Source organism: Sphingobacterium sp. UDSM-2020 (assembly GCF_016132525.1).
Classification (GTDB): Bacteria; Bacteroidota; Bacteroidia; order Sphingobacteriales; family Sphingobacteriaceae; genus Sphingobacterium; species Sphingobacterium anhuiense.
The window spans coordinates 4116148-4173818 of the sequence record NZ_CP066166.1; the positions used below are offsets into that span (position 1 = coordinate 4116148).

The window sequence follows — 57671 nt, forward strand, 5'->3', positions numbered from 1 at the left end:
TGCATATTTCCTGAGTATGGAGGAACTAACCAATATCCTCAAGATGAAGGATATCACTGTATCGGCAATGAATGCATATAACCGTCTATTAAAAGCACATGTACTGGCTATTGATGATATCATGCTTTTCCCGATCAACAAAGTTCAGGCTGTGGCTTTCTTCAATATGATCAACCACCTCCATGAACAGGCATCCATCATTATCACAACCAATAAGTCTCCAAAACAGTGGGCAGAAACGCTTGAGGATGAAGTGCTGGCAACAGCACTATTGGATAGATTATTGTATCGATGTGAGGTTGTTAAATTGAAAGGAACAAGTTATCGGATGGATAACAGACAGACGATCTTCCCTGAAAAAAAACAAGAAAATACACCGGAAAAGTAAATGTATTTTTTTGAAGAAAAGTGGTGAAATACTTTTGCTAAAAATTGATGAAAGTAAATTTGCTATTTACACTAACAAATCAACTATAGCTTGGCCATATTTTGAGTTTTTAGAAGAATGAGAAATAAATATATTCATTTGTATTGTGGTATTGGTTAATAAGTCAATTTTAGATCAGAGTCATGCAATAAATATACAAATACTTTCCTACTCACTATTAATATTTTGATGACATATATAAATCATAATTGTAAACTACTATAATATCAATTAATCCAAATAAAGTGTTGAAGACCATATACAAGTCTTTAAGTTGATGATTTTGTTGTAAATAGGCATAGTCGATCGCTTGCTTCGGTAGACGGTCAATTTTGTTATTCTCCCAGTTATAGAACAATACTTGTTAAAAGTAACAGCGTTATAGAACTAGATCTCATCTGTTATAGCTGAAAATATTTCTTTAGCATCTTTTATTGAAAAATCAGTCACCTTTGTATTGAAGTAATGGTTATTAAATTTTAAAATCTGATTTTGAATAATTTCTTTAATTCCATTATTTGGAAAGTCAGATTTAATACGATGTAATTCAAGAGTTAAATAACTAAATGCATCAGGATTATTTTCGATTAGTGTATTAAGATTAGATATTACAGCTTGATAAATTGAAGTGTGGTTATCGAAATTATCATTGATAATGGTACTATATATTTCTTTTAAACCATTTATCAAAGATGTAATTGCAGTCTCATGATTTAATTCCTTAATGTGCTTATTGACATTGTTATTCAATTTGTCTGATAAAATATTTTCGCTGATTTTTATTGATTCTGATATCCAGGTACGAATTGCATTATCTTTATTAGAAGTAAAAAGATAATTTATCAATTTCGAACGGATATGAGTTTCAAATTTTTCTATTTGGAAAACAAGTGTATCTACTATAGAGCATGCCCAATCATACTCTTTTTGTAAAGCAGTAACAAATATATACAATTCAAAAGAGATATCAGAATCATTATTGAGAATTCGTAATTTAATAATATTTTCATCAATTATATCTTCCAATTCGCCACCTAAGTTTAGATAAAACCTACTTAAATGAATCTTTGATTGAGATGTCAAATCTTTACGTTTTAATAACTCATTATAAGCTATATCTATTATGCCGCTAATATTCAGCTCTTTTCCTATGTAGATATGATTTAATAGAATATTTTGTGGTAGCTTTTTATTTTGTAAATTATAAGTAATTTTCTGTTTTAATTTTTCAATATCTTGAGTGTTTTCTAGTATAAATTGAGTTATAGAATTAGATGTCATCGGCGGGTAAAGGTCATAGAGTAAGAGCTTGAAATACATTTCATCAGACATCTTAAAACGTAACATTTTGTAGAGTTCAAATATGCGTAGTTTTTCCCTATTAAAGTCAAAAACTCCATTTTTACCTTGTGTGAAGCAATCTTCAAACTCATCTTCATTTATTTTTGTTAAGCACCAATCTTTAGCAAATAAAAGTAGATCATCATCTATTGGATTGCTACGATTTCTTTCTCTTAGCATACCCATTATAGAATTTATTTTAAAATCTCCCCATATTTTTTGATCTGAATATCTTCCAATAAATTCGTTTAATGTTAAGTGATTTTTACGACTCCAACGACCTATTTCTTTTAAAGCTAATGAGTTTAAATCTTTTACTTTACCACTTTTAATAAGATCTAAATAATTTCTGATTTCATTGGAACCATAATTTGTAAATATATTAGTTACCTCTTCTATAAATAAATCGTGGTTAAGAAGCATTGACTGTTTCTCGAGGTCATTTTGTGCTTTAATTTCATCACGAGACATTGCTTTTTCAAATGTGGGAAATTCATAACCTTCATTTAATTTCCAATGTTTTTTGATTTCCTCAAATAAGATCTCATCTTGTTTATAGCAGATTGATAAGATAGCAGTGAGTGTAGTTTTAGACTGCTCGTTACTTTTAGCTAACTCTTCTAAGTAGGGGATATTTTTCAAGGATAAAAAAGATGTGCAGAAATATAAAGTTCTTTTCCATTTTAATGATTTCTCAAAAATTATATTACTAATATCTAGTTGTTTGAAGAATTGAATAAACGAATCAAAAATAGAATATTCAAATTCTATCATTTCTAGTTTTAACATTAATTTATACACCAAAGGTATAATACGTTTATCCTTTGTTGCTAGGGGTATAGCATTTGTGAAAAGTGTGTCAAGTTCATATGATTCAAATATAACTTTTTCTGATTCCTGAAAATAGTCAATTTTATTAGGATTGGTTATAAGATATTTTAATAATACAGTAAGATCATCCGTTATCTGTGGATTGCATAATGTATCCTTTATATAATAAGAAACAGTGTGATCATATATATGACTGATGTCAGACTCAAAAACTTCTATGCTTTCCAAAATGAAATCATTATATCCGTACATTTTTTCAGCTTTGATAATTCTTAAAAATGATTCTCTAATTTGGATATTTTTTACGTCAAGGTCTGACTTTAAATAATCATTAAAGTTGAGCTTTGACAGAATTTTACATCCGTGTAAAGTTTCCAAAATGTGGCCCTTAATTGAATTTGATGTTTGATTGTTATACAATACTCTATTTAGAGTAGACGTTATAACTTCTTTAATTGGTGGAGTATGCGAGTCACTTATTAATAAAACTAAAGCATTTCTAATTAAGCCTATATTTTTCTCAAATTCTACTTCATTTAAAAGAAATTTAACCTTTGGTTTGTCGATAATACAAAAGCTAGCAAAATCCTGTAACGTAAACTTACTCGATGAATATAAGGATAAGCCATTTGTTTTATATTTACTCCATATCTTGAAAAATATCGCATCCTTAACTTCTATTGTTAGTTTATCGCTTTCAAATTCTAATAATACTTCTGGATCATTTTCAATTAGTTCCGTTAAAAGCGTGTTAAACAATCCTTCAGATATAGACTCATTAGAGATTAAAAAAGATAAAATGTTCATCATTCTTTGACTTACCTGTTTTAAACCATTTTCTTTTACAAAGAGAAGATCTAATACAAGATCGACGTTTGCAGCTGTTGAAAGAATCTCCGCAGTGAGATATTCTTGTATATTTTTATGTTTGAAAAACCATTTATCTCCTGAAAAAGTTGATGTGTTTTTTTCAATAATACTTAAGTTACCTAACAATTGGATACTGTCCTTATTAATATCAAATTGCTCCAATTCATGAGTAGAAATCGCAGTTTTCCCGATTAGAGAAGATAAAAATGCAATTTTTTTAGAAATAGAAAATATACTATTGATTTTTTCCTTGTCACTATATCTTTCAATATCCCTGTGTAAGTTCTTCAGTGTAATACATTTTAGTAAATCACTTCTGTTCTTAGGAAAATTACCATTTTTATAAAAATCTATTAAATTAACCAGATAAAAAGGGGTATAGCAATAGTCGAATAATTTATATTTGTATAACTCAGCAATGAATATTTCAGACTTTCCTGATAATTGTTGAATGATATAATTTTTAATATCTCCTTTAGTTAAGTTTTCAAGAAGATATAGATTGGCATTAGAAATGGGAGAATTATTTTTATCAATGAAATTAGTTCTAACGGATAAAAGGAAATTTGTTGGTTTTCTTTGTATAAAAGAATTAATTTTTTTTATAATTACATGAAATAAATCAGGTGAAACTTCATCTAGCCCATCCAAAAATATGAATAAACGATCATTTGGTATATTGTTGTTTAAAGTGTCTGACCCAAAGAGAAAAATATCCAACTCTTCTCCATTATAATTCCTCAGATCAGCATAGATTGGGAAAATATCTTTATAAGAGGAATTTATAAAATTCACACAGTTTTTTAACTCTATACTTTTGCCTACTCCAGCAGATGCAGCAAGTATTATTTGTACCAATGAAGAAGAATCAAATTTATGCTTAATTACTTCTTGAAGTGATGTTGGCCTATGTGTCTGATTATCATTTAATATTTGCGCATTCCGAACAATATAATCTGTGATATTAAAATCATATTTCCTACGTTTTGGGAGATTTAGGCTCTCAATATATTTACTATAAGCGGTACCGTAGAATTCGATTGTAATGTCATGTCTAAAATAATGATAAACAATTGCGATGTATTTATCTGAGGAGTTTCCTCTAAGAAGGGTGTTTATACCATCAAAATCCCATATTCTTAGTTCTATATTGTTTAATTTTAATCGAGTACGTATACTGTCAAGCTCAACTTCGTGCTTTTCTTTTGCACTAAAGTTAAAAGATGTACAAAGGATAAATTCATTTGTTTTATTTTTAAATTTTCCTTTTAGAAATAGGTCAATAATTTTATTGATTTCACTTGGGCTGATGTATTTTTTCTTCTTGCATTGTGCAACAATAAGCTTTTCCGAATCTCTTTTTGTAACATATATATCTATGCCATCCTGCTTGCTTCCAGATTGTAGATACTCTCTTGAATCAATCGTATTGTTTTCCACTTTTAACAAATCTGTACAGAATTTTTGAAAAGTTGTCCAATCAAGACTATCTAAGGGCAAATCATGTTTGTGCATATTATTATGTTATGATACTAATCTAGTGATTATTAAAAAAATTCAGAATGTAGATCATGCGATAATCCTTCTGCTAAAAATTCTGTTGTTATAGAAATCTACCCACTAACATCCACCAACTTCATAATCTTTCCATCTTCAGAAAACCCAAATATTGACCTGCCTTTAAGTCGCAGTTCCTGGCCTTTCTTCATACCATTTGGAAGATCCTTGGCTAATTTAGCTTCGTAGTCGATTGTAATTTCAGAGATATTGTTGCGGTGTAGGATGGAGGTGACGGTCTGCTTACGGTTCTCAAATAGATCTAACACCGACACAGCCTGTTCTAGAAAGGCATCTTTGCCTTTTAACGACATCGTTGTATTACCATCATGGATATTCTCAAATACAACATCCTCAGCCATATAAGCGGCCATACTTTTAGCTTTAAAAGCATTGTATGCATTGATGTAATGGACTATTATAGAAGTTTGAGGGTGAGACTTCCAATAATAGATAATACCATCAATAGTTTGCTTAGTTAAAATGCTTTTCGTGGATAGTATTTTGATACATTTTTCTAGATCACTGATGGAAAATTCAAATTGTGATTCCGATATGAGCTTTTTCCAAATATTAATTGAAGGCGTTGGTAAATCGAGGATACCCTCATCGATCCATTTTATCAGAAGATCAAGTAAATCTTTATTGGTTTTTCGGAACGATCCTTTTTGATTTATCTTCTTTGTCCAGATAATTCGAGTACCTTTTCCTTTGCTATCGTAGATAATATGACTAAAACCTTTTTCTTCGTCGGTATTTATTTTCTGGCTGTGGAAGAGCTGAATATTGCCTTTCGGACAATTATTCGGGAATAAATCAGAGAAATAACAATTTAGTAAATAGGGGAGCAGGTCAACCTGATCAGACTTGAACTTATTTTTATCGTTTGGATTAGCGATGTAACTAAAGACGTAATTGTTGGCTTTTCCAAGTAGAAACGATAATTCCTCATCATCCATTCCTATTTGTCCTATAAGATCAATGACTTTGCATATAATATGATAATCCATATGAGACATAGTCACTACTGGACCGTCCTTCTTTCGTACCGATTCTCTTTTTACTATTTCAATCAATTTAGGCTACCTTTCAAATTATTAATAAATACAAATCATAACCTCAGTCTGAATGGTGAGCTTATAAATTATAATTCGAATTTACTAAAATAAATTGATAGCTAAATACGACCGTTACTATTACTATTTATTGTTTATGACAAACTTTTCCCAAACATCCTTTACAACTTGTTTTTCTTTTTCTGTTTGAAGATTAAGATGTTTATATAAACATTTTATTGTAGCTAGTGATTCGGGCTGTCTATCTTGTATTGCAATTATTACTCGTTTTGCAAATTGTGGATCTTCTAAAGAGAATATAATCTTTTCAACTTTAAGATGTGAGTCACTAACCTCCCAATCATCTGAAGGTGTTAACTGATCAAGATTGACACAAAGTGCATCAGAAACAACAGGATAGTCAGCAATGTTATACTTATGGTCAGTCGCCGTACTTTCCGCCATCCCTGTGTAGCCTTCAGATTTATTAATTCTTTCTGCAAATTCGCGAAGAGAATAACCTTTAACTAATCTCCAGAATTTTGATTCATTTATAAAATACAGAGATTGTCTGTTAATTTTTGCCATTGTTAATTACTTTTACCCAAATAGCATAATTCAGAACTATAATAGTGTAAAAGAAAATTTGTAATAATCGAATATTGTTGTTATGTTTGTTATGTGAATATATCTTAATGGTATCTTTATTAGTATTTTAAAGGCTATTGATGCTGGATCTTGTAATCGAAAACGTAGGAAATTTTCATTTGACACAAGTTCAGGAGATCAAAGCCCAATCTCTATCTTTGTATTTCCAAAGGAGAGATGGGCATTCTCTTGTTTTTGTTAAAAGGTTCTCCTACGACCCTCGATTGGAAATAAGGTTTGTCCCATCTCTTTTTTGATGAACTTTCCTTATTATATACTTGATTCATTGCTCAAGCTTTTTTAAACCTTAAAAAAGAGAGTTATGAACAAAAAACAAACCACTAAAAACATCATCAAGCCGGCAGATTAGATCTGTTGTGCAAAGTCACTATGCTGACTATCCATTCAAAATGCAATACTGAATACCACATTATAACCTTTGACGAAGACTATTAATTGCATTTTCCTTATTTATTTTTAACCTGGCTAGCTATAATTGTCTGTATTACCGGTATACAGATGATTTAAAGTTAACCTATTAATTCAATCCAAAAAATGTAAAGAGCTTGCATACAGGGAGAAGTATGCACCATTCGGAAGGAGAACATTTACCTAGTAATGCCTTTTGAATTACTTTAATTATTCAAAAAATATTATGACAATGAACGCAAATTTTTTTAAATTAATTCCATTTGATCAGGTCTTTAATGAGGTCCATGTAAAGGGATATAATCCAATCGTAAATATTGAAAATTTTTGGAAGAAATATGATATAAACAGTAGTAGAGATCATATTGTAGCCATGTTTTTGGGGGATGTAGATGATCCCGAAGGTATAATGGAGAAACCAGATAAACGGTATTTAGAAGCTTATTCGCTAGACTTGTTTAGAGCGTTGGTTGCGTATTATCTAGCACACAAATATAAGATGAGTATGGAGGAGTTGGAAATACCATTGCTGCCGACCAAAAAGCTAACAGAAGAAGAGGTGAAATTAAGACAATCTAATCACGCACTTTTCGGTAAAAAGGATTGACCTTGATGCCTGTTCCATCATAAAAGCGAATACTTAGTTTATATGATCGGTATCAATTTAGAAATGCATTATTGTAGACCATATTATAACCAATAAACGAAGACGTAAAATTGCATTTTTTCCATTTTATTTTTTAACTATTGAAAGTTGAACAGGGTGCTTATTGCCAAATTTTTAGCTCCAGTTCTGCTTTCATTATAAACCTTAAAAAAATGCAAAAAACTTGCAAAAGGGAGGGCTATGTGCTGTCCCCAGGGAAAGAACTGTCTTCGTTTTTGAACGAAAAACGTGTCTCTTTTACTAAAAAACCAATTATGACAACATTTTTACCTGAATGTTTATTTAAAAGATTCGACCCAAAATTTAGATATGTAACGACGCTGTCTGCATTGAGATATGTGAAAGGTGAACGGCCATCACAGCGTTATTATTCGCTGTTGATAAGCCTTTCGGAACCTTCGGATTCCTTTAGTCTGGTCGTGCGCAATGAAGCTGTCGATGTTTTGCGGATCTCGCTGATTAATATGAAGATCTATGAGATTTACCTCTTTGCCTTAGCGTTACCAGCCGACTTTCCTGTCAGTCAGATACTGGTGCTGGGAGAGGACCGTGAACGGTTTATTCCCAATGAGGAAAAAGGAAATATTCCGGGATACTGCTACGAACTAACGGTACCTGCCAAGACGGAACGCGAAGAATACCAACAACGGATATTGAACGATCTGAATAAACACTTTAAGCTTGATGTAAGAATCGAGAAGCTAGCTGTCGTAAAAGACAGTCGAAAAGTCGTCAAGATGACGGGCGAGTCTCTTCAACTCATCTGGGCAGAACAGCTCACGATGGTCATGAAAGCTAATCGCAATCCAGTAGTCGTACGAACCATGAATTAAAGTCTCCTAAAGGGACGTAACGAATATAGTTTCACTGTTTAGAAGCCTGGATGCTGCCGAGGGCAGAAAAAAGACTTTAGGAACAAGTCACCCTCGGTAGTTGAAGGGGAAAGCAGGAGCTATATGCATTAGAAATTACAACAATGAAAATAGATAATAGATATAAAACCATGGATTGGAGAGATCTCCAAAAGCTTGGTAAATACAAGGGAGAGCTATTGCTACTCAGTAAGCTATTACTGCTCTCCTTATTGATGATCTTTCATATGGTTAGTTTATATGCTCAGACACCCCGCAAGGACAGCGGGGTGAACGGGCAGACAAAATATGAACTTGCAGGTAGAGTGATATCATCCATTGACGGTACACCGATGCAGGGGGTATCTATCCGTGTCGATGATGAAAATCTGCAGATCCGAACATCCAGAAATGGAACTTTTGAACTGCTGGTCACAAACCGAAAAGGGAAGGTGAAATTCTCCTATGTCGGTTTCGAAACTCAGGAAATCAATTATACCATAGGGGTATCGTTATTGGTCAGAATGATACCTGGAGAGAATAAAATAGATGAAGTGGAGGTTGTCTCTACCGGATATCAGAAAATCCCAAAAGAACGAGCAACCGGTTCATTTGAATTTGTCGACAATAAACTCTTCAATAGAAAAGTATCGACCAATTTTGTGAGTAGATTGGAAGATGTTGTTCCTGGTCTGTCATCGATTAAGGTTGGTTATAACAATACGGGTAAAAATGATCTGATGAATATCAATATCCGAGGTGTAAGTTCGTTAAGCGGTCATAATTCGCCCCTTATTATAGTGGACGGTGTTCCTTATGAAAGTAAATTGAGTGATTATGGAATAGGCAATTTTAATAATATCAATCCCAATGATATTGAAAATGTAACAGTGCTTAAAGATGCTGCCTCAGCTTCCATATGGGGATCCCAGTCCGGGAATGGGGTTATCGTGATCACGACAAAAAGAGGTAGGTTTAATGAACGGTCGCAGGTAAGTTTTAACAGTAATCTCAGCATTAAGGCTAAACCCGATCTGTACTATTTTCCGCAGATGAATTCTGGAGATTTTATTGATCTACAACATGAGTTGTTTGATAAAGGGAGGTACAATTCCAATTTAAACCGCTGGAATTCGAACTTGACACCTGCTATTCTGCTGATGAAGAATAAAAAGGAGGGTAAAATAACGGAAGCGGAGTTGAACGCCGGCTTGAATGAGCTGAAAAAAGTAGATATGCGTGATGACTTTCTTAAATATGTCTATAGAAATGCGATCAATCAACAATATAACCTACAGTTGCAAACTGGGGCAAAGAATATCAATAATTTGATTTCAGTAGGCTATGATAAGAACCTGAATGAACTGGTCACTTCCTCTTTTAACAGGATGTCTATTAAGACCGCTACACAGGTCAGACCGGTTAAGAACCTGATGCTTGATATTGGTATTACTTATACGGAATCAAAAGCTGTAGAAAGTTATGAACAGATGGGATACAACCGTATGGCTGCCGCCGATGGGAATTATCCGTATATGGATCTGGCAGATGATCAGGGCAACCCTTTACCAATATCGCTATTGCGGAAAAATCCGGGTTATCTGGATACTGTGGCAAATGGACGTTTGTTGGACTGGTCATTCAATCCCTTAAAAGAGATGTATGAATCCAAAGAAACGCAGAAAATTAAAGAAACCTTTTTAAATTTTTCGGGTACGTATGATTTCAAATTTGGACTTAAAATAAATGGGCAGTATGCCTATCAACGTACTATTAATCCTTCAACGATATGGAGAGGACTAGGATCATTCTATCAGCGGGATATCATTAATTATTATGCGAACTGGAATGATGAAAAAGTGAACTGGAACCTTCCTGTTGGTGATTTTTTATATGTAAGCCATTGGGATAGCTATGCTCATCAGGGGCGGTTGAATGGTGAATATAACCTGAAATGGAAGAAAAGCCAATTGAATTTATTAGCGGGTTTTGACATCCGTGAGCTAGGGAAAGATTTAACGTCATCGCAGTATTATGGTTATGATCCGGAGACTGGTGCTTTCCAGACCGTCCCGTACGGTGTTGAAGTTCCCGTCCTGAACGGGAAGGGCGGTGTAAATACGATCATGGACCGTAATCGGATCGAATCTTATCGAAATCGGTTTGTTTCTTATTATGCCAACGGATCTTACACCTATGCAGACCGGTATATCCTGAGCGGAAGCTTTCGGAAAGATGCTTCCAATCTATATGGTGTAAAAACGAACGACAGAGGACAGCCTTTCTGGTCAATAGGTGGAGCTTGGGTAGCATCTAGAGAAACATTTATTAAAGACGGAGTATTCGATCTTTTGAAACTGCGTGCTACCTACGGCTACAACGGTAATACCAATAATACGGTTGCCGCATATCCGATTATGAATGTGCAGAGTGAAGCACACTACATTACAGGACAGAATTATGCGATGATGTTTTCTCCGCCCAATCCTGCATTGCGCTGGGAGAAAGTGGAAAACCTGAATCTTGGATTAGATTTTAGCATGCTCGCCAATCGCATCTCGGGTTCTGTCGAATATTACCGTAAAAAACCGCAGGACCTCATTGCGCAGGCACCTGTAGATCCGACAACCGGCTTCAGGGCACTGACGATCAACAGTGCCAATCTGGATACAAAGGGATGGGATATTTCACTGAATATGGTACCCTTACAGTTGAAGAACTGGGGATGGACGAGCAGTCTTATTTTTTCCTACTCGCGTACCAAGGTCAAAAAATCGTATGTAGATGAGGATGTGCCAACTGATTTTATAGGCGCGCCTTTCAACATGTTGATGACGCCTCTAGAGGGAATGGACCTGTATACACAACTGTCCTATAAATGGGCTGGACTGGATCCGGAGACAGGAGAGCCTCGAGCTTATCTTAACGGGGAGATCTCCAAAGATTATGTTGCTCTCGTCAGTACTGATCTGAATAATCTCGAAAACAGTGGCGTATTACGCCCACTTTATTTTGGTGGATTCCGCAATACTTTCCGGTTCAAATCTCTGGAGCTTTCGGGTAATATTTCCTATCAGCTGGGACATGTTTTCCGTCGTACATCTTTCAATAATAATGGATTTATTAATAGTGGAAGCGGACATGCAGATTACAGGTTGAGATGGCAAAAACCGGGTGATGAGCTCACTACCGATGTTCCTGCTTTCACCTATCCAAATAATGCATTGGCGAGCAAAGTCTATCAGATGTCGTCTGCACTGGTTGAAAATGCGGGACAGATCAAGTTAAGGGATATTCAGCTCAGTTACACATTTCCTAATTCGGAAAAAATGAAGCTGAAAAACTTGAGACTTTACGCCTATATCCAAAATGTCGGTACCATCTGGCGTGCTAATAAATGGGGGATTGATCCCGAATACGGTGAGGCTATTCCAGAACCATTGATGACATCTCTTGGTATCAATTTTAACTTATAACACGAAGCCATGAAAAAGAACATATTGATAATTTTACTTTTTATGATGCTGGTTTCATGCTCCAAATTTCTGGAAGAGAAACCCGATCAAAAAATGGTCATCCCTAAAACCTTAAAAGATGCCGAATTGCTTTTAAATGATTATAGCAACTTCAATACGGGCTATCCGGTAAGTGGCGAATGGGGCATAGATGATTATTTTATAGCCGATTCCTATTGGGACGAATTATCCAATCCGGAACAAAAAAGCGCCTATGTATGGGCCGATAAACAGTACGATGATGTTACGCAGTGGCAAAGTCCTTATCGTGTGGTTTATCTTGCTAATCAGGTGTTGGCTATGCTTTCGAATCTGCAGGCACTGCAACATGAGGATCAGTATAAGAAAGTCCTCGGAACAACTTATTTTTTCAGAGCATTTGCTTTTCATCAGGTAACTGAAGTGTTCGCGCCCGCTTATTCAGTTTCAACAGCAGGTACGGCATTTGGTATTCCCTTAAGGCTTTCGGCAGATATGGACATCACCTCGGTTCGAGCTTCACTGGCAGAGACCTACAGCCAAATTATAGCAGATTACAGGATGGCCATTTCCAATTTACCGGTAGTGCAACCCGTAAAAGGACATCCGAATAGAGCAGCAGCATACGGCGCTTTAGCACGTGTTTATCTCGGAATGGCGCACTATGAAGAAGCATTTAAGATGGCCAATTCGGCCCTGCTTTTGAATGCCCAATTGTTAAACTTCAATTCATTGAATCAATATGATGAATTGCCCATTCCGCAGTTTAACAAAGAAGTACTGTTTCCTGCTGTAACAAGTAATGCAGGATTAATGAACTATTATAATGCATTGGTTGAACCGGTATTATATCAATCATATCAAGAAAAAGATCTGCGAAAAAAGATATTTTTCCAGTTGAGTGATAACGTAGAAGGTGCTTATAATTTCAAAGGAAATTATGCTAATTCAATGGCACAACTTTTTGTCGGAATCACGACCAGTGAAGTTTATCTCATTAAAGCTGAAGCGGCAGCAAGGTTAAACAAAGTCGGGGAAGCTCAGGAAGCACTGAATACGTTACTAAGATCCCGCTGGCAAACAGGTGAGTATGTTGATATCACCATATCCGATACAAAGGCATTATTGGAAATAATATTACAGGAGAGAAGAAAGGAGTTACTGTTTAGGGGAAGGCGCTGGGCTGATCTTAAAAGACTGAATCTGGAAGCTAAGTTTAAAAAAGATCTGATCCGTACGATAAACGGGCAGGAATACCGCCTACCTTTCAATAGTCTGAAATATGCTTTTAGATTACCTGATCCAGTAGTGAAATTGGGAAATATCCCTCAAAATGAACGTTAATAACAATTGAAAAATTAGGAAATCGAGATGTAAATAATGTTGACATACAGCGCAAATATTATTTACTCGAGCACTCCTCAACAACTAAAAAAATAAATAGATGAAAACAAAAATAATCGCAACTCTAATTTTCGTTTTAGCTCTTTTGCAAATGAGCTATTCACAGAACTCATTGGACATAGACCGCAGTAAAGTTCTTTCAGTAGGTTCAGATTTTACACCACCTGCTTCAGTGGCATTGATGCGTGGAGATTTTAAACAGATCGACTGGAAAGGATTGGAAAATAAAGTGATCATATTGGATTTTTTTGATACTTTCTGTGGAACCTGCATCAGCTCCATGCCCAAACTGCAGGAACTGCAAAATAAACTTGCCGATAAAATACAGATCTTCAATATCACTTGGCAGGATAGACCTACCATGGATAAGTTCTTTAATGAAAATGAATATCTAAAAGAACATAAGGTCAACCTACCGGTCATCTATGATGATAAGGAACTGTTTTCTTTATTTCCACATATAGGAAAACCACATGTTGCAATCGTATACAAAGGAAAAGTGAAAGCGATTACATTTCACCGGTCTATAAATGAAGAAAATTTACTGGCTTTAATACAAAAGGGCAGTATTGACCTACCCTTAAAGGATGATTTTGGTAAAGGTGATCTGCAGTCTTCATCAGATAGTAAAGTGATTGCAGGTACCTGGATATCCCGTTATCAAGATGGGGTGCCTGTACAGGGACTGCAAATTAAGAGAGATAGTATTTCCGGACAAAATGTAAGCACAGTATACAATAGGTCTATCTTTATATCCATAATAAATGCGTGGTCCATTATTAAGCCACCAACTTATCTCAGATTGCCACAAAGAGTCGATTGGAAAGTTAGGGATTCTTCTATCTACCATGATTTTAACAAACAAGGCGAGGAGTGGATCCGTAAATACGGAATCTGTTATGAGCGAAGAGATTTTAATCACGTATCTGATTCTGTTCAAGCACGAGCAATTTTAAATGATCTGCATAGTTTTTTTGGATTAAAAACTTACTATAGTACTAAAATGATGGACTGTATCATTGTTGAACCTTGCGCAGTAAAGGAAAATCCGAATCTAAAGATTACAAATGGTTATAAAGTTACGGGATCTAGCGGTATCAGATTAATGATTGAATGGAGTGGGAAATTTCCCCCTGTTTTAGACAAATTAAAATCAAAGGAAATATTATACACATTGGGCAGTTTTAAGAATTTGGAAGAACTGAATCAGCAACTGGAAGTATACGGAGTAAAAGCAAAGTATGGTCGGGAAGAGATGGAAGTTCTTGTAGTGGAAGAGAATTAGGTAGAAATATAAGGGTAGGTATGAAACCTACCCTTATTTAGTTTAAAGTAATCAGACATCCTTCAACTTTACATTTGTACTAGGTGTATTATTAGCTAAAGCTAACTCAATTTCTTGTTCCAACGTTGGACTGATAACCGGATTATTACTGCCGTCGTTCAGCGCCTGAATTGCACAAACTTGATCTGTTCCTGTACAAAATGGCTGTGTTTGCCTTAATGTATAATTAGATGCTTGATAGGGATCTGTCCCTGTAAGTTCAAACCATGCCATATTTACCTCCTTTTTTATTGTTTATAAATTTTACTGTTTTAGTCTTTCAGCAGGACGTTAGCAGAATTCGTTTTGTTGCTTAATGCTAAGATCATTTCCTGTAAAAGGCTGACTGAAATAACAGGATTGCCATTACCATCATCAGATGCTCTGATAGCGCAGATAACACAAGATCCTATACAGTTTGGTTGCGAAGCGACGCGTGTATAATGTGCAGGATCTGTAGGGTTGCTGCCTGTAAATAAATACCAATTCATAAATCAGCTTTAATAAATTTTTAAATAAGGTGCGGCTCTTCACCGCACCTTTCCAAATTAATATGTAAGAAATGTTATGGACGATCTTTAAGCTTTACGTTGGTGCTAGGTGTAGCATTCTGTAAAGCCAAAATCATCTCATTTTGCAACGCATTCGTAATTACTGGATTGTTGCTACCATCGTTCATTGCCTGTATAGAGCAAATTTGATCGTTTCCAGGGCAATTGGGAGCAATTGCACGTAATGTAAAATGCGAAGGCGATGTAGGGTCTGTCCCTGTTAGTTCGAACCAAGCCATAATTGACAAGTTTTAAGTGAATTTTTATATGATATAAATATTTCGTATATTCATATCGGTTCAAATCGATCATCCTACGTGTTGAAGGATGGCCACGTAAAAGCTTCCACGCAACGGAGGCTTTTACTATTAAAGTGGACTTTTATATCCTGCCCCGGCCACCGGGGAATGTCGCAAATTTGCGACGGTATCTTTTGATACCTGTTCTGTTCATCATGACATTATTTCAATTAAAAAACCAACGTAATTTTTATTCTCTAACCTTCTAACCTTCTCACTTTCCAATCTATCTAACTCATTAACCTTCTCACTTTCTAACCCTCATTTGAATCTATATCAAAGATAGGCTGTAAAATAAGGCAGGTGTTAGGTAGAATTCACTTCTTGATTGTGCACTTTTCATCTTGTAAGTTTTATTCTTTTGAATAACCGTCGAAGTAATGATAGACCTGGTAGGGATAGCCTACCGGAAATGCTTGGTAGCAATGCACATAAGCCAGTACGGCATAATTTATTTTATGTCGATTGAAAAGTGCGATAATGGCATCAAAATCATACGGATCTAACCAGCTATCTTGATACTTGCTCACGTACTGTTGAATGGTTTTTATGATCTCATGTTGCCGCAGACTTTTTTCGTAAAAAGGTAGCGCACTATATGCGAGATAGTGATCTTCGTGATAACAGATAGCAATGTGCTGCAGTTCATCGTCGATATGGTGCCAGATGTACTCTTCTGCCTGCAATATTTTAAAGATTAATTGAAGGCAATTGAACCGTTCCATTTCATCCCAGTCTATGGTGAAATCACTGAACAAAAAGTATTCAATATCGTCCTTCGGAATATGTTCCTGTTCCCCTGCAATTTCCAGTGCTATTTTTTCCACATCTACATAGGCGAGGTAATAATGGATGATGTCACTTTGATTAGTTTGCTGATATAACAGGTCGCCTTCTTCACTGATATCACAGAGCAATAGCAAAAAGATAAAAAATACTTCCTGCTCATCTTGGTCGAGCCCGGGATATTGGAAAGAATGATACTCTTCATGGTTGAGCGCATATTTATTTATAAAAGTAACTTCATCCATGAGCTGCTTATTGACACAGCTACTTTGTTTTTTTCCGGCTAGTATATCTGTGAGATATTCACTATGGGCATGCTGCTGCTGCTCTTGGATCTGTTTGTGATACTTGGATTTTTTCCAGCCTTCGGGTGCAAGCATTTTCATTACACGAGGTACTTCACTATACATCTTCTGGAGTATGGTTTTCATCCGCTGGTCAGATAGATTTTTGAAAACATGTGCTATCATAAGTCTTTGAATTACGATTTCTTAAACTGACTGATAGATTTACCGGTCAGCTTTTTAAAAAAGCGATTGAGTTCGCTATGTCCCGCAAAATTTAACTGCTCGGCCAAAGTAGCGATCTGTTGGGGATAATCTTCCAATTGTCTTATAATGCGCTCGAGGAGCAATTGGTTGCGATATGCGTGTAAACGGCAACCGTAATACTCCTGATGCAGTCGAGCTAACTGGTTGTGGTCTACCTGTAAGCTTTTAACAATATCTTTGATCAGTGCCTTTGCGCCAAACTTATTTACGGCAAGTTCCAGATAGGCACGTGCCTGATCTACTAATGCTATTGTTGTGTTTATTTTGGTCGTCTCGCTAATGATCTTGAGTCTCGACAAGGTGATGAGATAGATCTGATGGTGGACGAGTAGGTATTCGTTTTCCATATTCCTGGGATTGATTTGGCTGAAGAGGTTTAAGATTTCTGTACGTGTCAATGGACCGATTTTAAAATCGGAGCTTTGAAGAGGCACGGGATCAGCCGCTCGTTTGGCGTATACCAGTGGCATGACAAATTCAAAGTGACGCTCCAGATGCGGTCTGAACAGTCCAGCATCAAGCGTGATCCCGATAATGATGTGATGGCCTATGGGCAGTTCGACTGTCAATTCTGTCTTAGGCAGATAAAGATAACTGGCACGTTCGTGCTGAAAATGAAGCGCGAGCTGTGCGTTAGGATCGTGTAGTGTGATCGGTTGTGCCCCGGTACTCAGTAAAGGATAACAGAGGTGTAGATCTGGCGCTAGAGAGGTGAGAGCTACTGTCGTTGTAGTGTCGATCCAAAATTCGTAATAATAGATATAGGCATACCGTCCATCGAAGGTCTGCACTGCATAACGGTTAGTCGCATTTGCCCAGTAAGTGGTGTGGGCATAGCGAATGGGATAAGTAACCCTTAAATCCGAATGAGCTACCTCCTGGAAATCGGGTGGATGATTGAGAATAATGGTTTGTTTCATAATTCGGTTTTATCATGTGCTTCAGCAAATATGTTTTAAAGATGCAAGGGTGAACTTGGGGCTACGGCTTTTATGATAATCGGATCTGGCTATTATATTGTAAGTTCACCTCTATTGCATCTTTTTTTTCAATCAGGTAGGTAAACACAGATGGGAGAGGAGACATCTGTGCTTATTGTACCGAACTGTTGAAGTAAAGATAATGGCAATAAGGCCGGTTTGGATCTTAGATATTTGAGGTTTTCATCTACGATTTTCGAGAAAATGATCTACGATTTTGATGATTTAATTCTTTAAAATCTAAGATTATGCTTTTTTTGAGTGCTGTAGCCATACTTGGAAATGATTTGCAGTAAGGAGAGGTCTTGCAAAAAGATTTCTAATTTACGATAGACAACTGCATCTTTACCTTGAGTATGCAGTTGTCTATAGAAGCCTAAATTGTGCTGTAGTAGGAGGCGCTTATCCCTAAAAAAGAACTTTTATCGCTTATACTGCAATAAAAATTTGCTTCTGGATATTCTTTTCCGAAAGTTATTTTTCGGTCTTTTGCAGGCATTTTGAGAAGTCTCCCTCTGAACGATCTACGGTTCAATACCGTCGCAATTAAATAATTTGAATGGTTTGCAAAAATGGGGTGCTCTTCCATGAGCTTGATGATATTCTCCCGGCTGATGAAAGCCGTCACGACATCGCTATCTGCTTTAAAATAACTGCCATCAACATCTTCAATATGAAGAATAAATTGTTTTTTTGAGATAAAGTCGATGACATCATTTTGGAGCGGGCCAGCGTCATCCCAGCGTTTGATAATGATTCCCTCCAATACAATATGCAGATCCAATAGCTTAGCCTGAAGGTACCTGCCTTTTTTGATGGATCTGATCTCAACAACAGCTAATATGCTTGACCATAAAGCGGGTGGCACAGGAGCGAGTTCATGCAATATTTCAAATAATAGGTTTTGATATTTTGTTCTTTCCATATTTAGACTATCCAATTGTTTACAGATATGAGAATGAAAAGGTGAGCACCATAATACTTGTTTCTGGTATTTCTGGATCCGGAACGAAGCTTTGCGTCGAGTTGGCGGTCTTGCTATTTCCTTGTCCTTTTCTTTGTGCATCGTTTACCAATACTATAGTTGCTCTGTTATCAATAGCAGTAATAAGCGAATTGGCAATAGATTGTTGTGCCTGTGGACCTAAAGATACGGCGTATTGAAATTGATCGGTACTGAGTTGAAATCGTTGCGGTAACCAATTGATAAAACCGGTTTGAATAAACTGTTTTTCGACATCTATAACAGTTTGAGTAGCTGCGTAAAGGGCAGTTCTCCAATCTGTAGCTCCTACCTGATTGAAGGGAAATTGATCTGTCATTATTGTTTAGATTTATGTTAAATATTACCTTCAAAGATATGCTTCGATTTAAAAAAACACCTGAAATAACGTATTGGAAAAATCGAATCGGCAGTTTATTTTATCGAATCGATAGTTTTTTGCATTTTAGGTGCTGTTTTGATAGCTTAACGCCTGTTTTTTTTCATCAATTACGTGATTCGCTTTTTAGTGGTTGCGAAATTGTTACTCTAAATGTCGAAATTTTTAAATATTTTTATATTTCTTTTTACTTATGGTTTGTTAACCGCTGGTCATAAGTAATCCAATTTGACAACTTAAACCAGTGCATGAATAGTTATATCAAAACATATTTTAAAATTATCAGTTGGCGTATTTTCGTTATCTGCATTGCCATTGCTATGGTCATGGCATCTTTGTTTCCATTCGATGATATGTCAATGAGTTATATTTTCAGTAAGCCAGTAATGAAGGTCATGCTTAAAACCTTTGTAATCGGTGGTTTGTTGCTGACGATCGTAAATGTTGTCGCATTCTATGTGTTTCGTTTACGGCTCTGGGAGACTAACGTATTACATGCCAGTTTTTATCATACTTTCTTTGGAGTCATTTTGCCTTTTATCTGTGGTGTGGGTTTAATAAGGTTTTTCTATGGTCCTGCTATATTTCAGCACGATCATGTAAACAGTGACTTAATGCTGATGCTCCTTTTATTGGTTCTGTGCAATGCATTTATGGTAATACGGATGTATGCTTTTTACCTTAATAAAAAAACCGTGCTGGTAAAAACTTTGAAGGATGAGCATAAAGATGGAGATGTACGTCAAAAAATGTTATTAGAAAAAGCTGATTTAAAACATAGGGAGGAGCTAGATGGATTAAAATCTAGTTTGGATAGTATCAATGCTGAATTGAAAATAAGTTTAGTTAATGCAGATAAACATGTGGCGCAAGCTGAATTGCGTGAACGACAGTTGACTGATGAGATTGATAGGCTGACAAAAGAAATCGTGCTCAAAAGTACAGCTGTAACACATGAACTTGATGAGCACCATATACAGCAGCTGTCCTATATTTTACTTAATGATATTGTTCCCTATGAATATGATCCGTTTAGTAGATATCAATTTGTCAATGAGTTGAATGACAGGGTGATCAAAGAAGAGCATGTTGCTTTTATTTTTGGTGCAAATCGGGAAGGTGTGCTCTGTCAGGATATCTATCTATTGGATGGTGAAGTGTTCACTGTGTACGAAAGTTCTTTGGAAGAAATGAACAGGGTATTTCCAAGAATGGTCCGGATCTCGCGTAATCACCTTATTCCAGGTACATCGGTTGTTTCATACGAAGTCATGAGCTCTAAACTTGTTAAAGTAAAAGTTCGAGGTCAGGAAGAACCGATAGAAATGAAACATGAGTATATAAAAAAAGTGTTTTCTTGGATTATATTGCAGTATGTATGGAATCAATATAGGGAGAAACAGTCCTCTCCAGCTGTTTCAGTTTAAAGCATATTAGAGCAATAATTTTCTAATTTCTTCTTCCGGCAATCCGGTATAGTCTGCAAATAAACTGATGCTGACATACTGGTTTGATTTCAATCCGTAGCAATCGCGTATGGCCTGAAAGATTCTGTAGGTGTGTTTTTCTGTACGTCCCAATATAAGTGCTGCTTCTTTGGGGTAAATGCATAAACGAGATTTGTTTTTCATGTTATTCTGGTTTTTAGAGGGATGATCTGTTGATAATCAGATCATCTGGATTTGCTAATGATTGTCCTGACCGTAGACAAACATTCCCTATCAAACCACCTGTTAAGCAGGTATAAAGCAGGTATAAAGCAGTAATGGAGCACGGGTAAAGCCTATTTGGCTATGTACAGTATGCGCATAGGCTAAGAGCGTGGTAAGTGCGTACTAAGTGCGTGAAACATACTGTTTTTACACTGTATCTACGCTCTATCTACGCTTTACATACGCTTATGCCACGCTTTATAACCGTACAGCGTCCAAGTTTACAACGTACTTAAGTCCTTAAGCTTTGCAGATTAGGTTTGATTCCTCTCCAGAAAAATGATGTTATTGGTTATTCATTTACTAAGATAAGTTTTTTCTATATAATATAGTTTTATTCGCGTTTAGATACATTTTGGTCAATTTATTAAGGCAATCAAGTATCATTATTCCGCATTTTTCCCCTTTTTTACGCTTTTGATCCCAGTGCTTTTGTACTGATGATCATCTTAGCATTGTCAAAACAATACTATTATGGCAAGAGTAGAAAGTTTAATCAAATTAAATGGAACGATCGGGGATCTTTCCTTTTACAAATCAAAAAGTGTGGGTTATCAGGCACGTATGAAGACCGGTGTATCGAGCGACCGTATTGCCAATGATCCAGCATTTGCACGTACCCGTGAAAACGGCAGTGAATTTGGCAGAGCACAGCAGGAGAGCAAAAAGCTGCGTGATCTGTTGCGGGATGTGCTGTTCGAAAATTCGGACAACAGATTCAGTACCAGGCTGGCAAGCCGGATGTTAAAAGTCATCCAGATGGATCCGGTAAGTGTCCGCGGGGAGCGCGTTTTAGTACCGCAAAACATGGTATTGCTGAATGGTCTAGAATGTAATCAGCGAGCCAGTTTAAAAAACATCACCTTAAAACCTTTGTCGGTTTCCTTCGACAATTTTAGCGGTGAAGGTTTTTTATCCTGCGAGCAACTGATTCCGAATTTGCATATCGCCAAGTTGAGTGGGGCGACGCATGTGCAGTACACCCTGGTTCTGCAGGAATTCTCGGGAGATGAAGCCGATAAGCGTCCCGTAATCCAACGGTCCGCTTATATCAAACTTGGTGAAATGCAACCCATGGATCTGGATATTGCGGCTACACTTGCTCATGATCCTGATAAAAGTGTTCTGGTACTTGTGGGGACAGGATACTACCAGCTTGTGAACGGTGCTTATTATCCTTTGGCAAATGGTCAGTATAATGCGCTGACTATTCATCAGGTCGTGATACCGTAATGTTGTCACTCATGCCGTGACTGGCAATTACTTTTTTTCGTTAAGGATTTGATTTTATTGGCACTCAAGATTCTCTTCGAGGTTTTCCTTGATGAAAAAAGTAATCAAAAAAATCAAGGCTGCATTCCTTTGTGCTATTTCACCTCGTAGAGGCTAAATGAATTTAAACTCGTTTCACTCAGACAGAAATTCATTTTTACGCCTCTCCATCGTTCAATTACGCAGTCGGAATGCTAGGCCGTTTTGGTAAGCGTGTGGCTTTCGGGATTATTTTTCAGGTGGTGGGTGGTTGTGTTATAGCAACGACCTGCTTCCTGAAATTTATTCACCAGGTGGAGCTGAAAATGAATAATAATTTTTAATAGATGATGTAATAACATGTCAACAAAACAAATCTTGCATCTCCAACGGATTTATGGAGAGCAAGGGACGAACGGTACCCTCACTTTTGAAGGTGAGGTCATCTGCCGTACTATCGAACTGCCCTGGCGCAATAACCTGCCGAGGCTTAGCTGCATCCCGGTGGGGAGTTATAAATTGGAAAAACGAAAGTATACCAGACATGGTGAGAAGATCGGAATTCCGGCTGTATTGGGACGTGAAGCGATATTGATCCATGCAGCCAACGATGCACGGAAAGAGTTATTGGGATGCATTGCTCCGGTTACAGCATTAACGGGGGAAGGTTGCGGTACGGAGAGTAAAAAGGCGCTTGCAAAATTGAAGTCTCTGGTTTATTCGCTTTGGGATATGGAGCAGGAGGTGTTTTTACATATAAAGTAGTGACGGAAGTAACTAGTGACGGAGTGACATAATATGTTTTGTGCCTCTTTCGCCGGCACAGGGCGACAAACTTTGTCTTGACACAAAGTTTGACAAAAGTCAAGGCTGCATTCCTTTATGCTATTTCACCTTGAATAGGCTAAATGAATTTAAACTCGTTTCACTCAAACAGAAATTCATTTTTAACGTCTTTTCATCGGTAAAATTACGCAGTCGGAATACTAGGCCTCATGATTAAGCCTGAAGCTTTTGGGAAAGAACAGTGAACGAGTGATGAAGTCATAGTGACGAGTAACGAAGTGACAAGTGATAGAGTAACATAGTAACGAAGTGACGGAGTGACATAATATGTTTTGTGCCTCTTTCGCCGGCACAGGGCGAATTACTTTTTTCGTTAATGATTTGATTTAACGAGGTACTCAAGAGTCTCTTCGAGAGTTTTCTTGATGAAAAAAGTAATCAAAAGCCGACCGTAGGTAGACCATGGATGCCAAAAAACAAACACGAATCCATAACTCAAGGCTGTATTCCTTTAGGCTATTTCACCTTGAAGAGACTAAATGAATTTAAACTCGTTTCACTCAGACATAAATCCATTTTAAACGCCCTTTCATCGGTGAAATTACGCAGTCGGAATACTAGGCCTTTAGGATAAGCCTTCGGCTTTTGGGGAAAGAACAGTGATTGAGTAACGAAGTGACGGAGCTCTAACCTATTAACGATATCACCTCATAACTTTTTTACTCACCTCATAACCTTCTCACCATTTTCTAACCTTCTAACAATAAAACAAATGAAAAAGATAATTCAAAAAATAAGTGCGGCGTTGCAAGTGGTCTTGCTGGCGCCGGTTAAATTGCCGGGAAAGGCGTTAAATATTATTAAATAAATTGCTCTGGGTCTAGGTGTGGTGGAGACGGTGCTGGATGATAAAGACAAAAAAGGAGAGGAGGAGTCACCTCCACCAAAGCAGATCCTTCCTAATCAAGAAAAGGAGGTGCGGGATGAAATGGAATGATATCCGTATAGGAACTTTAGGGGGTACGCTCTGTTCGATATGGGTTAGCTTTTCTCTTGGTGATGTCGCGCATACCGCATTGATGGCGGTGGTCGGGACAGTCGTGAGTTATGTGACGAGCCGACTGTTGGGAAGGATAAGGAAAAGGTGATAAAAAAGGAGATTCTTTATAGAGTCTCCTTTTTATTGTTATTAATTTGGCATTTGCTTTTTCAACTTTAAAATCTTTATCAGAACTGAAAACTTATTATTTCCATAAAGCCACTTGTTGGTTCAATGTAAATTTTGTTTTCCCCATATAATGTTTTTTCCATTGATTGTGTTGAATCGCTTGTTTTGATATTTCCTTTAAAAAATTGGATTAATCCGGTAATATCAAATGTGTGGTAAACCATAATTGGCCAGCCTAAGCCTTGTTCCAAAGAACGAAGCATGAGGCGGGATTTCTCCCGATTGCTTTCATGAACAGCTTCAAATGGTATAACGTAATCCAGTATTACCGCTTTCTGCCCATCAGCGGCGGCTAATTTTTCAAGTAATGTACTGAACTTATCCCGGCTGATGTAATAGACAAAACCCTCCAGTAAGAATATAGTAGGGATTGATGAATGATAGCCCATTTTTTTCAATTCTGCCAACAAAGCATCAATATCGGTAGCATCATGAGTAATCAGCTTTAATTTATCATTATCACCGATCAATTTGGTATACATAGCACGTTTTTCGTCCATAGATTCCATGTCCACTTCAAAAATAGTCTCGATTTGATCATGATATTGCTCTAGCAGATAAAGTGAAAGCGGATCAAGGCCAGCTCCTAAAATACAGACCTGGAATTTTGGGAATTGTTTAGCATAGTCTTCGAAAAGATGGCGGATATACCGCTTTCTCAATATTGCGATTGACTCGGAGTGTTCGAATACTTGTTTAAAACTTTTTACGAGCGATTCTCCTTCTGAAGTATCGATATTTTCTACATATGCCTGGCAAGTTTTTCCGTCTCGATAAAGTTCACTGGCTAAACAAAGCACTAAACTGGCTGTCGGTGAAATTTTGAATTTACTTTTTAAGGGCTCGCTTATCATGTTTAAAAAAAGGTTGTAGTTGAAGGTTTAAGTGTTTTCTATCGCTCTTTATTATCACAATAATACCAAATAAAATGAAATTGTAAATAATTATTTTGCAGAATTTTCACAAATATTATCTTGTAGTAGTTATTACTGCGTGATAAATCCTTAATTCCATACTTTAAAGGGATCTGAACCTCTCATCCCAGCTCACTTTTTACTGCCTTTATTTGTGAACTGTTTCTATTAGGTTGTTAACTATTTTCATTTACAAAGTTTGTTTAAATATTCGCTTCCTAAAGGAGAAAGTTCGTAACCTACATTACGGCTTATGGTCAAGCCTAAATTTTTCAATTTTCGTATATTCAGCTTTAACCATTCTTTTTCAAATCCTGTCAATTCTGCTATACTTTTGGCATGTAAATTGGGATTGTCGTTTATAGTAGATAGAACTTTGTTCGTCCAATGTTCCTTCTTACTATAATTGTCTAATCGTTCTAATTTCTTTTTTAAATCGGTAAATACCTTTTCTGATAGTTCCGTTTGTTCTCTCAACTTAACTCGTGGGTCTGCGGAATGATAGCTGACAGATATTTTAAAAATGGTTCCTGTACTATTATGCGTAAATGATTTTAGTAACTGTTGTTTATCTGTAAAACCGGCCTGTATTGCATGCTGTTCGGTTATACAATTCTCGCTTATGGTTTCAATTTTACCGATTTCAATCAAACCAACAGAGGTATGTAAAAGGCTTCCGCATTTTACAGAAACCTTTTGCCACTTACGAAATGCCAATGTGATTTTTCCCGATTTAATACCGTTCAGATGTACTTCCTTAAACAACATAATCAAAAGATTTTTATAAACTCGTTCAAGACTAACGGTTTTCTACCAAGCAATTTTTCTAGTGTGTTGTCAACATAGGAAAACTCACCTATTTTAATACCATTTGCCATACTGACCAATAAATTGACTATTTCAGGAGGCACTCGGTAGCTAGTCAGTTCTTTTCTGAAGAATTCCTCTGAAATATCGCTATGTTGTACTGGTATGCCCTTTTCTGTAAAGATTAGCTTTGCCAATTCATCAAATGAATACGCTTTATTGCCTGTTATTTCATAGATTTGATTATCGTGTGTACTTTCTGTTAGTACTTTTACAATAGCTTCTGCAATATCCATTCTGGAGACAAAACTTATCTTTCCCTCGCCCGATGGGTAACGGATTTCGCCCGATTGCAACGCATCTCCAATAAGTTCGGGAATGGCTTCCATATACATACTGTTTCTTAAAAAAGAATAATGTATTTTTGTCCCTTTTATCAATTTTTCTGTTTCGTATGATGTTTTAGTCCCTTCAAATATCCTGTTGGCTTGGGTCTGTACCATACTTGTATAAACAATGTGTTTTACGTTGTTTTCTAGCAATGCGTTTACCACATTTTTTTCCTGCTGTTTAGCTGTTTTCAAGTCTACTCCGATAGTGGAGATATGCAAGGCCTTTTCAACACCTTTAAACGCTTCCAGAAGCGTTTCATAGTTGTTGTAATCTGCTTGCCTGACAATAATACCTTGTTTAATAAAATCATGTACCCTTTCTGGGTTTCTGACAATGGCAACAATGTTTGTAGGTGAGACTTGCTGCGATAAAAATTGAATAGTGGCTTTGCCTAAGTTTCCGCTTGCTCCTGTAATGGCTATCATAACTCTTTTTTTGAAGCAAAGTTATTAGGCTTTTTTTCGATAAAATTGGATAAAACCGACAGTATCTAAACTTTCCATTCCGGAAAATTCGAAACGATCTCATTGGCATGGAGCTTGAATTTCTTTGGACTTGTTCCTGCAAATTCTTTGAAATCCCTGATAAAATGTGATTGGTCAAAATAATCACTTTGATAAGCGATGTCGGTCAATTTTTCAAAGGGGGTTTTACGTATGATTTCTAAGGCAGATTGAAATCGACCTATTTTCGAGAATAACTTGGGCGAGATGCCAATGTACTGTTTGAAATATCGTTCCAATGAACGTTCGGACATTTTAAGCTCATTTTGCACATCTTGCAAACTCATTCCCTTTTCCAGTTGTGCGATTGCAAAATCTGGTTTTTCACTATTGATATTTGTTCGTTGCAACTGCCGCAATAAGAATGTAGAGAGTAATACTATCTTTTCATCAGTGCTTGCTGTATTTGAAATCTGTTCAGTTATAGTAGTTTTTAGTAGATCGTCTATGTCAATATATTGGTTCGTCAGTTCGCTTGCATCTATTCTGAAGATGGATTTAAGTGCGCTCGGCTGAAAGTAAATTCCAATATTTTGGAAACTGTTTATTGCTCTTTGTTCAGTATATCGTGTAGTTTGTCCATATACGAATAATTGTGGTAATTCCTGATTGTTCTTGTCTCGAAATGCCTTTTTGTTAGTTTGAAAAATAAGACCTGGCATACCGTCTGACATTATCTTAAATATTTTTTCAGAAAAATCCAGACTATTACCCTCCAATACCCAAAAGTAGCGAACATATTTCCGCAGTGGTTCTATTGGATATATTTGTTGATAAAACATGTGTTATTTTTTAACTCTGAAATATAGAGATTTTTATGCTGAAATCAAATTCACCTGTTTTTTCGATCACTGTATGAGTTCAATTAGAAAAGCGCCTATTAGATTTCCGGAAAAGGCTCTGAATATTATTAAATACATCGCTCCGGGGCTTGGTGTAGTGGAGACCGTACTGGATGATTAGGAAATTGTTGTATTACCATCATGCACATTCTCAAATATAACATCGCAAAAGATTTATAAAAAAACCCTCGAAAGGATATCTTCGAGGGTTTCAAATTTTAAAATTTATCAAAAAATAAAATTTATGAACAGCTTAAAATTATGCAAAGGCATAATGATCTGCTATGGTACTAAGATACAAAAGCTTAATTAAAGATGCAACTTAATTGCAATTTAAACTTTATCTACTTTTTGTATTCCTGTTGCTACTAACAGTGAGGAGCATACACGTAGATCTTTGTCGCTAACGTAATTTTTTACTCTAAACCCAAAGAGAGTGTTGTTATTACTTTTTGAGCATTCGTGGTGTTTGCTTGTAATGTAAGCGTGTAAATTCCAGCTTTCAATGAAGTATTATTTTTGACACTTACCATTCCTGTTCCTTTGTCTATGGTAAATATCGTTTCAGAGTCATTAAATACATGACCATCTTTCTCTATGGAAGAAATTTCAAAGCTGGATATCAATTTCTTTGGAAAAAAAGAAGGTTGAACCATGCTACCACCTGCAACCGAGCTGCGTCTAAAGCTGGTATTGATCTTTTTAATGGATTTGGTAGACGGATCGAGATATAAATCGCCAAAAAAGAATTCAATTTTTGGAATGTACCTGACCGAAAAATTTGCTGAGCCGATAGCGAAACCATCTTTCTCTAATTTAGGATTTAATTCCATGTATTTGTCATACTCTTGATTTGCGTTACCTTTCCAATATAGCTTTAATGCAGTGTCCTGCAATGAAAGTCCGACCTCTTTTGCTTGTGCTTCATTTAACTTTAGTATTAAGTTTTTTGAAGGAACTGGCTTTGCTAAAGTTAAATAACTTTCTGTGTCAGAATATAAGGTATTAAGCATTTTTAGTTGACCTTTTTTTAATTCATGAAAATATTTAAATTGAAGATCTTCCAACTCTAAAACACGTATTGACAACAATTTCTGAGCGACTTCTTTACCATCAGTTGATTTGGCGGACACTGTTACGCTGTATTGTGCAGGAATTTTTTTGCCATTTAAGCTGGAGGTGGTTCCATTAGGATATAATTCTTCGCTTTTAATAAACAATTTTCCAGATTTATCGACAAAAATTGCTTTTTCAAGTTGATTATGCAATGTTATTTGGGGTGTAATCTGTACATTCTCGGTGGGTTCAAAATCTATAGAAAAATTGACACCATTTCCTTGATTAACAATGAATGTGTTTAAGTCAATTGTATCATGTTTCCCATACTCCAGATTGATGTCTGCGGGTAGGTCAAAGGAAATCTCAGGTAATGCCATCGCGCCATCTTTTTTACAGCTCATTAAAGCCAACATCAATAATCCATAGACTAAAAAATGCGGAGGTCTCATGTTAAATGTTTCTATCATATCTATTTATTTAATAATAGGCGAAAGTAATAAATAATTCTGAAAAAGCAACAGTGTTGCATTTGTGAAGTTATATTTTGTGTTATGTATAAAAATTCTGAACAGTTTAGGAATCCATATTTTATAGTCGTACTGGAGGAACATTGAGTTGGCAGCAGGGAATGTAAATAGTTAAAACATAAAAATGTCAACAAAACAAATCTTGCATCTCCAACGGATTTTTAGAGAGCAAGGGTCGAAAGGTATCCTCACTTTTGAAGGTGAGGTAATCTGCCGTACTATCGAACTGCCCTGGCGCAATAATTTGGAGAGGCTTAGCTGTATCCCGGTAGGGAGTTATAAACTTGAAAAACGAAAATATACCGGGCACGGTGAGCAGATCGGAATTCCGGCTGTACTAGGTCGCGAAAAAGGAGAGGAGGAGCCTAAACCACCAAAGCAGATCTTGCCGAATCAAGAAAAGGAGGTGCGGGATGAAAGGCAATGATATCCGTATCGGAACTCTAGGAGGTAAGCTCTGTTCCATCTGGGCAAGTTTTTCTCTTGCTGATGTTATGCATACTGCCTTGATGGCTGTAGTCGGGACGGACCTGAGCTATGTGACTAGTCGATTTCTAGAGAGAATAAGGAAAAAGTGATCATGATACAGGAGCAGGCAACTAGGTATTTGCTCCTGTAAATATGTTAGGGAGAATTCAACTTTGCTAAACTATATTTAGTGTATAGTATCTCATCCTATAAAAAATCAAGGGTTTTTTACAAAATCCAATAATATTTTCTTCTGCTTTTTTATAAAACCTGCTTTGTCTTTTTTTACAGCATTAATAATCTCTTTACGTTCAACGGGTATCGTGTAATATTTATCTGCCCATAATTGCATCTCAATCAATAATGGGAGTAAATCTATTCCCTTTTTAGTAAGCGTGTATAATACTTTTGCTTTACTTTCCGGATGTTCTAATTTACTGATCAAACCATTTTCCTCGAGCATGAACAATCTTGAAGCCAAGATATTCGTTGCAATCTTTTCCTCAGATTTTAAGAATTCACCATACGTGCATTGCTTCGATAGCATCAGATCCCGGATGAGCAGTAATGACCACTTATCTCCTAAAATATCTAGTGAACAGCTGATAGGGCATTGCGATCTATTTTTCATAATAATGTACTTTTTTTAAAAAACACTTGCATTTTGCAAGTTGATATTTATATTTGCACTTGCAAAATGCAAGTAAATTTACGATTTTAAATTATTAATACCATGGAAAACAGTGCAATCTTTGATTCTTACCATAAAAATGGATTACAATTACGGAACCGTATAGTGATGGCTCCCATGACCAGAAGCCATTCTGATAATCCCGAAAATAAAGCAACTGAGCTAACGGCACTTTATACTAACAGCGTGCTTCTGCCGGATTAATCATTACAGAAGATACATTCATCAGCCCTGAAGCTGTCGGTGTGATACATGTTCCTGCAATTTATTCGAATGAACAGGTTGCAGGCTGAAAATTGACCACGGAAGCAGTCCATGAGCAAGGTGGAGTCATATTTACAGCTTTGGCATACTGGTGCATATTCGCACCCTGATCTGCACAATGGTGAAAAGCCTTTGGCACCTTCGGATGTAAATCCAGGGCAGCAGTTTTTTACTACGGTTCTTCATTTTGTTAACGAATGAAGAATCACTTTAAGCAATTTATATCAATTATGGAATTAAAAGGAAAAACAATACTAATAACAGGGGGAACATCTGGAATAGGACTGGAGGCCGCAAAACAATTTTTAGAAAAAGGTGTTCATGTCATTATTACAGGACGAAATCAAGCTAAATTGGATGCAGCAAAAGCAATGTACCCCGGTGTCATTCCGATTAAAAGTGATGTCGCTTCTGAGGAAGAAGCACAGTTACTCTTTAAGGAAATCGAAAAACTCGGTGGAATAGATATTTTATATAATAATGCTGGAGTTGGAGTGGAGCCCTCTAATCTCGGTATTTCAGATGAAAAACATCTGCAAGGGGCAACCTATGAGATGAACATCAATTATTTAGGAGTTATTCGTTTGAATAATCTTTTTCTTGATATGTTGAAGTCAAGACCTGAAACTGCGATTATCAATACCACATCCCTGTTGAGTTTTGTACCTTCTTTGCTTGAGGCAACTTACTCATCATCGAAGACTGCGCTTGCATTTTATACAACAGCTCTACGTGCACATCTTGGTATTTTAAAAAGCCATGTGAAAGTTTTTGAGCTTGTACCCCCACTTGTTGCTACTGAAATGACTGTAGATAGAAATGATCCTAAATTAAGTCCCGAAGAACTGGTAAAAGCTTTAGTTGCTGGATTAGAGAAAGACCGCTTTCACATTCGAGTGGGCTCTTCCAAATTGGTTTATATTTTAAACCGTATCTTCCCTAAACTAACTTTTAATCTTGTTAACCCGAAGAAAATAAATCCCTTATTAAAATCTTAATCAATGAAAGCATTTCGCATTAACCGCTATAGTAAAACGGATACGTTAGCACTTGTTGAAGTTCCGGCATCCAAGATTAAAGAGCATGAAGTATTGGTGGAAATCTATGCTGCCAGTATCAATCAATTGGATGCTAAGTTAAAACATGGCGATTTCAAATTATTATTACCCTATAAAATGCCTCTTATTCTAGGTCACGATGTGGCAGGTGTTATCGTGCAGGTTGGTTCAAAAGTGAAAAACTTTCAGGTCGGCGATGAAATCTATTCCAGGCTTCCCGATTTTAGTGTTGGTGGTTTTGCGGAATATGTTGCCATAGATGAAAATGATATTGCTTTAAAACCGACGAATATGACGATGGAAGAGGCCGCTTCCATACCACTCGTTGGTCTAACCGCGTGGCAGGCTCTTGTTGAAATTGCTCCGATTAAAAAAGGTCAAAAAGTATTTATTCAGGCCGGATCGGGTGGAGTAGGAACGATTGCTATTCAATTGGCTAAATATTTGGGTGCAACGGTGGCGACCACTGCGAGTAAAAATAGTTTTGATCAACTGAGCGCGCTCGGTGCAGATCTTTTGATTGACTATAAAAATGAAAAATTTGAAGATATAATCAGTGATTATGATGTTGTATTGCATAGTCAGGATACCAAAACATTGGAGAAATGCTTCGGTATTTTAAAATCAGGAGGGAAAGTTATATCAATCTCTGGTCCTCCTACTGTAGATTTTGCTCAAGATCTGGGTTTAGCCTGGTATATGAAATTGATAATAAGTTTATTGAGTAGGGGCATAGAAAAAAAAGCAAACAAGCTGAAAATTGACTACACTTTTCTATTTATGCGCGCAAACGGCCAACAATTAGCCGAAATTACCAAATTGATTGAAGCTAATCAGATAAAAGCAGTTATAGATCAAATTTTCCCATTCGAGAAAACCAATGATGCACTGACTTATGTAGAAAGTGGTCGCGCAAAAGGCAAGGTTGTCGTGACCAGATCTTTAAAAGATTAATCTACGATAGATGTATTGATATAGATCAATGACATTTTTTTTTGATAGTGGAAGAAAACTGTAAAACATAGCAAATCTATGTTCTCAAATTCAAAATTTATCTGTAGACAACCGCGGTAGATTGACAACGATTTTTAGTTTATCAACGCAATTTTCGGTCAATTAAATGACTGTCTAAATTCTAAAGGTGATCTTTCGGTTTTCTTTTTGAAAAGTTTATTGAATGATTGGGGATATTCAAAACCTAACTGATAAGCAATTTCACTTACAGATAATTCCGTTGTTGACAATAGTTCTTTGGCTTTTTCCAAGAGCTGGTTTTGAATATGTTGCTGTGTAGTTTGCCCTGTCAAATTTTTCAGCATATCATTGAGATAGTTTGATGATACCGATAATCGTTCGGCGAAGTACTGAACGGACGGCAGGCCTAATACATTTAAATCATCATGTTGATAATATGCATTTAATAAATCCTCAAATTTTAAGAATAAATCATTTGACGCTTTTTTACGTGTAATAAACTGACGGTTGTAAAACCGGTTGCAATAATTCAGCAACAAATCAATATGAGAAACAACAACATCTTGTGTGTAGTTGTCAATCATGGCTTCAATTTCCTGTTGAAGATTTAGCATCAGTCCTGAGATTACGGACTCTTCTTTGTCCGAGAGATGCAATGCTTCATTGTTGGCATATGCGAAAAAACCGTATTCTTTAATACGTTTTGCTAAAGCATAACTTTGAATAAAATCGGGATGAAAAACAATCATCCAACCTTCCACTGTTGATGAACTGTTTTGTTCAATCGAAAATAGTTGTTTGGGTGCAAAAAAGGTCATTATTCCATCATCATAATCATAATATTGCTGACCATATTTTACTTTTCCGTCAAAATTCTTTTTCAGATAAATCGTGTAGAAATTATAGACAATCGTTAACATTTCTTCAGCAACACAAGAATTGATCTCATCAAGATTCACAACACTTACTAAAGGATGTGCTGGTTTTTTGATGTTTAAGAAATGATGAAGTTCTGAAACTGTGTTTAGAAAATAAGTTTTATTATTTTTCATTTTATAAATTTATAAAAAAAACAGTGGATAAACGTTAATTTATCCACTGTTTAGCCTGTTACAAATTAACGCCTTTCATACTTTCAGCATCGTATCTTGCGCCTGTTTCTGTACCCAAAGGAATAATACTTTCCAAACGGTTAAGATCGTCTTGCGTCAAAGAAATGCTCGCTGCTGCTATATTCTCTTCTACATATTTTACGCGTTTTGTCCCTGGAATTGGCGTGTGACCTTTAGCAATAACCCAAGCAATAGCCAACTGTGCAGAAGTGATATTTTTTTCGACCGCCACTTTCTTAATTTCATTTACCAATTCTACATTTTTGAAAAACTGCTCACCTTGATATTTTGGTATAAATCTTCGGAAATCATTTTCATTAAAATCTTCTGGTTTTTGTATTGTTCCGTTTAAAAATCCACGCCCTACTGGTGAGTATGCGATTAAGCTGATCCCTAATTCTTTTAGTGTATCCAGAATGCCCAGTTCTTCAATTTGTCTTTCAAACAAGGAATATTCGGACTGTACTGCTGTAAGTGGGTGAATCTGATGTGCTCTTTTGATGGTTTCAGAATTTACTTCCGAAAGACCGATATATTTTATTTTTCCTTCTTTTACCAATTCGCCCATCGCTGATACGGTCTCTTCAATTGGCGTATTCGTGTCCAATCGATGCTGGTAGTACATATCAATATAATCGGTACCCAGATTTTTCAGGGAACGCTCTACGGCTTTTTTTATGTAATTTTTACTGCCATTGAATGCGCCAGTTGCTTGTCCGTTGTCGTCAATTTCGAATCCGAATTTTGAAGCTATGATGTATTTTTCTCTATTACCCTTGATCGCTTTTGCTATTAACTGTTCGTTGAGAAAAGGACCATATATATCTGCCGTATCTAAAAAATTGCCACCCAGCTCTAATGAACGATGGATAGTAGCAATCGCCTCTTTTTCATCTGCTTTTCCGTATATATCTCCTCCGAAACCTGTTGTCATACCCATACAGCCAAGACCAATCGTTGGTATGGTAAGTCCTTGACTGCCCAATTTTACTTCTTTCATGTTGCTCATAGTCTATTATTTTTAATTTAAAACAAAATTATGATGAGAAACCTGATCAAAAGTGTCCAAATCACGGAAGGTTGTATCCAAAAAGTTTGCCCCTAGCCGGTCATCTATTCTGGTGATAGTGTGGAAGGCTGGATTTTTACCGGAAATCATGATGTCATTGGTGGGTGGTCTTGCTGCTGTAGTTTTTTGTATATAACAACAACGTTGAAATTAGCTTAGTTGTTGCTCTTTTAATACTAAAATGAAGTGAACTCGAGTTCTTCTATAATGGAATCGATGCAACATTGAAGTTTGAACAAAAAGGAAACCAAATTTACAAATTGTCCCTTTTTCAAAACGGAATGGATTTGAATTTTCTCAAGAAGTAGGTAGTGTGCATATCTCTCTTCCTAATTTGGTTTTTCAATGATCAAAAGGGGACGCTGTTTGAATTTAAAATTAGAAACTTAAAGGACGTTTAGTTTTTTATTGTACTCGATTTGAATGCTCTTAAAGTAGGAATCGGATCTACTCTATAGCCTCTTAGCTTAATATAACTTTTTGTGCATTTGACGTTTTAATGAATTTAGAATATAACGCTGATCATATAAATTAAAGGGTTTTATTTTTTAGTTTTGTAACTATTGGACAACAACTTAGAAGCATTAAATTTGAAGTATCAGAAACATAACATTGAACAGTTTGAAATTTTCCCCGATGCCAAAGCGGGTATTTTCGTCCTAAATATGGATAACCGAGAAGTTGGGTCACATAACATTTCGAGACCTCATCGGGATGATCACTGTCAATTAATGATCGCTTTGAGCGGTAACTTTAGATTAAATATTGATTTTGAAAATGTTGAGTTTACTGGTCCAGCGTTACTTTTTGTGTCTCCCGAACAAGTCCATTATATTATGGAAGTAAAAAATCCTCATGGATGGATGTTCAACATTGATGCCTCTTTAATTAACGAAGAATTACTTCAGATCATAGAAAATAAAATCCGTAATCCCCTAATACTTCAAAATGGATCTGCTTTCCATCAGCAGCTTGCATCACTAACAGCGTTAATTGAAAATATACAATTAAACAATAGTAATCACTATACTGAAAAAATTATGCATTCCCTAGTGAACGGTCTTCTAGGTATTATTGCAGGAGAAATTGTAGCTATTTCGCCTATCGCTAAGGAGAAAGAAAATAGGGGTGTTTTGATAAAAGAAAAATTCATAAAATTGCTTAAAGAGCATTTTAAAAATTGGAAACAACCTGCAGAATACGCCTCTGCACTTTCTATTTCAACGTCCCATCTCAATGATACAGTAAAATCTTTAACAGGAGGATCGGTATCCACTCATATTCAAGCAGCATCGATTATGGAAGCCAAAAGATTGCTATATTTTACAGATGGTACTGTTAAGGAGATCGCTTATAAAGTTGGCTATGATGAACCTGCTTATTTTGGGAAACTTTTTAAGAAAATAACCAATCTTACACCTCTTGAGTTTCGGAATAAATTCCGTGATTAGAACTATCTTTCCCTGCTTTGAAACTATTATAAAGTATAATTCTGTAAGTAGTTTTGCATTAATAATTTAACACAGAAAATTGATATGCAAAATGAAATCAATATCCCAATCATCTTAGCTTCTGTAAGAAAGATAGGGGATGCATTTTTAAAACAGTATAAACAAAATACCATACCTCAAAGTATGGATGAACTTTTGAAACAATTAGAAGATATTGATGTATTGTGTCTTACATCTTTGAAAAAAGATCTCACTGCTACTTTTCCCCATATGCCTTGGCATATCGGGGATGAATTTGATACCGAATCGCAAAAGGAGTCAACCATAAAAGGGGATTACTGGCTCTGTGATGCAATGGATGGTGCCATACAATATCTTCAGCATATTCCGGGATGGACAATCAATTTGGCATTTATTCGTGATGGAAAACCATTATTCTCCGTTATCTATGATCCCTTGGCCACTGAAATGTTTTGGGCAAAAGAAGGTGAGGGAGCTTATATGAATGGCAAACCTCTTATGGTTAGTAAGAAAACTGATTTGGGGGTGATGTTGTCAGTCTTTGAATACGGTCATCAAGATAAATCGACAAACCAACTTAACAAAGAAATTGGAATGACAGTTACAAGACTGCTTGATAATTTTGGAATTGTAAGAAATTATGGACCTCACGGATTGCAATTGGCCTATGTGGGCGCTGGAAGAATCGACCTGTTTATTCAGGAAGATATCGATACCTATAACTGGATAGCAGGTATGTTAATCGCTAAGGAATCAGGTGCCGAGATATTGAACGCAGACGGAATTCCCTGGCAATGGGGGAGCGAAAGCCTATTGGTAGCAAGGAAAAGTATCACCGAAAAATATCTTGAAATAAAATCATTAAAATAAAATGAATATAGCAATAATAGGGGCAGGGGCGGGAATTGGCTTACATGCGGTTAAACAGGCTGTTGAAAAAGGACATACGGTAACGGCATTATCGACAAATACGGATCAGCTCCCTACGCATCCCAATCTCATTAAGATAAAAGGAAGTGCAACAGTGTCTGAGGATTTGAAAAATGCAATCAAAAATACTGATGCAGTCCTTATAACTGTTGGAACAAAGAATAAAAAGGCAACGACTCTTTTTTCTGATATTGCCAAAGCACTTATAAGCGTTACAGCTGATCTGAACTTTTCTTCGCCTGTTTTGGTCATCACGGGCTTTGGGGCCGGAGAGAGTAAAGGTTATTTAAGTTTCTTTATGCGCACAGTCATTTCATTGTTTCTTAAAGATCAGTATAACAATAAAACCATCATGGAAGATTTGATCACAGCGAGTGCTATAAAATGGGAAATCGTACGACCAGGAATGCTGACGGACGGAGAGTTGACTTCATCTTATCGTGTATTACCCAACCTTAAGAAAGGAATGAAAGTTCGGAAAATATCGCGAGCTGATGTCGCACAATTTTTAATTACCGAAGCCGAAAACCCTAAGATGCTTCACCATTATGTAGCATTAACGAATTAATGATCAAAAATAGAGACGGGAGTAATACTGTCTATTTTTATTAATGAAAGGAGTGTTTATTTGCTTTTTATAAGATATTTGCTTGCAGATATTTCTATCAGAATGAAACTGAAGGAATGAATAATAGATGGTTTAAGAATACACATGCCTGTCGCTTTTAAATAGTAAAACCTGATAAGATATGGGTACCTGGAGATTCCGAACTTTTACTTCAACATTCCCTAATTTTTTATTTCAAAATGATCTAGTCCGGAATGATAGGGGAGCTAACTTACATGTTAGACTCTCCTCCAGATTTCTGATCATCGTTTTTAATATTTGAATCATGCTTCTCCTTTTGCGAATTGCTCTTGCCGAACTTCCACGAAAAGTTAATGCCAAAGGATCGAAATGGAATGGCAAAATTTCCATGCTGTTCATATTGATCGGTTTTTGCATATGAACCCAGATTCTTTACTTTTTGAAATGGATCGACCATAGTAAGCCCTAAAGTACCTTTCTTCTTCAGTATTTCTTTTTTTACACTTAAATTCCACATATTAAAGGAGGCATAATACCCTTGGAATGTTCGCTCTGGAGCATCAAAAAATATAAAAGACTCGGCTATCCATCCTTTTTTCAGATCTACAGTACCGCTGATAAAGGTCTTGTAATTGATGAAAGTCTTATTGGCCTGATGTGTCAAATTATCGTACAGATCTTTGGGCTGTATATGGTAGGTATATAGATCGATATTTCCTCTCAACGTCAATATTTTAAATAAATCTACCGATGTAAAAATATTAACGCCTAATGACTGTGTTTCGCCGATATTGGCGAAAGTCTGCAATACGATTGGCTTGCCGTTGTTGGTCGTACTCCTGTAAACAGGTTCAATGACATTGCTGTTTCTTCGGTGGTATAGGGAAAGATTAAGCATGTATTTTTTCATAGTGAGATGCGTGCTCAATTCCATGTTATGCGACAGTTCAGGGGCTAATTGTGGGTTTCCCTGTAATTGATTGACAGGGTCTGATTCGTTTCGGAAGGGGTTTAGAAAATATAGACTTGGCCGTTGCATGCGCTGGTTATAACTGATCTTCAAATTTAACTGTTCTGAGACTTTATAGGAGATCACTGCGCTAGGGAGAATATTGTGCTGTTGATCACGAAAACTAGCTTGCTGATCGATGGCTTTAATTTCTGCTCTTGTATACTCATATCGAACTCCGGCTTTAATATCGGTTCTTGTGTTTAAAGGGATCTGTAGCGTCGAATAGATGGCCCCTACATCTTGCCTATAACTGAAATTGTAAGTTCTTTGACTGACATTTAAATAGACATCATCCCGTCCGATTGTATCGACTTGAATAGTAGATTGGATGTCCCTGAAGATGGCTTTTGCGCCCAATTCTAAAGTGGCCTTTTTGATGGGATGGGTATAATCCAGCTGTATCGTTACTTCTTTATTCGCGCCTGCGTTCAGTCCTTTTTCATCAGGACGAAAATTATTCTGCAGAAAGGAAGATTGATAATTTGTATTGGTGTTATTTTTAGATAATTGAACTGAAAAGTTTAATTCTTGATTTTTCTTCTGAAATTTTCGGATGTAATCGGTACTCCAGTCAAATCCACCGAAGCGAACTTGGTTGTTATTGATACTGCTGATAGGGGCACTTATTGCATAGCTCGTCTTGAGGAGATTGTCTGTTTGGATAGTGAGTTGATTGATATTGAAATTGGAAATGAGGAGATTATTGGAATCAAGTTCATAATCTAATGATAGGCTCCCTCTTAAACCATTCCTTTTGTTCCGGCTTTCGGTTTCTTGTTCGATATACTGTTCCTTATTCAAAAGTTTCTGATCAAATGTGATGCGTGTATCAACAGGCCAGCTCCAGGAATTCCCCAAATTTGCATTCATGCCTAATTTGCTCTTTCTGATGCTGATATTTCCATTGAAATTATTCTGTCGCGTTCCTAATCCTCCGGAATATGATCCATGTACTCCATCGGTACTGTTTCGTTTGGTATTGATAATAATTATTCCAGAACCACCTTCTGCGTCATATTTTGATGATGGACTGGTGATCACTTCTATATTTTTTATCTGGTCTGCAGGAATCATTTTTAGGGCATCTGCTACATTATTATTCATAGCCCCTGAAGGCTTTCCGTCAAGTAATATACGGACATTTCGATCTCCTTTTAGCGATACATTACCCATTGCATCCACAGATAGTAGAGGTACTTTTCGCAATGCATCAGCGGCATTTCCTCCAGACAGGGTGGGGTCAAGTGCCGTATTATAAATAAGCCGGTCTGTTTTGATTTGTACAAGCGGTGTTTTATGGTATACATCCACCTTTTGCAACTGATGATTGGCAGTAGACATACCGATCATTCCTAAATCAACATTACCGTTATTGATGTTAATGGAGTGTTCTGTACTGGTCGCGTAACCCAATGCGCTCACTTTTAGAAGATAGTTGCCGGGCTGAACCGCTGTGATTTTAAAATTTCCTGCTGCATCACCAATGACTGTTTTCATCGGTCTGCCATCAGCAGTATCTTTTCTATACAAATAGATACTTGATGCTGGAATCATTCTTTTTGTTAAAGAATCAACTATTTTTCCTGCAATGGTGTGCGCTTTAAACTGTCGTTTTATTTGGCCAAATGAGCAATGTGGCAGGTTTAAAAGTAGGAGCAGTACTACTGGTTGCATTATATAAAGTACCTTATTTTGTTTCATAATCAATGTTTCCCCAAATGTTCAAACTTTGTTGGACACCGTAAATTTTATTACGCCAACGGGGCGGGAAATGATGTTAAACTAAGATTTATAGATTCACGTAATATTAGGTGCCATTGGTGTAAAAAATTATAAAATGGTTATTAAATTTTTAAATTTGGGTATGACGAATAGAAGGCTTTTGAGCATCGTTTTATTTTTTTGGCTGATTTCATTTTTATACCTTATAATCGGAGCAATTTTATTTTCAAGATCATCCTTTGAAGGGGTGATCTTGATTGTGTTTTCGCAATTACTTTTATTGGGAGAGATCATTGTCTGTCTGTTCTATATCTTCCCAAAATTTTGGCGTGCGAATAAAGCGATTTCTTTAACGGTTAGCGTTATATCATTGCTTTTAACCATTGTATTTTTGAGGTATTCTTTTGAAGAAGTGCTCTTTGTGAAGTATCTTGGATTCAAGCCGAACCCTCATCTTGATCCTTATTATTTCATCTACGATAACTTTTATTTTTCATTACCGGGAGTCTTTATCGCCCTGATTGTGTATCTGGTCGCGAAATCTTTTGAGGTTGAAAAAAAGAACAAAGTGCTTCAGGCGGGGATGGAACAGGCGGAATTGAATTTCTTAAAATCGCAACTCAATCCTCATTTTCTATATAATACCTTAAATTATATGTATTCCATAGCGTTGCCTTTGTCCGAAAATTTATCAACTGCGATCCTAAAGCTGTCGGATACCATGCGGTACACGCTGGCGCAGAATAAGCGGGATATGCTGACGCTTGGTGAAGAAGTCGTGTTTATTGAAGATTATATTGCCCTCCATAGCATGCAGTTTCATCCTAATTTTTACCATACATTTTTAATAACGGGAGCAATAGACAGGCTCTTATTCCCACCTTTATTGCTTGCTCCATTTGTGGAGAATGCCATTAAACATGGCATAACACATGTTGAAAAGCAACCGGTCAATATCCGTTTAAATGTCACGCCAGCAATATTGGAATTTGAAGTGTCTAATTATATCAATACACAATTTCAGGAAAAGGGCAGTGGTATTGGAATCGCTAATGTTAAACGTCGGCTCGAAATTTTATATCCAGGGAAACATACTTTACATATGGAAAAGAATGATCTGGTTTATCGTATATCTTTAATTGTAAAATTGTGGTAAAGGGTGAGATAGATCGTAAAAGATATCGGTGCATAGCACTGGATGATCAATTGTACGCGACAGGAATTATTGCTGCATATGTTGACAAGACCCCAGATCTGACTTTAATCAAAGCGACCGATGATGCATTTGATGCTTTAAATATGATTATGAGCGGACATGTTGATCTGGTATTTTTAGATATTCAGATGCCGACGATAAACGGTATTCAATTTCTCAAACGTTGCGGAAATAAATGCCGGGTTATTTTAACTACAGCTTATCCGGACTATGCACTGCAAGGTTTTGATCTGGATGTGGTAGACTACCTGCTGAAGCCATTTTCCTATGAGCGTTTTCAAAAGGCTGTAGATAAGTTTCGGTTATTACAATTGGCGTCCATGACGCCGCAGGTTGAAAATGACTATCTGTTATTAAAAGGTGATGCTAAAAATAAATATTATCAGGTTAAATTTTCAGATATCATGTTTATTAAGGGTTTGAATAACTATATATCCGTCTACACGAAGGATCAACATATCATTACTTATATGAATCTGAAAGAAATAATTAATCTGATTCCTACCCGACTTTTCTGTAGGGTGCATCGTTCCTATATTGTATCTTTTAACTATATCAAATTTATAGACGGAAATTCTCTGCTAATTGATGAAGAGAAAATTCCCATCAGTGAAAGCTATAAGGCTACATTTTATTCGAGATTGAAGGAATTTTGATAAGGGGTATGATGTATTTTATAAGGTAAATTTCAAAATTTTATCTTTTTTAATTTCTTAGTAGGGTATAACAAGGTCATCTAAAACATCTTTGTATCTGTTTCGTTCGTGCTATTTTAATTGGTAGTATGATCACACTAAAAATCATAGCACTAATTTAAAAAAATCTCATTAACTCAAGTATTGTCGTAAGTGTAGTTCTCGCGAAAATGGAATTGTTTTTAATTACTGTTTGCTAAAATAAATAGATTTATTACTACTTATTTTAGTTATTTATGTTTATATTAGTGTTTGATAATCAATTAACCATGAATTATGATGAGGCAAAAATTAAGACGTGTTGATGATCCCTTGTGGAAATCGATACTGGAGCAGACTTTTGCAGATTTCCTCCGATTTATGTTTCCCGAAGCTGAATTGTTATTTGACTTGAATAAACCTTTTGAATATCTCGACAAAGAGTTTGAGACCTTATTTCCGCCAGAAAAGAGTAATAAAGGTAAAAGATTTGTCGATAAGTTAGTAAAAGTCTATATGAAAGGTGGAGGTGAGCAATTTATCTTTTGTCATATTGAAGTGCAGTCCAACAAGGGTAATAATGATTTGGAAAAACGGATGTTTGAATATTATTATAAAATCACTGATCGATATCAGGTGCCAGTTTGTGCCATAGCGATATTGACTGATGAGAATAAACATTATAAGCCAAAGTTGTATGAACAAAGTTTTTTAGGAACGACTTTACGGTATGAATTCAATTACTATAAGATTCTAAGTCAAAATGAGGAAGATTTACGGTCTAATCCGAATCCATTTGCTGTTGTGGTATTAACGGCATTTTTGGCTATAATTAATAATAATGTGACCGACGAAGAACTTAAAGATATTAAACATGATCTTTACGATCAAATGATGAAAAGGGATATGGAAAAGACTACACGTCAGGGTATTTATGATTTCCTGGCTTATTATGTTAGTTTTGAAGATAAAGAAATTTTTATTAAATTTGAACAAGAAATCGATACAAAATTAGGAAGGAGCACAACAATGGGTACACGTGAATATTTATTGGAAAAGGCTAAGCGAGAAGGACAGGAGCAAGAACGTGGATTAGCGGCGGTACGCATCAAGAAATTGGAAGCTCTTGCTGAGGCTGAAAGGGAGAAAGCTGAAGTAGAAAAAGAAAAAGCTGAAGTAGAAAAGTTCGAATCAGCTACTAAAATGTTGAATAGTGGTTTTGATATAGCGATGATTTGTGATATTTTATCTCTGACTCCGGAGCAAGTCGAAAAATTGAAATAAAGTTTTACTGAGCTAATATTAAAAAAGGTGCCTTTGGACACCTTTTTTTGTTGATATCAATTCTCTTTTAGAATAAGTATTTGCGCAGGGGTAGCAGTGTACCATAGTAATATGTTTTCGGCTGTAATGTAGTGACATATTGAAAAAGTGACATCGTTCAAGACGTAACATATTGACGGAGTAACGGGACAAGGGAGTGACCAGCCGGCTGTTGGGGAGATGGAGGAAAAAGTGATTAAAAAGGAGATTCTTTATAGAGTCTCCTTTTTTGTTTATGGCTTTTGACATCTACTTCTTCTATTCAACTGTTTTCTGCAAGGAAGGTGATTAAACAGCCTATAGCTGTGTTTCAGGACTGTATTTTGAACATTTTTACCCTTATTTTTAAGATCTGTTTCATTTTTTTAGACCCTATTAGTATAGTTTTGTTTTGCAATTAGAGATTCTGAAAGGCTCTTTTGTAGACCAAACCATAAACTACTAAACTTAAATTTAATAAATGAAATTTTTTATTGACACAGCCAATTTGAACGATATTCAGGAAGCCCAAGACTTCGGGGTTCTCGACGGTGTAACGACCAATCCTACCTTAATGGCTAAAGAAGGAATCAGTGGAGATGATCTTGTTAAGAAACATTACCTAGCCATATGTGCTATTGTCGATGGCGATGTTAGTGCTGAGGTGATTGCTACCGATTATGAAAATATGATAGCGGAAGGACAGGAGCTGGCAAATTTAGATAGCAAAATAGTGGTCAAAGTACCCATGACTAAGGCGGGAATTAGAGCCATCAAATATTTTAGTAACAAAGGCATTAAAACCAACTGTACATTAGTTTTTTCTGCAGGACAGGCATTATTGGCTGCAAAGGCAGGTGCTACTTATGTTTCTCCATTTATAGGCCGTCTGGATGATATTTCTGTTGATGGGCTTGGTCTTATTAAAGAAATCCGAACAATATATGATCATTATCTCTTTCCTACACAGATACTAGCGGCATCTGTACGTAATAGTACGCATATATTGGGTTGTGCCAAAATTGGAGCAGATGTTATTACATCGCCCTTGTCGGCCATTCTTTCTCTTTTAAAACATCCCTTAACAGATAGTGGCCTAGCGCAATTTTTAGCGGATCATAAACGGGTAGCTGCTCAAAACAATTAATCGCGATGGAAATTAATAAAAAGAGTATTTCTGAGCTACAGGCTATTGTTTCGCAAGTGCGAAGAGATATCGTTCGCATGGTGCATGCTTGCCAATCGGGTCATCCCGGAGGCTCTTTAGGATGTACAGAGTTGTTGGTTGTGCTCTATTTTGAAGTCATGAACCGGAAAGAGGGATTTGATATGGATGGAAGTGGTGAAGATCTGTTTTTTCTTTCGAATGGCCATATTTCCCCTGTCTTCTACAGTGTACTGGCGAGAGCAGGTTATTTTGATATAGCCGAATTGGCTACGTTCCGCAAGCTTGGATCCCGGTTGCAGGGGCATCCTACCACGCATGAAGGTTTACCAGGAATCCGTATTGCATCAGGTTCATTAGGGCAAGGATTATCCGTGGCAATCGGTGCGGCACAGGCGAAAAAACTAAATCGTGATGCAGGCCTGGTTTATGTCCTGATGGGCGATGGTGAACTGCAGGAAGGTCAGGTATGGGAGGCTGCGATGTATGCGCCACATAATAAAGTGGATAACCTGATTGCCATAATTGATTATAATGGTGCACAGATCGATGGGGCGACGAAAGATGTACTGTCTCTAGGTGATTTACATGCCAAGTGGTTAGCTTTTGGCTGGCAGGTATTGGAAATACATCAGGGAAATGATATCGCTGCTATATTGGATGGACTTACTCAAGCGCAACAGCAGGCTCGTCAAGGTCTTCCTACCGTTATTTTACTGCATTCTGAAATGGGAAATGGTGTCAGTTTTATGATGGGATCACATAAATGGCATGGAGTTGCTCCAAATAACGATCAATTGGCTGATGCTTTAGCACAGAATTCACAAACATTAGGAGATTATTAAGCAATAAAATGAAAAAATATACATATAGCGAATCTCGGGATACCCGCTCAGGCTTTGGAGCGGGACTGTTGGAAGCTGGCCGTCAAGATGAACATGTCGTGGCACTTTGTGCTGATTTGATCGGGTCACTAAAGATGAACGATTTCATAAAAGAATTTCCGGAAAGATTCTTCCAGATCGGTATTGCGGAAGCCAATATGATGGGAATAGCGGCAGGTCTGACCATCGGGAATAGGATTCCGTTTACAGGTACTTTTGCCAACTTCGCAACCGGAAGGGTTTATGATCAAATACGCCAATCGATCGCTTATTCTAATAAGAATGTGAAGATCGCGGCCTCGCATGCAGGATTGACACTTGGTGAGGATGGTGCGACGCATCAGATTTTGGAGGATATAGGGTTGATGAAGATGCTACCAGGGATGACAGTGATCAATCCTTGCGATTATAACCAGACCAAAGCTGCGACGATTGCTGCCGCAAAGTATTTCGGTCCTGTGTATCTCCGTTTTGGAAGACCTGTAGTACCTGTCTTTACACCAGAAGATCAAGAATTTGAGATCGGAAAAGCGGTTATGCTGAACGAAGGGAATGATGTGACTATTATTGCCACAGGACACTTGGTCTGGGAAGCCATTCAAGCAGGTGAGCTTTTAGAGCAATTGGGTATAGATGCAGAGATTATTAATATACACACCATTAAGCCGTTGGATGACAGTGCAATATTGAAGTCGGTTCGGAAAACAGGTTGTGTGGTGACTGCTGAAGAGCACAATCGCTTAGGTGGTTTAGGAGACAGTGTTGCACAGCTGCTTGTCAAGAATATGCCGATCCCACAAGAATATATTGCTGTTGATGATTGTTTCGGTCAATCGGGGACTCCTGCGCAGTTAATGGAAAAATATGGTTTAAATGCGGCGAACATCGTATCTGCAGTAGAGAAAGTGATTTCCAGAAAAATAGATCAATCTGCACAAGTGATATAAACCCTTTAATCTTCTGAATTCCATGGATTCAAAAAAATAGGTAAGGAAAAGGTCGGCTGATTCATGCTTATTGAAACCTAAATTGATAAATGATCAATTTATATAAGTGTTAATATTCAATTATAAACCAAATGATTATGAAAAATATTTGGACGGTGTTATGTATAGTCCTATCCATTACGGTATTAAAAGCTCAAACCGTTACAGCTCCTGAGGGGTTTGCTGTATATCAACCGGATATTGTACATGGTAAAATAGATACGATTACTTATCCTTCATCAACTGTTGGTATAGAACGGACGGCTTTAGTGTATTTACCTCCTGGGTTCTCGGCAAAGGAATTGTACCCCGTACTTTATCTTTTACATGGGATCGGTGGCGATCAGTTTGAGTGGTTAAACAATGGTACTCCTCATGTTATTCTAGATAATCTGTATGCACAAGGTAAGCTGGAACCGATGATCGTGGTATTGCCCAATGGCCGTGCCATGAAAGATGATCGTGCTATAGGTAATATCATGGATGCGGCTAAAGTTGAGGCTTTTGCGACGTTTCAAAGAGATCTTATTGATGATCTTATTCCATATGTCGAAAAAACTTATCCTGTGAATGCGAACCTTTTGAATCGTGCCTTATTTGGATTATCCATGGGGGGAGGTCAAGCTCTAAATTTTGGTCTTGGTAATTTGGATACATTTGCCTGGGTCGGTGGATTTTCTTCCGCACCCAATACCCTAATGCCTGAGCAACTGATCCCACATCCGCAAGAAGTAAAAGACAAACTCAAGTTACTTTGGCTTTCTTGTGGCGATCAAGATGGTTTAATCACTATTACGAACAGAACACATGATTATTTGAAAAAGCATGAGGTACCGCATGTCTTCTATATCGAGCCGGGAGGACATGATTTTAAGGTTTGGAAGAATGATCTGTATCAGATTTCGCAATTGTTGTTTAAGGAGCGTAGTCAGGGTAAATGATCACATTTTGAATATGTATGTAGGCTATTTGGTTCCTGAAACAGGGTTATAAGTTGACCAATACAGGCTAATCAATGTATAAAATAATAAGTAGAGGAAACAAAATAGCATGATGAGATTGATGGTTGCTAAATTATTTACGATCATAGGGATAGTAAAGCTGTCGATATTCGGCTGTGTTGCATATGCGCAGCATAAAAGCTCACTAAAATTGTGGTATGATCAACCTGTCGTTGATCAGATCTGGGAACAGGCATTACCGATCGGGAATGGGCGTTTGGGAGCGATGGTGTATGGTATTCCGGAGCGTGAAGAATTACAGCTTAACGAAGAAACGATTTATGCCGGGGGACCATACCGCAATGATAATCCGAATGCGTTAAACGCACTTCCTCAAATTCAGCAATTGATCTTTGCTGGTAAAACAGAGGCGGCCGATCGCTTAACAAATCAATCATTTTTTACCAAAACCCATGGCATGCCCTATCAGACGGCGGGCAGCGTCATTTTGAATTTTCCTAACCATAAAAATTATCAGAATTATTACCGCGAACTGGATCTCGAAAAAGCTGTCGTGCGGTCGCGCTATACGGTAGACGGTGTCACCTATACGCGTGAAGTGTTTTCTTCTTTTGCTGATGATGTGATTCTAATGGAAATAACCGCTAGTAAAAGGGGAGCTTTAAATTTTGATCTCGAATATGCAAATCCTTCCAGGTACAACATTTATAAATCCGGTCAAAGCCTAATTTTGGAAGGTAGCGGGACATCGCATGAAGGTATTGACGGAAAAATCAGGTATCAAAAGCATACTGCTGTTAAAAATAAGGACGGCCGTGTCACGCTCACGGATAACAAACTGACCGTATCGGGTGCGACATCGGTCGTGATCTATATGGCTGTTGCCACAAATTTTGTGAATTACAAAACCCTTGATGATCAGGAAGCAGTCCGGGCGGCGAGTACATTAGCACTGGCTCAAAAGAAAGCTTTTAAAACGGCATTGAAGCAGCATATCGCAATGTACAGCAAGCAATTCGCACGATTCAATTTAGATCTGGGTCAAACAGCAGGACAAGAAAATCTGACGACGACTAAACGGATTGAAAGTTTCAAAACGACGCAAGATCCAGCTTTGGTGGCGTTATTGGTGCAGTTTGGACGGTATTTATTGATCTGCTCTTCTCAGCCTGGTGGGCAGCCTGCCAATTTGCAGGGGATCTGGAATAGATCGATGAATCCGCCATGGGATAGCAAATATACGGTCAATATTAATACCGAAATGAACTACTGGCCAGCGGAGGTTACTAATCTTTCAGAAACGCATGAGCCCCTTTTTCAGCTTATTAAAGAGTTGAGCGAGAGTGGTCGAGAAACTGCACGGGTACTCTATGGTGCTGATGGATGGGTTACGCACCATAACACAGATCTCTGGCGGGTGACCAGTCCAATTGATTTTGCGGCAGCAGGTATGTGGCCGACAGGCGGAACATGGCTAACGCAGCATTTATGGGAGCACTATTTATACACCGGTGATCAGAAGTTTCTTACTGAAGTGTATCCTGTCATGAAAGGAGCGGCCGATTTTATTCTTTCTATATTGATTGCACATCCTAAGCATAAAGACTGGCTGGTCATTGCACCCTCCATATCTCCCGAGCACGGGCCGATCTCTGCGGGGGTTACCATGGACAATCAACTGGCTTTCGATATCCTTACACGTACGGCATTAGCGAGCGAGATTGTCGATCAAGATGCCGCTTATCAAGCGAAATTAATAAAAGCCGCTCGAAAGCTTCCGCCTATGCAAGTAGGCCGATATGCGCAATTGCAAGAGTGGCTGGAAGATCTTGATGATCCTAAAAGTGACCATCGGCATGTATCGCACTTGTATGGCCTGTATCCGGGAAACCAAATATCGGCGTATCGGACGCCCCAATTATTTGAGGCTGCTGCTAATTCATTGCAGTATCGAGGTGATTTTGCGACAGGTTGGTCCATCGGGTGGAAGATCAATCTATGGGCACGTTTGCTCGATGGGAATAAAGCGTATCAGATCATTGACAATATGTTGACTTTAGCGAATCATAAAAATCCGGATGGACGGACTTATCCCAATATGTTTACAGCCCATCCACCTTTTCAGATTGATGGAAATTTTGGTTTGAGTGCAGGAGTTGCTGAAATGCTGCTACAGAGCCATGACGGAGCGGTGCATGTGCTACCCGCGTTGTCCGAGTTATGGAGCGATGGCGCTGTCTCGGGTATTGTAGCTAGAGGTGGATTTACTGTTGATATGAACTGGAAAGATGGTCAGATTCGGAACATTGCTGTTACCTCAAAAATTGGTGGTAATCTCCGTTTACGATCCTACTGGCCACTTAAAGGTAAGGGGTTGAAGAGAGCAGCTGGTGAAAACTCAAATAACCTGTTAAACCCCATAGCTGGAAAAGAAGCCCTTGTGTCATCACAAGCGACTTTGAAAGGGAATCATTTGAGACCAATCTTTGAGTACGATATGGCTACTCAAAGAGGAGGAAAGTATGTTTTTAACGCACAGTAATTGCTTTAAAAGCATGTGAAAAGATAATGTTGACGAACAATAGGGAATAAAGAGACCAAAAAAAATATTAGAAAAATAGGATATGTTATTATTAGGAATAGATTTAGGGACTTCCTCTATTAAAGTTTCGGTTATTGATGCACAGACCAATAGGAGAATCGTGTCTACACAGTACCCCGATAGCGAAGCTGCAATTATTTCGGAACAGCAGGGCTGGGCGGAGCAAGATCCCAATCTGTGGTGGGAGCATACAAAATTGGCGATAAAAAAGCTTAACAGTACAGGACTTTATAATCCGAAGTATATCGGTGCCATTGGAATTGCTTATCAAATGCATGGCCTCGTGATCGTAGACAAGGATCAACGACCACTGCGTAATGCCATTATCTGGTGCGATAGTCGAGCTGTTGCAATAGGCGATCAGGCAATCTCAGATCTGTCCGCTTCTGGTTTTTTGGCCTCACATCTCAATTCTCCAGGAAATTTCACCGCTTCAAAGTTAGCCTGGGTGAAACACAATGAACCCGAATTGTATGAGAGGATACATAAATTCATGCTACCTGGTGATTTTTTGAGCATGTGTTTAACAGGTGAAATTAATTCTAATATCAGTTCTATATCGGAAGGAATCTTATGGGATTTTAAGAACAATAGGATCTCGGAGACCTTACTTGATTATTATGGTATTGATCAGGATTTAGTTCCGGATATTTTACCTGTTTTCTCAAACTATGGACTGATCAAACCCGAAGTAGCGGATGAACTGAACCTTTCCAGAGATGCTTTCGTGAGTTATAAAGCCGGTGATCAGCCTAATAATGCACTTTCTTTGAATGTATTTGAACCCGGAGAAGTGGCTGCGACTGCTGGTACATCGGGTGTTATATATGCGGTTACGGATCAACTGGTGTATGATCAGGAGTCTCGTGTCAATACATTTGCGCATGTCAACCATAATTCTTCGCAGACAAGCTTAGGAGTGCTGCTCTGTATAAATGGTACCGGTATCCAAAATAGCTGGATGAAAAAAATAACGGCACTGGGAAATGACTATGTACAGATCAATCAATTGGCGTCTAATATCGCCATAGGTTCTGATGGTATCACGGTTTTGCCTTTTGGCAATGGTGCCGAAAGAATGTTAAAAAATAGAATGGTGCATGCCCATATCGAAAATATTGATTTTGTACGTCACGACGAAGCGCACCTGTGGCGTGCCGCTCAAGAAGGAATAGCTTTCTCTTTTCGCTACGGTCTGGATATTTTGAGGCAGAATGGAATAGAACCAAAAGTAATCCGTGCCGGACATGCCAATTTATTTTTAAGCCCCGTATTTCAGCAGTCTTTTGCTGGGGTGACACAGGTAGAAGTCGAGCTTTATGATAATGATGGAAGTGTGGGGGCAGCGCTGGGAGCTGGAATCGGAGCAGAGATATTTGCTTCTCGGAAAGAAGCATTTGCCGGATTGGAGAAACATGCGATCATTGAACCTTCACAAATCACTTTATATGATGAGCTGTATGAGAAATGGAAAGATAGTTTAAATAGGAAATTGTTAAATTAATAAAAAATGGAAGTATTATTAGGAAATCAGGAGTATTTCAAAAACATTGGACAGATAAAATATGAAGGAGTAGATTCGGATAATCCACTCGCATTTAGATGGTATGATGCAAATCGTGTGGTAGCAGGAAAAACGATGGCCGAGCATCTAAGATTTGCATGTGCTTACTGGCACTCGTTTAATGGGAATGGATCGGATCCGTTTGGAGGACCGACACAGTTTTTTCCATGGGACGCGAAACCTGCCATTATAGACCGTGCAAAAGATAAAATGGATGCCGCATTTGAATTTATGACGAAAATGCAATTGCCCTACTATTGTTTTCACGATGTCGATCTGGTTGATTATACCGATAATGTGGTTGAAAATGAACGAAACATGGAGCGTATCGTGGATTATGCCAAGGAAAAGCAAACACAGAGCGGTATCAAATTGCTCTGGGGAACTGCTAACCTGTTTAGCCATCACCGTTATATGAACGGTGCTTCAACCAATCCTGATTTTCATGTACTGGCGCATGGCGGTGCACAGGTAAAAGCCGCTATTGATGCCACGATTGCCCTTGGCGGTGAAAATTATGTGTTCTGGGGGGGACGTGAAGGATATATGTCGCTCTTAAATACAGATATGAAAAGAGAGCAGGACCATCTGGCCCGTTTTTTACATCTGGCTAAAGATTATGCCCGTAAAAATGGTTTCAAGGGTTCGTTCTTTATTGAACCTAAACCCTGCGAGCCATCTAAACATCAGTATGACTTTGATGCGGCAACGGTGATCGGATTTTTGAGAAAGTACGATCTACTGGATGATTTTCAGTTAAACCTAGAAGTGAACCATGCTACTCTGGCTGGGCATACTTTTCAGCATGAATTGCAAGTTGCTGCAGATGCGGGGCTTTTAGGGTCTATCGATGCTAACCGTGGTGATTATCAAAATGGCTGGGATACCGACCAATTTCCAAACGATCTGAATGAACTGACCGAGTCTTTGTTAATTATTTTAGAGGCTGGTGGTTTAAAAGGTGGCGGTGTTAATTTTGATGCTAAGATCCGCAGAAATTCAACCGATCCTGCCGACCTGTTTTATGCCCATGTCGGTGGAATGGACAATTTTGCTCGCGCTTTGGTCATTGCTGACAATATTCTTCAGAAATCTGATTATAAAAAAATACGTTCAGAGCGCTATGCTAGTTTTGATGCTGGTGCCGGTGCTGATTTTGAGCAAGGAAAATTGACTTTAGAAGATCTCCGGAACTTTGCTGCTGAAAATGGTGAACCTAAACTTATTAGCGGTAAGCAGGAATATTTAGAAAATTTAATAAACCGTTATATTTAACCCGTTTTAGTAATTGTTTTTTTTTCGTTTTAGTTATGGGAAGGGCTTCTGCTCTTTTCATAACTTATTTTAATTTTATCAAGTCCATAACCAATTGACCTGTTATTCCTGTCATAAGATGCAGAGCGATGCGCAATCATCGCAATCTTAACACATCCGATGAGATAATAAGCATATGGAGGGGAAGAAACTTAAAACCGCGATTTTTTTATACAAGGAAAATATATAATTGTTCTATGAGAATTATTGCCATTCTGTTCAGCTTTTTTATTTACCAGCATGTCGTTGCCAAGATCAGGCTTCCGGCTTTAATCAGCGACCGTATGGTACTGCAGCGCGAAGTGGATCTGAAATTGTGGGGCTGGGCAGACAGTGGCGAGAAAGTAACCATCCGTTTTCAGGGAAAAATTTACCATACACAACCTGATGCTGCTGGCAAATGGTCTGTGAGCCTGCCTCCGCAGCAAGCTGGTGGACCGTTTCTCATGGAAATTAATGAATTTGTGATTCGGGATATTCTTATTGGCGATGTCTGGCTGGCCTCAGGACAGTCTAATATGGAAACCCCTATAATGCGTTTAGTGGATCGGTATCCCGAGATCAATGTGTCCAATAATCACATGATACGCTATTATAAAGTACCGACACAGGAAGTGATACAGGAAAAAGAGGAGATTGCTTCGGACGCAAAATGGTACTCAGCGACAGCTACTGATGTGATCAATTGGACCGCTTTAGCCTATTTTTATGCGCAGGAAGCATACCACCACACGGGGGTTCCTGTAGGTATGTTGGTGGTCAGTAAAGGTGGCAGTACCATTCAAAGTTGGATTAATCAAGCGCATTTAAAAGAATTTCCAGCTTTGACCGTCAATAAAGATGCATTAGCTGTTCTAGAAAATGCGGTGGTAGATCAGGGGGCCAATAAATGGTACCATGCAGATTGGGACGATCGTGACTGGAAAATAGCAACGGTGCCAAGCCGCTGGAATGAAACAGGTCTGGATGTTAAAGGTACGGTCTGGTACCGTAAAGATTTTAATTTACCTCCTGATATGGAGGGCAAGCATGCTAAACTTTACTTAGGAACAATGGTCGATCGTGATTCTGTCTTTGTGAACGGCATATTTGTGGGCACTACTTCTTATTTCTATCCTCCCCGCAAATATGATATTCCTGCAGGAATTTTGAAATCGGGAAAAAATAATATCACCATCCGTTTAACAGCTCATGCCATTGATGGCGGCTTTATTCCTGATAAGCCATACCGAATGAGCAGTGATGAAATAGAAGTAGACCTTAGGGGAGAATGGAAATATAAAGTTGGCCAAGATTTAAATGTATTGGAGCAGGCAAAAAAACAGCTTCCAAATCTGGAAACCATGGGGTCGATGCTTTACAATGGTATGCTCTATCCATTGCGCGACTATGAGGTGAAAGGGGTGATCTGGTATCAAGGGGAAAGTAATGCAGGAGATCCTAATTATGGGAAGTATTTAAAAGCACTGATCGCAAATTGGCGGACAACATTTCAAAAAGTTGAACTTCCTTTTTTACTTGTGCAGCTCCCTAATTATGCTCCGAAATCTGTCAAGCCACCAGTTGAAAGTGGTTGGGCCCGCGTTCGGGAAGCACAATTGCAAACCGCATTGGAAGTATCTAAAACGGCCTTGACAGTAACTTATGATCTGGGCGAATGGAATGATATTCACCCATTAAATAAAAAAGATCTTGCCTACCGTTTGTTTTTGCAAGCGCGTCGATTGGTCTATGGAGAACAGGTGGTTAGTGAAGGTCCGCTTTATAAAAATATGAAGATCGATGGAAACAAGATTGTTTTGTTTTTCCATCAAAGTGCAGGCGGTTTAAAGAGTCGTGAACATCGTTTAAAACATTTCGCCATAGCTGGCGAAGATAAGGCCTACGTGTGGGCAGATGCAGTTATTCAAGGTAATACGGTCATTGTGAGCAGTAATGAAGTTCCGAACCCTGTAGCCGTTCGTTATGCCTGGAGTGATAATCCGGAAGAAGCAAATCTTCAAAACAAGGAAGGATTACTTGCCTCGCCATTTCGTACTGACAATTGGTAGTGAGCTGTGGGGTAGCGGGGCGATGCATGCGGGGGTAATCAATAATATAGCAGAGAAAAATTATGAATAAAACTAAATTTATGTTTAAGAAAAAGTCAGTCTTACTGTTCTGTGCAGGTCTGTTTGCCCTATCGGCAACCGATGTGATGGCACAGCATAATGCGATAAAAAGTAATCAGACACAAAAGTTTGTTCACAAAGGTGCGGGTAATCCCTATTTGCCACTTTGGGAGCATTTACCGGATGGTGAACCTCGCGTCTTTGAGGATCCCGATCATCCAGGAAAATACCGTGCTTATATCATCGGGTCGCATGATCTACGGTTCGACAGTTATTGTGGACCTGATATCCGGATGTGGTCTGCACCTGTAGATGATCTGTCCAGCTGGAGAGATGATGGACCTATTTTCACTTACGAAACTGGTGGGCAATGGGATGTCATGTATGCACCGGACTTAGTTGAAGTAAAAAGAAAGGATGGCCGTAAAGAATATTATCTCTATCCGCACAGTCGGGGAGAACACCGTGAAGCTATGGTGGTGAAAGGAGATCGTCCTGATGGACCTTTTAAACCGATCAATTTAACGGAAGATGGTACACGTACGTTGCCTGGAAGCGTGATTGGATTTGATCCGGCTATATTTGTCGAGCAAATAACAGATCGGAATGATCCTGATTTTGAAATCGGTTTTAGAGCTTATGCCTACTGGGGTTTTCAACGCTCTTTGGCGGCTCAATTAGATCAAAATACCATGTACACGGTGAGACCCGGAACAAAAATAATCGACCGTTTTATTCCCGCAAGCGCAAGTTATGGTGTGTTAAGGGATCCAAAGGGTACGGAATATGCGCATGTTGTAACGGGAGAGGATTTGGGATCTTTTAACTTCTTTGAAGCTTCTTCCATCCGGAAAGTGGGCAATAAGTATGTGTCGGTATATAGTGGATATTCGGGGCCTGAATACGGTGTCGGAAGTTCGAACTCTACCTTGCGCTACCTGATTGGTGATTCGCCTTTGGGACCCTGGAAGAGCGGGGGTGTGCTGGTCGATTCGCGTGGACCGGTCCTTAATCAGGATGGTACAGCGATAGAAACGAGTAATGCGGGGCATAATACGCATGGCAGTATCGAGGAAATTAATGGGCAATGGTATGTTTTTTACCATAGACCGCCAAGAGGATTTGGATTTGCGCGTCAGGCAGTAGTCGCTCCGGTTATCATCGATTGGGATGAAAAACCAGTCGCACAAGGTGGGTCGGTACGCATCAGGGCTTATGATCCGTATGCCGAAAATAAAATGGTGACGGTTAAGGATAGTCAGGGTAAAGAATATAAGGGTGCAGAAGTGACTTCTGAGGGCTTCCATATTTTTGGACTCGATCCTTATCAATACTATTCAGCGGGATATACGGCCCACCTTTCTGATATCAGTACCATGCAAGATTCTTGGGATATATGGGATAATCATATGCCGGTTACAAATCTCAGAAATGGGAGTGTTGTCGGTTTTAAATATTTTGGTTTTGGGGGTCTGAAGCAGGATCAATTTGGACTGAAAGCTTTTGAAGGAACAAAAGAAGGAAACAATACCATGTTTAACCTGTTTATAACTCCAAAATCTAAAAAGTCCTTTAAAGTTAATGTTTGGATGGATGGTCCTTATGATAATGCCACTTGGAAGGGTCAGAAAATAGGGGAAATTGTCGTTCCGGAGAATGCTGCGGGTGAAACGGCAGCATTTAAAATTGATGTTTCCAAATATGTTGATCATCTGGATAAAAAGCATGCGATATACCTGGTTGCGGAAGGGGAAGATCATGAATTCCTGTTTGACTTCATCGGTCTGGGATTTAGTTCAAAGAAACATAAAATTGATCGTCCAATCGTGCCTCAAGTGCGTATCGCTGTCAACGGCAAAGCGCTGGAAATACCGGCTGTACCTGTCCGCTCTACCAATGCAAATGGCATTGTTGACTATGGTCAGTATGAGATTAAAAGTAAAATTTCATCGCAACAAGCAGCTGCACCGGTTGTGACGGCATCTTCGGATAATCCGGCTGTTAAAATTACCATTAATCAAGCAACATCATCTTCGGGAGCTTGTCGGGTAACATTTAAC

General features: G+C 37.7%; 48 protein-coding genes (2 of these 48 only partly in view). 28 read left to right on the plus strand and 20 right to left on the minus strand.

The window, feature by feature from the left end; all coding sequences use genetic code 11:
• Positions 1-388 carry the 3' end of an IS21-like element helper ATPase IstB gene (gene istB, locus JAZ75_RS17330; RefSeq protein WP_208696995.1) on the plus strand. It extends 389 nt beyond the left edge of the window, so 388 of the gene's 777 nt are visible here — the last part of the coding sequence; its start codon lies off the left edge, out of view; it ends in the stop codon at positions 386-388.
• Positions 389-814: 426 nt separating this feature from the next.
• Here the strand turns inward: istB and JAZ75_RS17335 are convergent, their stop codons facing one another.
• The 3 genes from JAZ75_RS17335 to JAZ75_RS17345 all read right to left on the minus strand — a co-directional run bounded on the left by JAZ75_RS17335 (position 815) and on the right by JAZ75_RS17345 (position 6669).
• The gene (locus JAZ75_RS17335; RefSeq protein WP_208697004.1) at positions 815-4984 is read right to left on the minus strand and encodes a restriction endonuclease; all 4170 of its coding nucleotides are present in this window, start codon (positions 4982-4984) and stop codon (positions 815-817) included.
• Positions 4985-5082: 98 nt separating this feature from the next.
• Complete coding sequence (locus JAZ75_RS17340; RefSeq protein WP_208697006.1) at positions 5083-6102, minus strand: nuclear transport factor 2 family protein; 1020 nt, start codon at positions 6100-6102, stop codon at positions 5083-5085.
• A 123-nt stretch (positions 6103-6225) separates the two neighbouring features.
• Positions 6226-6669 (minus strand): hypothetical protein, encoded by a 444-nt coding sequence (locus tag JAZ75_RS17345; protein WP_208697008.1) that lies wholly within the window; start codon positions 6667-6669, stop codon positions 6226-6228.
• Between the two features lie 721 nt (positions 6670-7390).
• Here JAZ75_RS17345 and JAZ75_RS17350 point away from each other — a divergent pair.
• The 5 genes from JAZ75_RS17350 (at position 7391) to JAZ75_RS17370 (ending at position 14859) form a co-directional block, all read left to right on the plus strand.
• A complete protein-coding gene (locus JAZ75_RS17350; RefSeq protein WP_208697010.1) occupies positions 7391-7765 on the plus strand; it encodes a hypothetical protein in 375 nt (124 codons plus the stop codon).
• Between the two features lie 212 nt (positions 7766-7977).
• Positions 7978-8658: a hypothetical protein gene (locus JAZ75_RS17355; RefSeq protein ID WP_208697012.1), complete on the plus strand. Its 681-nt coding sequence runs from the start codon at positions 7978-7980 to the stop codon at positions 8656-8658.
• A gap of 143 nt (positions 8659-8801) precedes the next feature.
• Positions 8802-12152, plus strand: coding sequence for a SusC/RagA family TonB-linked outer membrane protein (locus JAZ75_RS17360; protein ID WP_208697022.1), 3351 nt, complete (start codon positions 8802-8804; stop codon positions 12150-12152).
• 9 nt (positions 12153-12161) lie between these two features.
• Positions 12162-13514, plus strand: coding sequence for a RagB/SusD family nutrient uptake outer membrane protein (locus tag JAZ75_RS17365; protein ID WP_208697032.1), 1353 nt, complete (start codon positions 12162-12164; stop codon positions 13512-13514).
• Positions 13515-13614: 100 nt separating this feature from the next.
• Complete coding sequence (locus tag JAZ75_RS17370; RefSeq protein WP_208697034.1) at positions 13615-14859, plus strand: TlpA family protein disulfide reductase; 1245 nt, start codon at positions 13615-13617, stop codon at positions 14857-14859.
• Positions 14860-14910: 51 nt separating this feature from the next.
• Here the strand turns inward: JAZ75_RS17370 and JAZ75_RS17375 are convergent, their stop codons facing one another.
• From JAZ75_RS17375 to JAZ75_RS17405, 7 genes are all read right to left on the minus strand, one after another.
• On the minus strand, positions 14911-15132 hold the full coding sequence (locus JAZ75_RS17375; RefSeq protein WP_168126199.1) for a hypothetical protein: 222 nt from the start codon (positions 15130-15132) through the stop codon (positions 14911-14913).
• Positions 15133-15170: 38 nt separating this feature from the next.
• On the minus strand, positions 15171-15389 hold the full coding sequence (locus tag JAZ75_RS17380; protein ID WP_208697036.1) for a hypothetical protein: 219 nt from the start codon (positions 15387-15389) through the stop codon (positions 15171-15173).
• A gap of 74 nt (positions 15390-15463) precedes the next feature.
• On the minus strand, positions 15464-15688 hold the full coding sequence (locus JAZ75_RS17385; protein WP_168126201.1) for a hypothetical protein: 225 nt from the start codon (positions 15686-15688) through the stop codon (positions 15464-15466).
• Between the two features lie 413 nt (positions 15689-16101).
• Complete coding sequence (locus JAZ75_RS17390) at positions 16102-17004, minus strand: hypothetical protein (protein ID WP_208697038.1); 903 nt, start codon at positions 17002-17004, stop codon at positions 16102-16104.
• A gap of 11 nt (positions 17005-17015) precedes the next feature.
• On the minus strand, positions 17016-18005 hold the full coding sequence (locus tag JAZ75_RS17395; RefSeq protein WP_208697039.1) for a helix-turn-helix domain-containing protein: 990 nt from the start codon (positions 18003-18005) through the stop codon (positions 17016-17018).
• A 436-nt stretch (positions 18006-18441) separates the two neighbouring features.
• Positions 18442-18990, minus strand: coding sequence for a hypothetical protein (locus JAZ75_RS17400; protein WP_208697041.1), 549 nt, complete (start codon positions 18988-18990; stop codon positions 18442-18444).
• Between the two features lie 19 nt (positions 18991-19009).
• Positions 19010-19387 (minus strand): hypothetical protein, encoded by a 378-nt coding sequence (locus JAZ75_RS17405; RefSeq protein WP_208697043.1) that lies wholly within the window; start codon positions 19385-19387, stop codon positions 19010-19012.
• A gap of 308 nt (positions 19388-19695) precedes the next feature.
• On the opposite strand from JAZ75_RS17405, the gene JAZ75_RS17410 reads away from it, so the two are divergent.
• Complete coding sequence (locus tag JAZ75_RS17410) at positions 19696-20874, plus strand: hypothetical protein (protein WP_208697045.1); 1179 nt, start codon at positions 19696-19698, stop codon at positions 20872-20874.
• 6 nt (positions 20875-20880) lie between these two features.
• Here the strand turns inward: JAZ75_RS17410 and JAZ75_RS17415 are convergent, their stop codons facing one another.
• Positions 20881-21078 (minus strand): hypothetical protein, encoded by a 198-nt coding sequence (locus tag JAZ75_RS17415; protein WP_208697047.1) that lies wholly within the window; start codon positions 21076-21078, stop codon positions 20881-20883.
• A 555-nt stretch (positions 21079-21633) separates the two neighbouring features.
• Between JAZ75_RS17415 and JAZ75_RS17420 the strand changes: the two genes are divergently transcribed.
• Positions 21634-22392, plus strand: a complete 759-nt coding sequence (locus JAZ75_RS17420) for a hypothetical protein (protein WP_208697049.1) — start codon at positions 21634-21636, stop codon at positions 22390-22392.
• A gap of 396 nt (positions 22393-22788) precedes the next feature.
• The gene (locus tag JAZ75_RS17425) at positions 22789-23175 is read left to right on the plus strand and encodes a DUF5675 family protein (protein ID WP_232789244.1); all 387 of its coding nucleotides are present in this window, start codon (positions 22789-22791) and stop codon (positions 23173-23175) included.
• Positions 23176-24423: 1248 nt separating this feature from the next.
• Here the strand turns inward: JAZ75_RS17425 and JAZ75_RS17430 are convergent.
• The 5 genes from JAZ75_RS17430 to JAZ75_RS17450 all read right to left on the minus strand — a co-directional run bounded on the left by JAZ75_RS17430 (position 24424) and on the right by JAZ75_RS17450 (position 29409).
• Complete coding sequence (locus JAZ75_RS17430) at positions 24424-25278, minus strand: class I SAM-dependent methyltransferase (protein ID WP_208697053.1); 855 nt, start codon at positions 25276-25278, stop codon at positions 24424-24426.
• A gap of 246 nt (positions 25279-25524) precedes the next feature.
• Complete coding sequence (locus JAZ75_RS17435; protein ID WP_208697055.1) at positions 25525-26106, minus strand: ASCH domain-containing protein; 582 nt, start codon at positions 26104-26106, stop codon at positions 25525-25527.
• 2 nt (positions 26107-26108) lie between these two features.
• Positions 26109-26963, minus strand: coding sequence for an SDR family oxidoreductase (locus JAZ75_RS17440; RefSeq protein WP_208697057.1), 855 nt, complete (start codon positions 26961-26963; stop codon positions 26109-26111).
• A gap of 65 nt (positions 26964-27028) precedes the next feature.
• Positions 27029-27823, minus strand: coding sequence for a helix-turn-helix domain-containing protein (locus JAZ75_RS17445; RefSeq protein WP_208697059.1), 795 nt, complete (start codon positions 27821-27823; stop codon positions 27029-27031).
• A gap of 476 nt (positions 27824-28299) precedes the next feature.
• Positions 28300-29409, minus strand: a complete 1110-nt coding sequence (locus tag JAZ75_RS17450) for a hypothetical protein (protein ID WP_208697061.1) — start codon at positions 29407-29409, stop codon at positions 28300-28302.
• A gap of 184 nt (positions 29410-29593) precedes the next feature.
• Between JAZ75_RS17450 and JAZ75_RS17455 the strand changes: the two genes are divergently transcribed.
• A complete protein-coding gene (locus JAZ75_RS17455; RefSeq protein ID WP_208697064.1) occupies positions 29594-29896 on the plus strand; it encodes a DUF5675 family protein in 303 nt (100 codons plus the stop codon).
• 258 nt (positions 29897-30154) lie between these two features.
• On the opposite strand, the gene JAZ75_RS17460 is transcribed toward JAZ75_RS17455, so the two are convergent.
• Positions 30155-30568 carry a winged helix-turn-helix transcriptional regulator gene (locus JAZ75_RS17460; protein ID WP_208697066.1) on the minus strand — a complete coding sequence of 138 codons (414 nt, stop codon included), beginning with the start codon at positions 30566-30568 and terminating at the stop codon, positions 30155-30157.
• A 375-nt stretch (positions 30569-30943) separates the two neighbouring features.
• On the opposite strand from JAZ75_RS17460, the gene JAZ75_RS17465 reads away from it, so the two are divergent.
• The 3 genes from JAZ75_RS17465 to JAZ75_RS17475 are packed head-to-tail and all read left to right on the plus strand — an operon-like array spanning position 30944 to position 32904.
• Positions 30944-31093: a hypothetical protein gene (locus tag JAZ75_RS17465; protein ID WP_207902320.1), complete on the plus strand. Its 150-nt coding sequence runs from the start codon at positions 30944-30946 to the stop codon at positions 31091-31093.
• Complete coding sequence (locus JAZ75_RS17470; protein WP_232789245.1) at positions 31090-31890, plus strand: SDR family oxidoreductase; 801 nt, start codon at positions 31090-31092, stop codon at positions 31888-31890. The genes JAZ75_RS17465 and JAZ75_RS17470 overlap by 4 nt, the downstream gene beginning before the upstream one ends.
• 3 nt (positions 31891-31893) lie before the next feature.
• Entirely contained in the window at positions 31894-32904 is a 1011-nt protein-coding gene (locus tag JAZ75_RS17475) for an NADP-dependent oxidoreductase (RefSeq protein ID WP_208697067.1), read from the plus strand.
• 158 nt (positions 32905-33062) lie between these two features.
• Here the strand turns inward: JAZ75_RS17475 and JAZ75_RS17480 are convergent, their stop codons facing one another.
• Both JAZ75_RS17480 and JAZ75_RS17485 read right to left on the minus strand, forming a co-directional pair.
• Positions 33063-33977 carry a helix-turn-helix domain-containing protein gene (locus tag JAZ75_RS17480; RefSeq protein ID WP_208697069.1) on the minus strand — a complete coding sequence of 305 codons (915 nt, stop codon included), beginning with the start codon at positions 33975-33977 and terminating at the stop codon, positions 33063-33065.
• Between the two features lie 58 nt (positions 33978-34035).
• A complete protein-coding gene (locus tag JAZ75_RS17485) occupies positions 34036-35046 on the minus strand; it encodes an aldo/keto reductase (RefSeq protein ID WP_232789246.1) in 1011 nt (336 codons plus the stop codon).
• Between the two features lie 650 nt (positions 35047-35696).
• On the opposite strand from JAZ75_RS17485, the gene JAZ75_RS17490 reads away from it, so the two are divergent.
• The 3 genes from JAZ75_RS17490 to JAZ75_RS17500 all read left to right on the plus strand — a co-directional run bounded on the left by JAZ75_RS17490 (position 35697) and on the right by JAZ75_RS17500 (position 38076).
• Positions 35697-36557, plus strand: a complete 861-nt coding sequence (locus tag JAZ75_RS17490; RefSeq protein WP_208697071.1) for an AraC family transcriptional regulator — start codon at positions 35697-35699, stop codon at positions 36555-36557.
• Between the two features lie 84 nt (positions 36558-36641).
• On the plus strand, positions 36642-37448 hold the full coding sequence (locus JAZ75_RS17495) for an inositol monophosphatase family protein (protein ID WP_208697072.1): 807 nt from the start codon (positions 36642-36644) through the stop codon (positions 37446-37448).
• A gap of 1 nt (position 37449) precedes the next feature.
• Entirely contained in the window at positions 37450-38076 is a 627-nt protein-coding gene (locus JAZ75_RS17500; RefSeq protein ID WP_208697074.1) for an NAD(P)-dependent oxidoreductase, read from the plus strand.
• 271 nt (positions 38077-38347) lie between these two features.
• Here the strand turns inward: JAZ75_RS17500 and JAZ75_RS17505 are convergent, their stop codons facing one another.
• The gene (locus JAZ75_RS17505) at positions 38348-40810 is read right to left on the minus strand and encodes a TonB-dependent receptor (RefSeq protein WP_208697076.1); all 2463 of its coding nucleotides are present in this window, start codon (positions 40808-40810) and stop codon (positions 38348-38350) included.
• 136 nt (positions 40811-40946) lie between these two features.
• Here JAZ75_RS17505 and JAZ75_RS17510 point away from each other — a divergent pair, with 136 nt between their 5' ends.
• The 12 genes from JAZ75_RS17510 to JAZ75_RS17565 all read left to right on the plus strand — a co-directional run.
• The gene (locus JAZ75_RS17510; RefSeq protein ID WP_168126230.1) at positions 40947-41987 is read left to right on the plus strand and encodes a sensor histidine kinase; all 1041 of its coding nucleotides are present in this window, start codon (positions 40947-40949) and stop codon (positions 41985-41987) included.
• A complete protein-coding gene (locus JAZ75_RS17515; protein WP_232789247.1) occupies positions 41981-42703 on the plus strand; it encodes a LytR/AlgR family response regulator transcription factor in 723 nt (240 codons plus the stop codon). Before JAZ75_RS17510 ends, JAZ75_RS17515 begins: the two co-directional genes overlap by 7 nt.
• Before the next feature lie 315 nt (positions 42704-43018).
• On the plus strand, positions 43019-44005 hold the full coding sequence (locus JAZ75_RS17520; RefSeq protein WP_183913900.1) for a hypothetical protein: 987 nt from the start codon (positions 43019-43021) through the stop codon (positions 44003-44005).
• A gap of 499 nt (positions 44006-44504) precedes the next feature.
• Complete coding sequence (gene fsa / locus JAZ75_RS17525; protein WP_168126232.1) at positions 44505-45170, plus strand: fructose-6-phosphate aldolase; 666 nt, start codon at positions 44505-44507, stop codon at positions 45168-45170.
• 5 nt (positions 45171-45175) lie between these two features.
• Positions 45176-46033, plus strand: coding sequence for a transketolase (locus tag JAZ75_RS17530; RefSeq protein WP_208697079.1), 858 nt, complete (start codon positions 45176-45178; stop codon positions 46031-46033).
• An 8-nt stretch (positions 46034-46041) separates the two neighbouring features.
• The gene (locus JAZ75_RS17535) at positions 46042-47019 is read left to right on the plus strand and encodes a transketolase family protein (protein ID WP_168126234.1); all 978 of its coding nucleotides are present in this window, start codon (positions 46042-46044) and stop codon (positions 47017-47019) included.
• A 137-nt stretch (positions 47020-47156) separates the two neighbouring features.
• The gene (locus tag JAZ75_RS17540) at positions 47157-47999 is read left to right on the plus strand and encodes an alpha/beta hydrolase (protein ID WP_208697081.1); all 843 of its coding nucleotides are present in this window, start codon (positions 47157-47159) and stop codon (positions 47997-47999) included.
• Positions 48000-48108: 109 nt separating this feature from the next.
• Positions 48109-50562: a glycosyl hydrolase family 95 catalytic domain-containing protein gene (locus tag JAZ75_RS17545; RefSeq protein ID WP_208697083.1), complete on the plus strand. Its 2454-nt coding sequence runs from the start codon at positions 48109-48111 to the stop codon at positions 50560-50562.
• 82 nt (positions 50563-50644) lie between these two features.
• Entirely contained in the window at positions 50645-52126 is a 1482-nt protein-coding gene (locus tag JAZ75_RS17550) for a xylulokinase (protein ID WP_208697085.1), read from the plus strand.
• A 6-nt stretch (positions 52127-52132) separates the two neighbouring features.
• Positions 52133-53461 (plus strand): xylose isomerase, encoded by a 1329-nt coding sequence (xylA, locus tag JAZ75_RS17555; protein ID WP_208697087.1) that lies wholly within the window; start codon positions 52133-52135, stop codon positions 53459-53461.
• A gap of 236 nt (positions 53462-53697) precedes the next feature.
• Positions 53698-55551, plus strand: coding sequence for a sialate O-acetylesterase (locus tag JAZ75_RS17560; protein WP_208697096.1), 1854 nt, complete (start codon positions 53698-53700; stop codon positions 55549-55551).
• 80 nt (positions 55552-55631) lie between these two features.
• Positions 55632-57671, plus strand: the 5' portion of a protein-coding gene (locus tag JAZ75_RS17565; RefSeq protein WP_208697098.1) for a hypothetical protein. The gene runs 48 nt beyond the window's last position; 2040 of the gene's 2088 nt are visible here — the first part of the coding sequence; its start codon is at positions 55632-55634; its stop codon lies off the right edge, out of view.

Coding starts and splice junctions, on each gene's coding strand:
- JAZ75_RS17335 (WP_208697004.1), bottom strand. CDS start 4,984: ATGCACAAACATGATTTGCCCTTAGATAGTCTTGATTGGACAACTTTT.
- JAZ75_RS17345 (WP_208697008.1), bottom strand. CDS start 6,669: ATGGCAAAAATTAACAGACAATCTCTGTATTTTATAAATGAATCAAAA.
- JAZ75_RS17350 (WP_208697010.1), top strand. CDS start 7,391: ATGAACGCAAATTTTTTTAAATTAATTCCATTTGATCAGGTCTTTAAT.
- JAZ75_RS17355 (WP_208697012.1), top strand. CDS start 7,978: ATGCAAAAAACTTGCAAAAGGGAGGGCTATGTGCTGTCCCCAGGGAAA.
- JAZ75_RS17360 (WP_208697022.1), top strand. CDS start 8,802: ATGAAAATAGATAATAGATATAAAACCATGGATTGGAGAGATCTCCAA.
- JAZ75_RS17365 (WP_208697032.1), top strand. CDS start 12,162: ATGAAAAAGAACATATTGATAATTTTACTTTTTATGATGCTGGTTTCA.
- JAZ75_RS17370 (WP_208697034.1), top strand. CDS start 13,615: ATGAAAACAAAAATAATCGCAACTCTAATTTTCGTTTTAGCTCTTTTG.
- JAZ75_RS17375 (WP_168126199.1), bottom strand. CDS start 15,132: ATGGCATGGTTTGAACTTACAGGGACAGATCCCTATCAAGCATCTAAT.
- JAZ75_RS17380 (WP_208697036.1), bottom strand. CDS start 15,389: ATGAATTGGTATTTATTTACAGGCAGCAACCCTACAGATCCTGCACAT.
- JAZ75_RS17385 (WP_168126201.1), bottom strand. CDS start 15,688: ATGGCTTGGTTCGAACTAACAGGGACAGACCCTACATCGCCTTCGCAT.
- JAZ75_RS17390 (WP_208697038.1), bottom strand. CDS start 17,004: ATGATAGCACATGTTTTCAAAAATCTATCTGACCAGCGGATGAAAACC.
- JAZ75_RS17395 (WP_208697039.1), bottom strand. CDS start 18,005: ATGAAACAAACCATTATTCTCAATCATCCACCCGATTTCCAGGAGGTA.
- JAZ75_RS17400 (WP_208697041.1), bottom strand. CDS start 18,990: ATGGAAAGAACAAAATATCAAAACCTATTATTTGAAATATTGCATGAA.
- JAZ75_RS17405 (WP_208697043.1), bottom strand. CDS start 19,387: ATGACAGATCAATTTCCCTTCAATCAGGTAGGAGCTACAGATTGGAGA.
- JAZ75_RS17410 (WP_208697045.1), top strand. CDS start 19,696: ATGAATAGTTATATCAAAACATATTTTAAAATTATCAGTTGGCGTATT.
- JAZ75_RS17415 (WP_208697047.1), bottom strand. CDS start 21,078: ATGAAAAACAAATCTCGTTTATGCATTTACCCCAAAGAAGCAGCACTT.
- JAZ75_RS17420 (WP_208697049.1), top strand. CDS start 21,634: ATGGCAAGAGTAGAAAGTTTAATCAAATTAAATGGAACGATCGGGGAT.
- JAZ75_RS17430 (WP_208697053.1), bottom strand. CDS start 25,278: ATGATAAGCGAGCCCTTAAAAAGTAAATTCAAAATTTCACCGACAGCC.
- JAZ75_RS17435 (WP_208697055.1), bottom strand. CDS start 26,106: ATGTTGTTTAAGGAAGTACATCTGAACGGTATTAAATCGGGAAAAATC.
- JAZ75_RS17440 (WP_208697057.1), bottom strand. CDS start 26,963: ATGATAGCCATTACAGGAGCAAGCGGAAACTTAGGCAAAGCCACTATT.
- JAZ75_RS17445 (WP_208697059.1), bottom strand. CDS start 27,823: ATGTTTTATCAACAAATATATCCAATAGAACCACTGCGGAAATATGTT.
- JAZ75_RS17450 (WP_208697061.1), bottom strand. CDS start 29,409: ATGATAGAAACATTTAACATGAGACCTCCGCATTTTTTAGTCTATGGA.
- JAZ75_RS17455 (WP_208697064.1), top strand. CDS start 29,594: ATGTCAACAAAACAAATCTTGCATCTCCAACGGATTTTTAGAGAGCAA.
- JAZ75_RS17460 (WP_208697066.1), bottom strand. CDS start 30,568: ATGAAAAATAGATCGCAATGCCCTATCAGCTGTTCACTAGATATTTTA.
- JAZ75_RS17465 (WP_207902320.1), top strand. CDS start 30,944: ATGAGCAAGGTGGAGTCATATTTACAGCTTTGGCATACTGGTGCATAT.
- JAZ75_RS17470 (WP_232789245.1), top strand. CDS start 31,090: ATGAAGAATCACTTTAAGCAATTTATATCAATTATGGAATTAAAAGGA.
- JAZ75_RS17475 (WP_208697067.1), top strand. CDS start 31,894: ATGAAAGCATTTCGCATTAACCGCTATAGTAAAACGGATACGTTAGCA.
- JAZ75_RS17480 (WP_208697069.1), bottom strand. CDS start 33,977: ATGAAAAATAATAAAACTTATTTTCTAAACACAGTTTCAGAACTTCAT.
- JAZ75_RS17485 (WP_232789246.1), bottom strand. CDS start 35,046: ATGAGCAACATGAAAGAAGTAAAATTGGGCAGTCAAGGACTTACCATA.
- JAZ75_RS17495 (WP_208697072.1), top strand. CDS start 36,642: ATGCAAAATGAAATCAATATCCCAATCATCTTAGCTTCTGTAAGAAAG.
- JAZ75_RS17500 (WP_208697074.1), top strand. CDS start 37,450: ATGAATATAGCAATAATAGGGGCAGGGGCGGGAATTGGCTTACATGCG.
- JAZ75_RS17505 (WP_208697076.1), bottom strand. CDS start 40,810: ATGAAACAAAATAAGGTACTTTATATAATGCAACCAGTAGTACTGCTC.
- JAZ75_RS17510 (WP_168126230.1), top strand. CDS start 40,947: ATGGTTATTAAATTTTTAAATTTGGGTATGACGAATAGAAGGCTTTTG.
- JAZ75_RS17520 (WP_183913900.1), top strand. CDS start 43,019: ATGATGAGGCAAAAATTAAGACGTGTTGATGATCCCTTGTGGAAATCG.
- fsa (WP_168126232.1), top strand. CDS start 44,505: ATGAAATTTTTTATTGACACAGCCAATTTGAACGATATTCAGGAAGCC.
- JAZ75_RS17530 (WP_208697079.1), top strand. CDS start 45,176: ATGGAAATTAATAAAAAGAGTATTTCTGAGCTACAGGCTATTGTTTCG.
- JAZ75_RS17535 (WP_168126234.1), top strand. CDS start 46,042: ATGAAAAAATATACATATAGCGAATCTCGGGATACCCGCTCAGGCTTT.
- JAZ75_RS17540 (WP_208697081.1), top strand. CDS start 47,157: ATGAAAAATATTTGGACGGTGTTATGTATAGTCCTATCCATTACGGTA.
- JAZ75_RS17545 (WP_208697083.1), top strand. CDS start 48,109: ATGATGAGATTGATGGTTGCTAAATTATTTACGATCATAGGGATAGTA.
- JAZ75_RS17550 (WP_208697085.1), top strand. CDS start 50,645: ATGTTATTATTAGGAATAGATTTAGGGACTTCCTCTATTAAAGTTTCG.
- xylA (WP_208697087.1), top strand. CDS start 52,133: ATGGAAGTATTATTAGGAAATCAGGAGTATTTCAAAAACATTGGACAG.
- JAZ75_RS17560 (WP_208697096.1), top strand. CDS start 53,698: ATGAGAATTATTGCCATTCTGTTCAGCTTTTTTATTTACCAGCATGTC.